This window comes from Pseudoalteromonas sp. S2893 (assembly GCF_005887105.1).
In the GTDB taxonomy this organism is placed as follows: Bacteria; Pseudomonadota; Gammaproteobacteria; order Enterobacterales; family Alteromonadaceae; genus Pseudoalteromonas; species Pseudoalteromonas atlantica.
Window position 1 is genome coordinate 1 of record NZ_PNCY01000002.1, and the last position, 56,936, is coordinate 56,936.

The window sequence follows — 56,936 nt, forward strand, 5'->3', positions numbered from 1 at the left end:
GACATTGCCAGGCTCCAAATTCAGTCGAAGGACTTAAAGCTTAATAAATAAAATAAGAAAATTGAACAGAATTTGCTTGGTAACCATAGCGTTTTGGACCCACCTGACCCCATGCCGAACTCAGTAGTGAAACGAAACAGCGCCGATGATAGTGTAGCATTTGCTATGTGAAAGTAGGACATTGCCAGGATTCAAATTAAAGAAACCCGTTACAGCGATGTAACGGGTTTTTTGCTGTCTGGGGTTTAGTAAATAACCAAGAGCCCATGTCAAACTCAGTCGTGGCCGCTCCTGCAGGCCGCGGCATTTGTATTCCTATACATCAAACGAATAGCTCTAAGACGAGCCCGACCAATGATAGTGTAGTATTTGCTATTTGACTGTCCACCGCTGTGGGCACTACGACATTACCAGGATTCAAATTAAAGAAATCCGTTACAGCGATGTAATGGTTTTTTTGCTGTCTGGCGCTTAATAAAAAGCCAAGATCTTATGCAAACTCAGTCTCTGTAATGCCCGCTCTTGTAAATCCTTTGAGCCACAACATTCATACCCCTATATAACGCTAAGTTCCTGAGGCAAAGTCACGGCTCACATCGTGCTCAGTGTAATCAGTTTTTTATAGCCTCGCAAAATGATTAAGGCTTATTGCGGATTAGTATTGCTTTGATATAGAAAATATCACTTTGAAAATAAACATTAAGTTCATGCTTATCTGCTATTTTATTCATGTAACATAGCTAGGCGTACAGAAGTTGTGCGTGTTAAAATCAAATTTTTATAAATGCCAAAATAGAGGTGTCAATTGCCCACTGCTGACTACCAAACTGTACTAGATGAAATAGCACACGAAGTGCGCCCTTTGTTATCACAAGGTAAAGTTGCGGATTATATACCTGCACTTGCTGAGGTTTCTAGCGAGCAGTTTTCTATTGCTATTTATACCACTGATGGCGAAACCATTTGTGCGGGGGATTGCTCAAAACGTTTTACTATTCAGTCAGTTTCTAAAGTAATGACACTCACAATGGCGCTACAGCGCTATGGCGATGAACTATGGCATCGGGTAGGCAAAGAGCCCTCAGGAACCGCGTTTAATTCTCTTACGCAGTTAGAGTTCGAAAAAGGCGTACCACGTAACCCTTTCATTAATGCTGGCGCGATTGTGACGTGCGATGCTTTGTACAGTCGATTATCAGCACCTCGCCACTCAATGCTTGAAACGTTTAGGCTACTTGCAGGTAATAGTGCAATAGTGATTGATAAAAAAGTGGCCAATTCTGAGTACGAGTTTAGGCATAGAAATGCGGCAATGGCGCATTTAATGAAGTCGTTTGGTAATTTTGAGAATGACGTCGATGATGTACTTTGGTCTTACTTCAATTTTTGTGCGATTGAGCTTAACTGTATTGAGTTAGCTAGAGCGTATAACTTTTTAGCGAATAAAGGGGTTGATTACAGCTCGGGTAAGCGCGTTTTGAGTAGTCGCCAGAATAAACAATTAAATTCGATTTTATTCACCAGCGGCTTATATGATGCGGCAGGAGACTTTGGCTACAGAGTGGGAATGCCGGGTAAATCGGGTGTGTCTGGCACTATATTAGCGGTATTACCGGGTAAGTTTACAGTGGCAGTATATTCACCAGGGCTTAATGAATTTGGTAACTCGGTGGCGGGGATAGCAGCATTAGAGCTGCTATCTAAAAAGCTCGATATTTCGATTTTCTAAAATACCGCAATAGGGAGCACGCACAGCTCCCTATTTATTGATCCCAGTACACTTGCTCTAGGCAGTCTTCACGCTCTGGTAACCCACGTGATAAACGTGGAGAGTGCTGTACTAATACCTCGTAACTTGCGCGGTTAGCGTACTTACTAATTTGTGCAAGAGAGGAGTAGGTTATTGCCTTTTGTTCGTGTTTTGCTGAGTTAGCGACATTTAACTTATGATAAACGTTTGCTGATAAATCGTGTAACACGGCAGCCAACGCACAATCGCCAGCACCATTGGTATTTTTGATTGAATCAGGCCCACCCATGAATGGCGCCGTATGGCTATACGCTTTTATCGGGTTTTCGCAATCGGATTTTTTCATTGCACGAGAAAACTCATAGCGATTAAAATCGGCAATGGCACCTGGTAATAGTGGGTACTCGGTTGCACGTTTAAAGCTCTCATCAACGTAACCGGCCATAAATAAGCCTTTTTCGCCAGCGGTACAAATAACTAAGTCTACCCAGTCAAGTGCTTTGTCTGCGGCTAATAGCGGGTCTTCAAAGCCTGTAATTGCTAGCCCTTCTTCTTCGTTCATGGCAAGTATATCGACATGCTCGTTTACAAAGTTAGCCCACCAGGTTGGATCTTGCTCAATTAAAAACTTAGTGCCGAGTGTTAAAACTACCGGTACACCTGCATCGTTAGCGTATTTAACTGCTTGCATGGTTGCTTCAGTCATTGTTTCATCACCCTGCGTACGCATTAGGTAGGCGCTGATCACAAGTGCTGATGACTGCTCAATTAAGTGTTTATCGATAGACTCAGGCTTTAAGTGATTCATTAAACCGGCGCTAATTGCGAATGTACGCTCGCCTGTTTCATCAATTAAGGTAAAACAACGGCCAATAGGGCCATCGACAGGTTGTAAATAGTCTAAATCAACGCGGCTTGATGTGTTACATAAAAAGCGGTAGGCATAGCTGCCAATTTTTATGTTTTCACTCATAACACCGAGCAATACTGAACGGTCATCTGCTAGTACAGAGTAGTTATGCATTGTGTTACCAATGGTGCCACCGGCAAATTCGTAATCAACCATGTCGTTTAGTTTTAAACGGTCGTAAAGTGCGTTAGTAATATCGCTATCAATAACTTGCGACATTCCTCGGCGAAGTTGAAACTCGTCTAAAAAAGCCTGATCGACTTTGGCTTCAATATCAACAACGATCTGGTCGATACCCGTAATGTAGCTACGTTGTAATCGCTCAGTTGCGTTTAGCTGATTAGTAAGTGGATCTTTAGCTTCCACTGGAAAATAATGTTTATGTCTGCGGCGTCCAGGAAATTTCATTTGCTACCTGTGTTGTGAGCTAAATAAAAAAAGCGTGAGATTATAGCGTAAATCACACTCTATGAGCCACGATAAACCACATTATTTTGTTTTATTTTTGCAATAATTTAATCAATTACGCATTTTAAACAGGCAAGTTGATATAATACCAAAAGAAAATTTATTTAAAGTAAGCACTATGAACGATCTAAAAAGCGATGAGTATTGGATGGAGCAGGCATTAGTTTATGCCAATAAGGCGCAGCAATTGGGCGAAATTCCGGTAGGAGCTGTCCTTGTTAAAGATAATACGCTTATTGCAGCGGGTTATAATCGTTCAATTACTGATAACGACCCCTCTGCGCACGCCGAAATGATTGCAGTGCGTGAAGGAGGGAGAGCTTTAAATAATTACCGTTTAATTGATTGCACTTTGTACGTTACGTTAGAGCCATGCTCTATGTGTGCCGGGCTGTTAGTGCATAGCAGAATAAAGCGCCTTGTGTACGGTGCGCCTGATGCTAAAACAGGCTCGGCTGGGTCGATTATGAACTTATTGCAAGAGCCGAGGCTGAACCATCAGGTAGAGGTGTTAGGTGGGGTGCTTGGTCAAACCTGTGGTAGTACTATTTCGGCGTTTTTTAAACAACGCCGAGAACAAATTAAAGCGGCTAAAAAAGCAGCTCGTCAAATTAGTGACTAGTTAGCCTTATCTGAATCTACTTCTATCATTTGCTGCATAGCAAACATACGACGACGCCAAATAATTTTTTTATGTAAGTTACGTAGCATAATACGACGTCTGGTGGCTGTTGAATGAATAATATTGCGTTTTAGTTTTTGCGTGCGTCTACGTTTTAGCATGTGTTCTCCTAATGCGTGAGAGTGAGAAAGGCACAAGATATATATTAAAAATCAGGTAAATATACTATAAACACACATTAGTGATCATTTCATGACAAGTAAACAGATTTTTAATTTAGTTACTAGAGTGGTTAGGCCTGAAGGGGAAATTAGCGCCTGCTAAAACGAGGAAAGAATCGTTTAATGCCCACATTTTAATGTTTCACAGGCCTGAATAGCCCATTTAAAAACGTAAATATAAACGCTTTACTGAGACTGCTGCGTGTTATTTTCACCTTGCTTACTTTTTTCTTCAGGTGAAAGCGAAGGGGTAGGTTCGGTTTTATCGTTGTTTATACGCTCTTTGCTTGGTTGAGCTGCTTTTTCAACTTTAGGTGCTTCAGGTTCTGATTCTGATTCAGGTTCTGGCTCTGGCGCTAGGGCATTATTTTCATCAAGCCATACAAGTGCATCGTAATACCTGCGAATGTTATCAACATATTTTACCGCAACATCGCCACGCGCATAGCCGTAACGGGTTTTACGGTAATAACGTTTTTTGATTAAAAGTGGTAAGCGCTTTTTAACATCGGCCCATTTATCAGGGCTCGCCCCTTGTTGTTCGGTAATAATGCGCGCGTCGTTAACGTGCCCCCAACCTACATTATAGGCTGCCAGGGCAAGCCAAGTTCTATCGGGCTGCGGGATTCTATCTGGGATGCGTTTAACGAGCTTAGCTAAGTATTTAGCTCCGCCACGGATGTTTTGCTCTGGCTCTAACCTATTTGTTACGCCCACTTGTTTAGCGGTACTGCGTGTCAGCATCATAATGCCTCTCACACCTGTAGGCGATTTAGCGCGAGGGTTCCACATAGATTCTTGGTAGCTAAGCGCAGCAAGTAAGCGCCAGTCAAGGCTACCTGCATATTGCTCAAACCAAGGCCTATAAGTGGGTAGCGTTTCTTTTATAGCTTCTATGTATGCAAGCGTATTAACGTAGTTAAACTGACGTACGTGCCCAAAGTACTTTTCTTCGAGCACATACAGCTGGTTACTTTGTTTTACGTCACCAAAAAAGGGCACTAGCAGTGCATAAAGCGAATCATCTTTTGATTTATTAAGGATCCAAGCTATGGGGTCATTTCGGGTAACTGAAAAGCCGATACTTAAATTTGGGTGGTAGCGTCTAAACAGCGAAAGCGTGTGTGAGTCGGCGAGGGTGTAATCTATTTCGCCATCGATAACGGCTTGTAAAAGCTCCTCTTCATCCAGTTCTTCGGTTTCTTGCCAAGTTAAATCTGGGTTACTCTTTTTTATTTTTTGTAAGGTTAAAGAGTGGCTGCTTTTGGCTATAACTGTAAAGTTTCCATCAAGGTCGTCAAATTCACGTGGGCGAACTCGACCTTGTTTATAAACCAACTTTTGGCTAATTGTTCTGTAAGTGGGGCCATAGCGGTATTGCTGTGCACGCACTTTGTTGTAGGTAAGTCCTGAGGCTATTAAGTCTAAATCGCCGCTTTCAAGGCGCTCAAACATATCGGATAAATTAAAAAACGGTACTATTTCTAGTTCAACACCTAGGTAGTCGGCAAAAGCTTGAGATAGCTCGTATTCAAAACCTTGCTCGCCTTGCACGGCTTGGTAGTAGTTGCTGGCACTGGCAAGGGTACCTACACGTATTTTATTTTGTGCTTTAATTTGGGCAAGTTGAGTTTGTTGCTCCTGCATATTACACGCACACAACAACATAACTAAAGTGATGATAATTATTAGCTTTTCTTTCAACATTAACCGCCCCATAAAGCTCATACCCCGTTATACCAAAACTTCACTATGGCGTCACTTAGCGTTTAGCTTTTATTGGTAATTTTGCTACTGTTTATATAAATAAAAAGTTAATTTTCTGAAAAGCGCAATTTGGAGTTAAAACTCGGTGCTACATAGACTATAATGCCCGCCTAAAATATCGTTCAATCCCTAACCCCGGATGAAATTATCTATGTTGATCCTTCGTGGTGCACCAGCACTTTCAGAGTTCAGAGTTAATAAAATTTTAGCGCGTTGCAAACTATCGCAACTTCCAGTCACCAATGTATATGCCGAGTATGCACATTTTGCCGATTTAACCTCGCCTTTGAGTGTTGATGAGCAAACTAAGCTTGAAAAACTACTTACTTACGGTCCAACTATTGCCGAGCATACCCCAGCTGGCACACTTATTTTAGTTACCCCTCGCCCTGGCACCATTTCACCATGGGCATCTAAAGCAACCGACATAGCGCATAACTGTGGCCTTAAACAGGTTCACCGTGTTGAGCGTGGTATTGCTTATTACGTAGAAGGTGAACTAAGTGCAGAGCAGCTTGCTCAAGTAACGGCGTTATTACACGACCGTATGACTGAGGCAACGCATAGTGAACTTGCTTCTGCAGCGCAGTTATTCCGCAATGACTCGCCTCGCGAAATGTCATCAGTTGACATTTTAGGTGGCGGGCGCGAAGCATTGGCTGCAGCAAACGTTGAACAAGGTTTTGCGCTTGCTGATGACGAGATAGACTACTTAGTAGAAAACTTTAAAAAGTTAGGCCGTAACCCTAACGACATAGAGTTATTTATGTTTGCGCAAGCAAACTCAGAGCATTGTCGTCATAAAATATTTAATGCTGATTGGACAATTGATGGTATTGAGCAGCCTAAATCACTGTTTAAAATGATCAAAAATACATTTGAGCACAATCCTGAAAATGTGCTGTCGGCGTACAAAGATAACGCAGCAGTAATGAAGGGCTCAAAAGCGGGTCGTTTCTTCCCGAATGCGCAAGGTGAATATGCGTATCATCAAGAAGACATAGAAATTTTAATGAAGGTAGAAACCCATAACCACCCAACAGCTATAGCACCATTTTCTGGTGCGGCTACAGGCTCAGGTGGTGAAATTCGCGATGAAGGCGCAACAGGCCGCGGCTCTAAGCCAAAAGCGGGTTTAGTTGGTTTTACTGTTTCTAACTTACGTATTCCGGGTTACGAGCAACCGTGGGAAAGCGACTTTGGTAAACCTAATCGTATCGTAAATGCGCTTGATATTATGATGGACGGCCCTTTAGGTGGCGCGGCATTTAATAATGAGTTTGGACGTCCTAACTTATTAGGTTACTTTCGTACCTACGAAGAAAAAGTAACAAGTCACAATGGTGAAGAGGTGCGTGGTTACCACAAGCCTATTATGCTTGCAGGTGGTTTAGGTAATATTCGTGCTGATCATGTTCAAAAAGGGGATATTCCAGTCGGTGCAAAACTTATTGCACTAGGTGGCCCTGCAATGAACATTGGTTTAGGCGGCGGTGCAGCATCAAGCATGGCATCGGGCCAGTCAAACGAAGATTTAGATTTTGCTTCTGTACAGCGTGAAAACCCAGAAATGGAACGCCGTTGCCAAGAAGTGATCGATAAGTGTTGGCAACTAGGGGATGAAAACCCAATTGCGTTTATACACGATGTAGGCGCCGGTGGTTTATCTAATGCGTTTCCTGAGCTTGTAGATGATGGTGGCCGTGGTGGTAAATTCCAACTACGTGATATTCCTAACGATGAGCCGGGCATGGCCCCACACGAAATTTGGTGTAACGAATCGCAAGAACGTTATGTACTGGCTGTTGCTGTTGAAGACTTTGATCGCTTTGAAGCCATTTGTAAGCGCGAACGTGCGCAGTACGCAGTAATAGGTGAAGCCACAGAAGAGCGCCACTTAACTGTTGCCGACAGCCACTTTGATAACAGCCCTGTTGATTTACCGCTTGATGTATTATTAGGTAAAGCACCTAAAATGCATCGCGATGTAACTTCAAAGCAAGTTACCGGTAAGGCAATTGATGCAGAGTCGATTGATATAGCCGAGGCTGCTCAGCGTTTATTGCGCTTACCTACTATTGCAGAAAAAACATTCTTAATTACCATTGGCGATCGCTCGGTTACCGGTTTAGTAGCACGGGATCAAATGGTGGGTCCTTGGCAAGTACCTGTGGCTAACTGTGCAGTTACCGCAGCAACGTACGACACTTACCACGGTGAAGCTATGTCACTGGGTGAGCGCACGCCGGCAGCATTATTAAATTATGGTGCATCGGCGCGTTTAGCCGTGGCAGAGTCACTAACCAATATTGCCTGTGCCAACATTGGAAGCCTAGAGAACATTAAGCTCTCGGCTAACTGGATGGCTGCAGCCGGTCACCCTGGTGAAGATGCCGGCCTTTACGAAGCTGTAAAAGCGGTGGGCGAAGAGCTTTGTCCTGCGCTTGGTTTAACTATACCTGTAGGTAAAGATTCTATGTCGATGAAAACGACATGGAAAAACGAGGATGATAGTGCTGAGCAATCAGTTACTTCTCCGTTATCACTTATTATTACTGCCTTTGGTCGTGTTGACGACGTGCGTAAAACAGTGACTCCGCAGTTACGTACTGATAAAGGCGATACATCACTTATTTTAGTTGACTTAGGTGCAGGTAAAAACCGACTGGGCGCATCAAGCCTTGCACAGGTTTACAAGCAGCTTGGTGATGTTACTCCAGATGTGGACAGCCCTGAGCTACTTAAAGGCTTTTACAATGCCATGCAAGCACTTGTCGCTGATAGCAAGCTACTTGCTTATCATGACCGCTCAGACGGTGGTTTATTTACTACTGTAACTGAAATGGCATTTGCTGGGCACACCGGTGTGACTGTTGATTTAGCGGGTTTAACCGGGACAGACCTAGAAGCCCTTTATAACGAAGAGCTTGGTGCGGTAATTCAAGTTGCTAACAGCGATTTAGATGCCGTAAATGCTGTATTTGAACAACACGGTGTAGCTGCAATTAGCCACGTGATTGGCTCGCTTAATAGCGACGATAGCATTGTATTTAACCGCGGTGAGAAAACTGTACTTAATCATACTCGTACTGAATTACGTACTATTTGGGCCGAAACAACGTACCAAATGCAAGCACGTCGTGATAACCCTGATTGTGCTAAGCAAGAGTTTGATGCCAAGTTTGATGCAAAAGACCCAGGCTTAAACGTAAAACTTAACTTTGACTTAAACGAAGATATAGCCGCACCGTACATTGCAACGGGCGCTAAGCCGCAAATGGCTATTTTACGTGAGCAAGGCGTTAACTCGCATTTAGAAATGGCTGCTGCGTTTAACCGTGCTGGTTTTGCCGCTGTTGATGTACACATGAGCGATATCCTCGAAGGGCGTTTAACCCTTGAGCAATTTAAAGGCTTAGTGGCATGTGGTGGTTTCTCTTATGGTGACGTATTAGGCGCCGGTGAAGGCTGGGCTAAGTCTATATTGTTTAACGATATGGCACGCGATCAGTTCCAAAACTTCTTCCACCGTGAAGACACCTTTAGCTTAGGTGTGTGTAATGGTTGTCAAATGTTATCAACATTGAAAGAGTTAATTCCGGGTACTGAGCATTGGCCACGTTTTGTAACAAATAAGTCAGAGCGTTTTGAAGCTCGCTTTAGCTTAGTTGAAATACAAGAAAACCCGTCTGTGTTCTTTAATGGAATGGCAGGATCGCGTATGCCAATTGCTGTATCTCATGGTGAAGGCCATGCAGAATTTGCAAACGATGCCGCCACTAAAGCTGCGCTTGAAAGCGGCACTGTTGCGGTTAAATTTGTAGATAACTATGGTAACCCGACAACGCAATATCCGGCTAACCCGAATGGTTCACCAGAGGGTATTACCGGTATTACCTCTACTGATGGCCGTGCCACTGTAATGATGCCGCACCCTGAGCGTGTATTCCGCGCTGTTGCTAACTCGTGGCACCCAGATGAGTGGAAAGAGGATAGCCCATGGATGCGTATGTTCCGCAACGCACGTAAAAATGTAGGTTAAAAACGACATATACAAGTTAGATTCATAATCTAGCTGTAAAATAAAAAAGGCTGCACAGTGCAGCCTTTTTTGATTGCGTAGATTTAAAATTACGATAGTTTGTAAAGTATAAATAAAAGCTTATAAGGACAGTATGTTAAAGCGCGTTGGTTTAATTATGGGTGCTGTATTGCTAAGTATAGTTTTGCTTGGCTATGTATTTCGTTTGCCACTATTACAATGGGCTGTAGCGCCTGAGCTTGAAAAAGCAGGTGTTACCTTAAGCTGCTTAGATTTTTCGCTTACGAGTAAGTTAAATGTGCACGTACAAAAAGCCTGTTTAAGTTACCAAAATCAAGAGCTTGCTCTTACAGGTATTACTGCTAATACTAAGCATGTTAAAGTTAAACACGCAGTACTTAATGTAAATCCATTTCCTCAAAGTAGTAAAACAAGCACTGCTGCCACAATTTTAGATTTAGCGCTTCCTGAAAAAAGGCCAACAATTACAGTTGAGCATTTAACTATACACAGTGCGCTTTTAAAGCGCCCGCTAATGCTAAATATCACCGAGCCCACGCTTAACCAGTTTGTAGTCAATGGTGATTTAAACGCAAGCGCAACGCTTTACAATAATAAGGTACAAGGGCAGCTTAAAGTTAATGATGGATTATTGAAGCAACTACTTAAAACAGATAATGAGTTATTAAGTGGACTTAGCTTTGATACATCGCAAACATTTAGCTTTAACGGGGTAGAGGCAAGCCTTACTGGTGATTTACAAGCCCAGTATGACTATAAAATACAAAGCTGCGATATAACAAACAGCTCCAAAGGTGTGCTAAGTGCTACCTATAATTTAAATAGTCAAAACCTTGAGCTTGACCCAAGAAAGCTTAAAAACAATGTAAAACTTAGTAATAACTGCCAATCTCTTATTCCTGAAAGTGCCTACAAGTCATTTGCTGTAAAGCAGCTACCACTTAATTGGCAATGGGCTTTAGCTAAACCAATTAGTTTTGCGCAAAACAACCTAACCTTACCGTTAATAACGCTCAAAAGTGCAGAGCAAGCCAAGCAAAATATAGATATAACGGTTACAGATACGTTTATAAATACTGCTGCACCGTTACAAAGCGCACGCACACAGCTAAAAGCACAGCTACATACAGATGAAATAGACGCTATAACGCTAAGTACGCAGCTTAAAAACGCTCAATTAAGCGGTAATTACGATATTGCGCTTAACTCTTTGCCTGAATTTTTACCGGCTGAGGCTAATAATATTAAAGCCAAGGGGGACTTTACAGTCACTCAACTTATTGACTTTAAGCCCGAAGGTAGCGCACGTATTGAGTTAAGCGTTGATAGCGCAGCTGCTTATGGCAGCGCTCTTAACGGCTACACAGGTAACCTTGAAGCAAGTATGAATGAAAAGCTCGATGCAAAAGTAACGCTTAAAAGTAAGCTTAAAAGCGTGCAATACAACGAATATAAACTCACTGGTATTAATAACACCCTTAGTGCAAGGGCAAACTTAGGTGTGGGTGAGTTATTTGCTCACTTATATGCAAGCACCCATATAAATACACTCACAAGTCCAAATGTCGAATTAAATACTATAAACGTAACGTCATCTGGGCTGCAAAGTCGCGCGCTTGAAGCGTCTCATCATGTATTTATAAATGGTGTTGAGCTGGTGGCCAATCACCATGTTTCAAAGGTAGCGCATCCGTTTGAAGTGATTATACCGCAGCAAAGTGTGCTTTCGTTAAATTCAATCGTTAGCCAATTTGAACCGTTAGCTCAGCTAACCCAAGGAAAATTGGGTGGGCGTATAAGTGGTGATGTGAATTTACAAAAAGCAAATTTTACTTTAACGATGACTGATACCAGTGCACTGTATAACGACTACTTAGCTAATCAATTTAGTATGCAGCTAGGTGGGCAGTACGATTCAGGGCAGCTTAATGTTGCCCCTACTACCTTTAATCTTAATGAATTACGTGCAGGCGCTGTAGTTAAAAGTATCACTGGTAATATTAAAGTGGTTAATAATAGCGCGCAGGCCTTTGATGTTGAAGGCGATATTTTTGGTGGTAAATTTTCTTTAGATAAATACACGCTTTTAAAGCAGCAGCAAACAGCTAATGTTACGTTTGAAAATGTTGATGCCAGTAAATTAATAACGCTTGACGATAAGTCGGGTATTACCCTAACAGGTAGGCTAAAAGGGTCGTTGCCGTTTTATTTTGATGACACAGGGGTTGAGGTAAAAAATGGCAGCCTAACCAATCAAGGCCAAGGGAAGCTTATTATTAGTAATAACGAAGCGTTTGACGCTGTTATGCGCCAGCAACAAGAGTTACAACCTGTGCTTGGGCTGCTCAAAAACCTTGATATACAAAAACTTAATAGTACAGTAGCGCTTAAAAGTGATGGCTGGTTAAACTTAGGTGTTAACTTACAAGGCTTTAATGAGCCAGAGCAGCAACAAGTTAACTTTAATTATAATCACGAAGAAAACGTGTTTACGTTGCTAAGAGCGCTTAGACTGAGCGACGAAATAACGCAAAAAGTTGAGCAGCAATACTCTAAAAAAGGAAACTAATGATGAAAAATTTGTTGAGCATTAAGGCCGTTATTGCACTTGCTGCTATTAGCGCTTTAAGCGCATGTACCCACAGAGTAGAGGTGGCAGCGAAAGAGCCGATAACGATCAATCTAAATGTAAAAGTAGATCACGAAATTCGAGTAAAAGTAGATAAAGAACTCGATAACTTATTCAGTGACGACAGTGAATTATTTTAGGAGCTAAATGATGACTATAAAAAATAAATTAAGTATTGCTACTTTAGTAAGTGCGGTATGTTTGTCGTTTTCGGCGTGGGCTATTAGTTTAGATGATGCTAAAAACCAAGGCTTAGTGGGTGAAGATAGCTCAGGTTACTTAGGGCTTGTGGTACAAAACAGCGAGGCAAAAGCCGTGGTTGAAGAAATTAACGCTAAACGTAAAGCACAGTATTTAAAGTTGGCTAAAAAGAACGATTTATCGCTGGCACAAGTAGAAGCACTTGCAGCAGCTAAAACAATCGAAAAGACCAAAAGTGGCCACTATATTGAAGTGAATGGTAACTGGGTTAAAAAGTAATACAAGCAGCTAAACATATTACTTAAAAACCGAGCGTTTAGGCGCTCGGTTTTTTTATATTTGCTAAAAGTTGCTGCCAAAAGTCGAATCCTTTGCGCCTTGCAAGCTTTATATTGTGCTCTGGTATAGATTCAGGCTCGTTATAGTGATCAAGCGCTTCGCTCATACTCAGTTCGCGAATTAAATGCAGTGTAGGGTAGGGTGCTCGGTTGGTGTAATTTGCGGCATCATCTTCATCGCTGTCGGCAAACACGTAATCGGGATGAAAATTAGCAATTTGGTATTTACCTTCAAAGCCTTGTGCTACCAGTAAGGCATTGGCTAAATCGACTAAATCTAAAAAGTCTTCAAAATCGCTAAAGCCGTTATCAAACAGTATTAATGTGGTTTCGCGCTTTGGATTTTGATCAAGCTGCACACACTGCTCTAGCATGTCCATTACAGCGTCATCAATTTTTGTTGCAGGGCTAAGCACATAATGAATACAGTTATTTTCTACTTCTTTACGGGCAAATGGGCAAAAGTTATATTTTACAATAACGGATGATATCCACTCGCGGGTTTGGGCAATTGCTTGATGAGTCATGCTTTTGGCTCTAAATACTGATTTATAATGGTTAATGTTTTTTCAATGGCGCCTTGGTTTTTTACTACACATTGCTGCGCTTTTATCCCCAAGCTTTGGCACGCTTTGGTGTTTTGGCTTAAATTAATTAATTGTTTAGCAAGCTCATCGGTATTTTCAACAACGACAGCCCCTTTAAGTTTAATTAGCTCAGGGTAGATATGATCAAAATTATACGTGTGTGGGCCTGTAATAACCCCAACCGAAAAAGCAGCAGCTTCTAGTGGGTTGTGCCCACCTCGGCGAATTAAACTGCCGCCTATGTAACTTACATTCGCTGCGCCATATAAACACTGTAGTTCGCCCAGTGTATCAGCTAATAGTACTTGCTCGTTTTGATAGTTATTGTTGCTGCGACGACTAAAGCTAAGTGGGCTTTGAGTTAGCGTATCGGCTACTTTATCAAATTGCTCAGGGTGACGCGGTGCTATAACTAAAAGTGCATTAGGGTATTTTTTTAATAGCTGCTGATGGGCGTTTAATATCATTTCGTGTTCAAGCGGGTGAGTAGAGCCTGCCACCCATACAAAGCGTTCATTGGTTTTAAACTCGGCTTTAAGATTTGCAACTTTAGTTAGTTGCTCATTGCTTGGCGTAATGTCGAACTTTATTGAGCCTGTAACATGGCTCTTTGAAGGGGGTAAACCAAGTTCAATAAAGCGCTTAGCATCATTTTTATTATGACTTGCAAGCACTGAAATTGAGCGCATAATTATATGCGTTAACCCTGCCACCTTTTGATACCCCTGTTGCGATTTTTCGCTTAGGCGAGCATTAAGCACTAATACCGGAATAGTCTTTTTATGGCTTATTGCCATTAAATTAGGCCACAGCTCAGTTTCTAAAATACACAGTGCTTGTGGATTTACGCGCTTTAAAAATCGAGCGCTCGAACCTGCAAAGTCTATAGGTAAATAACAACACGCCACGGTATTTTTAAATTGTTCACTAATTTGCGCACGCCCGGTAGGAGTATTGCAGGTAATAAGTATATTAAGCTGCGGGTGTTGTTTTTGCAGTGCTTTAATCAGTGGCGCTGCAGCAAGGACCTCACCTACAGAAGCGCAGTGGAACACAACCGGTTTAGCGCTATTATTAAATAAGTGTTTGCTAATAAAACCAAAGCGCTCTTTAAAGTGCGCGCGGTAGCCTTTATTTTTTTTACCTCTTAGTACATACAAGTAAAATACAATCAGTGGGCTAATTAAAATTAAAGCGAGTGAGTAAAAAATGCGTGCCATACTGAACTTTTATTAAGGTAAGTGGCGCTAGTTTAACGCGAAAGTGATAATTTCTGAACATGTGAAGCACTAAATTATAATTCAGTTCAGCTATATTCCCATAAAATACACACAACTAAATAAAACTATGGAATAATGGATTTAATTTTTTCCTGCCATTTCAGTTCCTAGAGGAATTTTTCATGTCAATTATCGATTCTGTGGCAACAAGCTACGTTGAAAGTTTAAACCGTCATCAAGCCTTATTTGAAACGATGGAGGCTTATCATCAAGAGTCTATGCAATTATTAGAAGCGTGCCACAGTGCATTGCAAGCTGGTGGTAAGGTTATTTGGTTTGGTAACGGCGGAAGTGCTGCCGATGCACAGCATTTAGCTGCCGAATTTGTTGTGCGTTATAAGTTAGAGCGTGGCCCACTTGCCTCTATGGCGCTGACCACAGATACCTCAATACTAACCGCACACAGTAACGACTACCACTTTGATACGGTATTTGAACGCCAAGTTCAGGCTTTATGCAAACCAGAAGATTTAGTGATTGGTTTAACAACCTCAGGTACCAGCGCCAATATTAATTTAGCACTTGAAGCGGCTAACAAAATTGGCGCGTTTACAGTTGCCTTAACCGGACGCGAGGGCGGTAAAGTAAAAGACATTGCTAAGTTGCCCATTATTATAAAAAATGATGAAACAGCTCGCATCCAAGAGGCACATATGTTTATTGGCCACTGGTTATGTGAAGCTATCGATATGGTTGTTGCGGAGCAGCAGTAATGGATTTATCGCTATTAAAAAACTTATCTAAAGCGCGTATTTTAGTTGTCGGCGATGTCATGCTAGACCGATACTGGTATGGCGATACAGGGCGTATTTCGCCAGAGGCTCCAGTACCCGTTGTTAAAGTAAGCAAGTTTGAAGATAAAGCGGGTGGCGCTGCAAATGTTGCAAAAAACATTGCGCGACTTGATGCCAAAGTGGGCTTACTTGGTTTAATTGGTGAAGATGAAAGCGGGCAAATCTTAGAAACTATTTTAAAAGGTGAAAAAATACATTCACAGCTTGTTAGTGTATGCGATTTGCCCACTATTTCTAAAATGCGTGTAATTAGCCGCCATCAACAACTTGTGCGCCTAGATTTAGAAGAAACCTTTAGCGAGCAGCATAGCCAGTTGTTATTAAACCGTTTAGAGCTGGTGCTTGATGATTACGACTTTGTGGTATTTTCTGATTACAGCAAAGGCTCGCTGAGCTTAATTAAAGAAATGGTTAGCGTTGCTAAAGCAGCGGGTAAAACCGTGCTTATAGATCCTAAATCGCCCGACTTACACTTATACGAAGGCGCAGACTATATTACCCCTAATTTACATGAATTTAATTTGGCTGGGGGTAAAACAGGCTCTGAAGAAATATTAGCACAAAGCGCGCGTGAGCTAATTAGTAAAAATGGTATTAAAGCCATGCTACTTACACGCTCTGAGCAAGGTATGTCATTAATTAACGCTGATGAAAAACACGACTTTGCAGCGCAGCAGCTAGAAGTAAGTGATGTAACTGGCGCAGGCGATACTGTTATAGCCACGCTTGCGGTGATGCTAGGGGCAGGTATGGAGCCTAAAGATGCGGTAGAAATTGCTAATTTAGCCGCAGGCATTGTAGTAAGTAAATTGGGTGCGGCAACGGTTTCACCAGAAGAGCTTAGCCAAAAGCTTGGCCAATACTTGCACATCAATGGTGAGCACTACCAAACTCCGTTTGACGATGTATTGCAACACATTGAGTTTGCTAAGCAAAATGGCGAAAAGATAGTGTTTACCAATGGCTGTTTTGATATTTTACACGCAGGCCACGTACGCTATTTAGCCCAAGCCAAAGCACGTGGAGATAGGCTCGTTGTTGGTTTAAATAATGATGATTCAATTACGCGTTTAAAAGGCCCTGAGCGCCCTATAAATCCACTTGATGAGCGCGCAATGGTATTAAGTGCACTCGCCTCTGTAGATTGGGTAATTCCCTTTGGCAGCGCGGACGAAAACGACACTCCCGCTAAATTAATCGAGCAAATAAGCCCCGATATTTTAGTTAAAGGTGGTGATTACACTGTAGAGCAAATAGCTGGCGCCGATCATGTGCTACGCCATGGTGGCAAAGTAGAAGTGCTGACATTTTTAGATGGTTGTTCAACCTCTAAGGTGATTAGCAAAATAAAGCAGTAATATTTGCTAATTAAATAAAAAGGGTTGAAAACGCAGTTTTCAACCCTTTTTTTGTTATAAATAGCTGGCTTTAAAATGCTATTTTAAAATATACGGTTTAAAAATTATATTCGTACTTAGCAAACGCTGATGTGTCGTTTTCTGCGCCATCGTTGTTTGATGCAAAAGCGCCGAGCGTTAAGCGCCCACCCATAGCCAGCTGCCTGTAGCGTAGCTCAACTTGTTTTGAGTTATAACCGGTTTTGGTAATTGTATTACCTAAATCGGGGTTACTAGGGTAACGGTCAAGATTATCGCTGTTGTAATCCACACTACGTAGTTTTACTTGCCAGTCATCGCCATTTGAAAGCTGACCTAAAAGTGTTAATACCACTGACTGCGCATCGTTATCAAAAGTTGAGCCAATAGTGCGGCCGTGGTAACGATAGCCCGATTTATAATCGGAGTGTTCGTAGTAGCAGTTTTCACTGGTTGATTCGGCCGAGCACGATACACCTGTGTCTATATATTCAACGTTAACGAGCACATTTTGATTGTAAATGCGCTGCGTAGTTTGTACGCCAAATAAGTACGCTCTGTCGGCAGGTTTGAATTGCGAGCTAGCATCTTCGCCAATTGTACTTGCGTAGATTGCATACGGGTGACTAAATAAAGTGTCAGACCAACGCACATCTATGCCAGCAAGCTGATTACCAATTTTAGACTCTAGTGAGCTATCACAATTTTCATTGCCATCAATACAATTAGTTTGCCCAGTAATAACATCAATAAAATCACCTGCTGAGCTTGGTTGGCCTTCACCGGCCCACTGCGCAGACCAACTTAAAGCAATTTCAAGCTGTTGCATCGGGCGAAAGTTAACACGGCTGCTCCAAAGCAGCGCATCAGGAATAAAACGGGTCGATTCTAACTTTGCCATTTGCGCGGTAAAGCTCCATTGCCCAAGCCAACTTAACCAAGGCGTTTCAAACGCTGTGCTTTGCTCACGGGTTACACTTAGTGCCGGCAGTGGCTTTGCATTACCCGACATAATTAAACTGTTATCAACACCTGGGCCCCAAAACTGCTCTACGGCACCGGCTCTAAAAATCCAATTGCCCAAGCGGTAGGCTAAGTAGCTATCGTCAAATGAGGTATCGTTACAATCTTCAAGTGCTTGTTCGTTAGTGGCTATATCATCGGTTGTTTTGCCATCAACTAAGCATTGCTTACCATCGTTACGGTAATTAATGGCTACCTTCGCCGCAAAGTTATCGCCAAGGTAGGCGTAGGCCGCAGAAAGCTCAGATTCTTGTGTGTTGGTTGCCCCAAAGCTGGTGGCTATAATTGGGTCTGATGCGGCAAACGCTGAGAGTTGCACACTGTGCGAGCTACTGTTTTCTGACTTATAACGATGTTTTACACGAAGCAGTGCATCTTGCAGGCTGGGAGATAAAAGTTCAAGCTTGCTCGATTCTAGCTCGCCAATAAAGCTTTTCCACATTAGCGGATAGGTGGTTACAGGCGCTAAAATAACACCGGCATCAGCCAGTTGTTGAATGTCAGCTCGTAGACCGTAATCGTCTGGCTTTACCCAGGGCTCTGCTGTTACTGATGCGCTCATAGCGCAAAAAAGAGAAGAAAGTAGAAAGATTCTGTTTCGCAAAGTTCAGATCCTTGTGATTAAGATTGCGGCTAAGTTTACCAATCTAACATGGCTATTGCAGTAAATAATCTATTTTAGGGCGTTAAATTTGTGTATAAAAATGTAACCTAGCTATCGTAAAAACAATGGGATTGATATACTGCTGCGCAAATAGGAAATAGAGAATGCAATGAGCAACAAACGACTTTTATTTATACCCGTATCATCGCCACAAGGAATAGGTGAATACATGCGCTCGTTGTTGCTAGCCCAAAGCCTTGAAAGTGAATGTCTAGGTTCACTGACCATCCATTTTGTTTTAAATAAACACACGAACTACGCTAAAAGCTGTCCATATGATACCACCTTGCTTGAGCGCTCTGCGACTAAAGAGCGCGATAAAGTGTGTGAAGTTATAGCCGATTTTAAACCTGACATTGTAATATTCGATTGTGCAGGGCGCGCTGCTCACATGAAAGCTGCAAAAAAAGTGGGTGCCAAAGTGGTGTTTATTTCTCAGCATGCGAAAAAGCGAGCGAAGGGCTTAAAACTTAACCGTATCAACTTAATTGATAGCCATTGGGTGGTACAGCCTGATTACTGCATTGAACCGCTGAGCTGGGCTGAAAAAGCTAAAATAGATATGTTTTCTTTGGCTATGCCTAAAAATGTGGGCCCTTACATAGCATTTTCATCAGCGTGCGATACCAAACAGGTATTAAAAAAGTATCAGCTTGATGAACAAGGCTACTTTATTGTGAGTGCAGGCTCTGGCGGTCATGTGCTAGATAATCAAAACTGTGCAGATGTATTTTTTGCTGCCGCAGAGCAAATTTCATTGCAAACAGGGTTAAAGGCGGTGGTGGTATTTGGCCCTAATTATAATAAAGCGTTGCCAGTATCAAATACGGTTATAAATTTGGATACGTTAGAAAATAGTGAGTTTTTGTCGCTTATGGAGCAAGCTAAATTTGCGTTGTTAAGTGCTGGCGACACCCTATTGCAGGCGATTGCTGTTAAAACGCCTGCTGTGGCATGTGCTATTTCAAAAGATCAAACACAGCGCCTAGCAAGTTGCGCCACAACTGGCGTGGTAATTAAAGCAAACTTTGAGATTGAAGACATAATAAATAAAGCCAGCGCTTTACTAATAGAGCCGCATTTTAACCAGCTACTAGAAAAATACTCTTTGCTTGAAAGCGCGCATAGCTATGAAGAAATAACGCAAGGGGTTAAAAGCATGCTGATGGTTGCCGATAGATGAATATAGTGATTGTAATAGACTCGTTAGCGGGTGGTGGCGCCGAAAAAGTGATGCTAACCCTTGCCCAGCAGCTAGTAAAAACGCATAGCGTTACTATTTTATCGTTGGCTAATAAATATGAATACACGATCCCTGCGAACATAAAGGTTGAAAGTTTATTCAGTGATAAAGCCACTAAAGTGGATCGTTTTTGGAAAATAAACAAAAGTGTAGCAAAACTAGAGGCGTGGTTTAACAACAAACAAAAACAAACTGGCCCCATAGATTTAGTGCTTAGCAATTTAGATAGAAGCAATAACTTATTGGCTAAAAGCCAGATTAAAAATGTTCACTTTGTTATGCATAACTCTGTTAATGCAGAGCTAGCGAGGCAAAAAAAGCTAGGCCCGTTTTCTTATCGCTATCTTAAAAAGTCAAAGCAAAACTTAAATGGAAAATCCTTGGTGTGCGTGTCTAAAGGGGTAGAGCAAGAAATTACCCAAGGGCGTTTAATTAGCCCAAGCGCCATCACAACTATTTATAATCCCTTTAATTTAGTGGATATAAAGCGCCTCTCAAATGAGGTTAATACGCAAATTCCACAATCACCGTATGTTATTCATGTAGGGCGGTTAGCTAAACAAAAGCGCCACGATATTTTATTTGCGGCATTTGCAAAGCTTGATAAAAAATACAAATTAGTCCTTTTATGCAATAAGCCTAGCAAAGCATTTAAGCTTGCAAAAGCGTATGGTATTGAGGGACAACTTATAGTGCCAGGGTTTGAACAAAATCCGTATAACTGGATTAAGCAGGCTGAGGCATTAGTATTAAGCTCTGATTTTGAAGGGCTCCCTACAGTGTTAATTGAAGCATTAGCTGTTGGCACGCCTGTAGTAAGTACTAACTGTACGTTTGGACCGAGCGAAATTTTAACAAACGACTTGGCTAAATATTTAGCGCCTGTAGGGCATAGCGATGAGCTAGCGGCTAAAATTGAGCTGGTTTTAAACACTAAGCCTAATGTAGATAATGCCGATATTTTACAAAAGGTAACGGCCGAACAAGTTGCTAAGCAATACTTAGCTTTGTGTTGTTAATTGCCCTTTATAAATAGCCAATAAAGTTTGCCAGTCATTACTTTGCCAATAAAAAGCGTTGTTACGTCCTTGCTCTTTTAAAAATGAGCGCTCTAAACGTGCCATATTACTTTGTTGCCATTGCTTATTTAATGGTTTTATTTCGCCGCGATCAAAGTCGATAATATAAACCTCGCCCGTTTCATTAAATAAAATATTATTTATATTCAAATCAGCGTGGTACACACCTTTTGAGTGAAATAGCGCAACAGTATTGGCAATTCGCTTGAGCTCATCTTCTGTTAGTGGGCGTTCAATTAAAATATCGAGCAGGCTTTTAGCCCCTTTTACAGCCTCTGTAATTATATCGCCACGATAAATTAAGCCTGCGGTTGTTACCTTAGCGGCAATGGGTTTTGGCACATTTAAGCCAAGCTCAATAAGCCTTATCATTAAGCTGAACTCTTTATACACACGGGTGTTTTTAAGCCCAGGGTAGAGGTACTGATCGCTTAACAACTTGCCAACTATACCGCCGCGCCAATAGTGCCTAAGTACAGCGGTTAAACTATCGTGTTTAAAAAACCAGGCTGTGGCGCGGCCTTTTTTAGCACCGACTATTTTATTTTGCTGCTGCCAATAATCTGCATCAAACCAGTTTAAATCAACCTCGTTAAAATAATCTGGGTGGCTTAAAATAGTGTGCTTACCTTGCGTTAGTGTTTTAAACATAGCTCGTTAAAATAATTCAATAATGCGTGTATATTAACGTGTTTTATAGCGCAGCATAAGTGCTTGCATTAGTGCGAGTATAATTTAAGATCGCAGTCTATTATTTAAAGCCAAAGTGGAACGCGTGACTCAAGTGCCTAATTACTCCTCAATTTGTATTTTAAGACTCTCTGCCATTGGTGATGTGTGTCATGCCGTTAGTGCTGTACAAGCCATTCAAAAAGCACACCCCAATGCAAAAATAACGTGGGTAATGGGTAAAATAGAAGCCATGTTACTTGCCGGTTTACCTGGGGTTGAGCTGGTGGTTTTTGATAAAAAACAAAGTAAGGATGCACTTAAAAAGTTAGCACATTCTTTTAAAGGGCAGCAGTTTGATGTGCTACTTAATATGCAAGTCGCATTAAGAGCTGGCTTTGTTGCACGTTGTATTCCGGCTAAAGTAAAAATAGGCTTTGATTGGGCACGTTCAAAAGAATTACATAGCTTGTTTATAAATAAACGAATAGCTCCACAAAAAGAAGCGCATGTGCTAGAGGGATTTAAAGGCTTTGCGGGCGCCATTGGAGTTAAAGACTATTCACCTACCTGGGATATGCCTTATACCTTAGCGGATGAGAACAAAGCAGATGCGTTATTAGGGCCTGCGTATTTGGCAAATAAGTTATTGGTAATATCGCCTGCGGCCAGTAAAGCACAGCGAAATTGGTTGCCAGAGCGCTATGCTGCCCTTGCTGATTACGCGCATGAGCAGGGCTTCAACGTGGTACTAACGGGCGGCCCAACTGAGCTTGAGATTAATTTAGCTAATCAAATTATAAAACACAGTCACTGCACTATTTTAAACTTAGTAGGTAAAACAAAACTTAAAGAGCTGTTATGTGTGCTTAAGCGCGCTGATTTAGTTTTAGCCCCAGATACCGGCCCTGCACATATGGCGGTAACGGTAGGTACGCCGGTTATTGGTTTATATGCGCATTCTAATCCTGCACGTACAGGCCCTTATTTATATCAAGACTACGTAGTTGAGGTGTATCATCAAAATCTGCTAAAGCAAACGGGTAAAACAGCTCAACAATTGCCTTGGGGTACGCGCGTTAAGGGCGATGACCTTATGAGCCAAATAACCGTAGACAGTGTTAAAGCTATGTTTGATCATGTGGTACAAAAAGAGTCTATAAAATGAGTGTAATAGAAAAAAACAAAGCACTTTTTTTAGACCGAGATGGCGTGGTAAATATTGATCATGGCTATGTTTATCAAAGTGAAAAATTTGAATTTATAGACGGTGTGTTTAGTACCTGTAAAGCATTTTATGATGCAGGTTATAAAATTATTATAGTGACTAATCAATCAGGAATAGGGCGAGGTTACTACACTGAAGATGACTTTTTAACTGTAACTCAGTGGATGAAAACACAATTTAGTAAGCACAATATTAAAATTACAGATGTGTATTTTTGCCCGCACCATCCCAAAAAAGCGATGGCGCAATATTTAAAACAGTGCCAGTGCAGAAAGCCAGCTCCAGGTATGCTGTTACAAGCTATGCAAGAGCATAATATTGACCCTTCGAGCAGTGTTATGGTGGGTGATAAGCTTAGCGATATGCAAGCGGCACAAAAAGCGGCTATTAGCACGCGAGTGTTAGTTCGCTCTGGTCAACAATTTGACGAAACCGCTAAACAATACGCCGATTTAGTTATTGACTCTATTAACGATTTACCAGCACACTACTTGGTATAAAGTGCGTTTATATTTTCGCAACTAAAGTGTTAAGTATTGCTGCCATTACCTGTATTAGCGACGAGCTGCAAACAGTGCATTTTACTTGTTAAACTTTTACAATACACCCCAACATAAACAGTGGCTTTAATGTTGTTGTTTACCCGTTCATTTAATTGGAGACTACAGATGAGAGCATCTGCTTTTTTTAGCCAACTACAAGAGCAAATTGAAGACGTTAAAGCGCAAGGTTTGTATAAAAGTGAGCGTATTATTACCTCGCAGCAACAAGCTCAAATAGAAGTTGCATCTGGCGATAAAGTTATTAATTTTTGTGCTAACAATTACTTAGGCTTAGCAAATAGCCCTGAGCTAATTAAAGCAGCGCAAGGTGGTTTAGATGACCATGGCTTTGGTGTTGCTTCAGTACGTTTTATTTGTGGCACGCAGGATATTCATAAAACACTTGAGCAAAAAATTAGTGCGTTTTTAGAAACCGAAGATACAATTTTATACTCCTCTTGTTTTGATGCTAACACGGGCCTATTTGAAACTATTTTAGGCGCTGAAGATGCTATTATTTCTGACTCTCTAAATCACGCATCAATTATTGATGGCGTACGCTTATGTAAAGCTAAGCGTTTTCGTTATGCTAATAACGATATGGAGGATCTTGAAAAGCAACTTATTGCAGCTGATGAAGCGGGCGCTAAAACAAAGTTAATTGCCACCGATGGCGTGTTTTCGATGGATGGCGTAATTTGTAACCTTGAAGCTGTGTGTGACCTTGCTGATAAGTATGATGCATTAGTGATGGTTGATGACTCACATGCGGTAGGCTTTGTTGGCGAAAACGGTAAAGGCACGCCTGAGTACTGTAATGTGCTTGACCGTGTAGATATTATTACCGGCACGCTAGGTAAAGCGCTGGGCGGTGCATCAGGCGGTTATACCTCAGGTAAAAAAGAAATTGTTGAATGGCTGCGTCAGCGTTCACGCCCTTATTTATTCTCAAATTCATTAGCCCCTTCAATTGTAACTGCGTCAATTAAAGTACTCGAAATGCTTGAAAATGGTGGTGAGTTACGCGCTAAACTTTGGTCAAATGCTAAATATTTCCGTGAGCAAATGGAAGCCGCTGGCTTTACGTGTGCGGGTAAAGATCATGCCATTATCCCTGTAATGCTTGGCGATGCTAAAGTTGCTTCATTAATGGCAGACAAACTACTCGCTGAAGGCATTTATGTAACCGGCTTTTCGTTCCCTGTTGTGCCAAAAGGCCAAGCGCGTATTCGTACACAAATTTCTGCTGCGCACAGTATTGAACAACTAGACACCGCAATTGCTGCCTTTACCCGTATTGGTAAAGAAATGGGCGTTATTTAATTTTTTATAAACCGAAGTATTGCTTCGGTTTTTTAGTTGAGTGTTAACTATGAAAGCTTTATCAAAATTAAAAGCCGAAACCGGCATCTGGATGACCGACGTACCCAAGCCTGAAGTAGGGCATAACGATCTACTTATTAAAATTCGTAAAACTGCGATTTGTGGCACCGACGTTCATATTTATAAATGGGATGAGTGGTCACAAAAAACCATTCCGACCCCTATGGTTGTAGGCCATGAGTACGTGGGTGAAGTGGTTGATATGGGGCAAGAAGTACGTGGCTTTGCAGTAGGTGATCGCGTATCTGGCGAGGGGCATATTACGTGTGGGCATTGTCGTAACTGTCGTGCTGGTCGTGTGCATTTGTGCCGAAATACAACGGGTGTAGGCGTTAACCGCGAAGGCGCATTTGCTGAATATTTAGTTATTCCGGCCTTTAATGCGTTTAAAATTCCTGACAATATTTCTGACGAGCTTGCGTCTATTTTTGACCCGTTTGGTAATGCTGTGCACACCGCTTTATCGTTTGATTTAGTGGGCGAAGATGTGCTTATTACAGGGGCTGGGCCAATTGGTATTATGGCGGCGGCCGTTGCTAAGCATGTGGGTGCTCGCCATGTTGTGATTACCGATGTTAACGAATACCGTTTAGAGCTTGCGCGTAAAATGGGCGCTACACGTGCCGTAAACGTTGCGAATGATAAACTTGAAGATGTAATGAATGAGCTAGGTATGACTGAAGGCTTTGATATTGGCCTCGAAATGTCAGGTGTGCCAAGCGCCTTTAATTCTATGTTAAATAACATGAACCATGGTGGCAAAATTGCCATGCTGGGTATTCCGCCATCAGATATGGCCGTAGATTGGAATAAAGTTATATTTAAAGGCTTAGTGATCAAAGGTATATATGGTCGCGAGATGTTCGAAACGTGGTACAAAATGGCAAGCTTGATTCAATCAGGCCTTAATTTAGACCCTATCATTACGCATCAATATTCGGTAGATGACTTCCAAGCTGGCTTTGATATGATGATTTCAGGTCAATCTGGTAAAGTAATTTTAAACTGGGAATAGTTTAAAGTTTGCATACAGAGGCGGCTTAAGCCGCCTTTTTATTATATTTTTAAAAGAGATTTCAATGGCATTTAAACATATATCTATAGCACAAACGCACGAATTGCTTGATAAAGAAGATGTAGTGATCGCAGATATACGCGATCCTAACTCGTACCAAGCAGGGCATATTCCTGGCTCTGAAGCGCTTTCAAATGCCAATATAGCTCAGTTTATGATGGAAAAAGAGTTCGATCAGCCCATTATTATTGTTTGCTACCACGGCATGAGCTCACAAGGTGCGGCTAGTTATTTAGTAGAGCAGGGCTTTGAAGATGTATATAGCATGGATGGTGGCTTTACGGCCTGGGAAGCGGCTTACAGCGAGAAAGTGGAACGATGATTGAGCTAGGTAGTTTAAATAATCCTCGTGCCGCACAGGGCTTTATAGATTATTTAAAAAGCCAAGGCTTAGAAGGGCAACTGCGCAGTGCTGATGGCAGTAATGTTATTATTTGTGTTGCGGGCGAGCACTTTCATCAAGTGCAACCTTTGTGGGCTGAATTTGTACAAAACCCCAATCATAAGCGTTATCAACAAGCCTCTTGGGATGTGGGCAGTACACAATCTGGCTTAACGTATCAAGGACAGTCGCTTAATTTAGTGGCGCGCTTTAAAGCACTAAGCTGGCTAAATAAAACCGTAAGTATTGTAAGCGTTGCTATTTACTTTGCATTTTTATTGGGTGGCTTTGAGCAAATATACACTGCTTTGCAGTTTAACCCGAGCCAACCACTGAACTGGTTAACGCCGGCACTTGTTCATTTTAGCGCAATGCACATTGTATTTAACCTAATTTGGTGGATGTCGTTAGGTGATAATATTGAAAAGCAATGCGGCAAGCTGAGTTTAGTTGGGCTATTTGTGGTTACTGCACTTATTAGTAACTGGGCTCAGTTTTTAATTGTGGGGCCTAACTTTGGTGGCTTAAGTGGCGTTGTGTATGGTTTATTGGGTTTTTGTTGGATTCACAGCTATTTAAATCCTAAGCAACCGGCGCTAGTCAGCACTGCCATTATTGGCTTTATGTTAATTTGGCTGGTACTCGGTTTTGCTGATGTGTTGTTTGTTGGTATGGCTAATTGGGCGCATTTAGGTGGGCTTTTAAGCGGCATGGCTTATGCCGTAACCGCTAATTTATTTAATGCTAAAAAAGCGTAAGCTTAGTGGTATAAATACTTAGTAAATAATACTTCACGAATAATCTCTTGGCCTGTTTCTTCTTTTAACAGGCTTTTTAATTTTTCGGCACACTTTGCTCTAATTTCTTCACGCCCAGTAAGCGACTTTATTTTTTCTTCAGGTTCTTTAGATAGTATTTCTACTAACGCATCGCGTAAAAGCGGGGTATGGTGTTCTACAATAGCAATATCTGCATTATTGCTAAGCATTAAATCTATAGTCACGCGTACATAGCCCATTTTTTTACTTGAAGCGCCTATGTAATTGGTAATTATGTCTGGCTCAAAACCAAAATAGCCCACTGTCGATTCCGCTTTTGCCGAAAAGCTAAAACAGTTTAAGATCAGTGCTAAAAAACCTGCGTATACTATTTTTTTCATCTTTAGTGTGTTTCCATTTTCTTAATACAAATAGTTTATACTTAATAGCGCCTAATAAACAGCTCCTGCAATTATTTATCGGCAGTAAAACATCACTTTTTCAAATGCTTTGGCAATGTTATCATCGTCTCGGTTTTTATTTTATTGAGCTATTGTGATTACATTTCCGCTTTCTATATCTGCCAATTGGCAATGTGCTTCTTTGGTAAATAACTTATCTGCGTTAGAGCAAGAGTGGCTATTTGAGCCACATTCATTAACCGCTAAATTAAAAAGTAATGCACAAAGTTTTAGTGTAAAAGTGCTTAATGAGCAAACTTTTACCCTAAGCGATGCACAGCAACAACTACTTGGCTCAAATACAAATAAAGCACTTAATCGCGAGGTGCTTTTATTGTGTGACAATACACCCATGGTGTATGCCCAAAGTTGGCTGCCCAGTACACAAACGCAAACAACACTGCATAATATGGGCGCGCGCCCTTTAGGTGATGTTATTTTTCAGCACCCTGAACTTACCCGAAGTAATATTGAGGTAGGGCGCTTTGACTCAGAGCATGCGCTGCAATCACTTGTTAAAGAGTTGAATTTAACTACGCACCCTTTATTAGGTCGTCGTAGTGTGTTTTCTATTAATGATTATCACTTTTTAGTGTGCGAAGTATTTTTACCCGGAGCCTATTTGTACTCATGAAATTAGCCCCTTTGCAATTACAGCATAGCCCTTTTTATATTCAGCTCATGCGCATTGACAAACCTATCGGTACATTACTATTACTGTGGCCTACTTATTGGGCTCTATGGCTTGCAAACGCTGGTATGCCAAGCCTAGTTAACTTTATTGTATTTACCTTAGGCGTAATTGTTATGCGCAGTGCTGGCTGCGTTATTAATGATTTTGCAGATAGAAAAATAGACGGCTCAGTTAAGCGTACAGCAGGGCGGCCTTTGGCCACCGGACAAGTAAGTGCAGGTGAAGCACTGAGTTTATTTATATTACTGATAGCCATTGCTTTTGTATTGGTATTGCTACTTAGCATCAACACTATTTTATTGTCATTTGGGGCGTTGGCACTGGCATTTTGCTACCCCTTTATGAAACGCTATACACATCTTCCGCAGGTAGTCTTAGGCGCTGCATTTGGTTGGGCGATACCTATGGCATATATGGCATCAATTGACTCATTACCGCTGCAGGCGTGGCTGTTATTTGTTGCAAATATTTGTTGGACGGTAGCGTACGACACAATGTATGCCATGGTCGACAGAGATGACGATTTAAAAATAGGGGTTAAATCTACTGCTATTTTATTTGGTAAATACGACCGCCATATTATATTTTTATTAAACGCTAATTTTATAGCGTTGTTGGCGCTTATTGGCTTAATTAACCAGCTAGGCTTAGCGTTTGTTGCAGGTTTATGTACTGCCGCTGGGTTACTTATTTATCAACAAGTGCTTATACATAAACGTGCGCGTGATGCATGTTTTAAAGCGTTTTTAAATAATCACTATGTTGGATTAGCTATTTTTTTTGGCTTGTTCTTGTCATTTGTATTTGCGCGTTAATTTCATCTCAACGCTATTAATTTAACTTCACTATAGCCACTAGTTGTTGTGGCTATGTTGGTTTTATCGTGGCGGGTCAATTACTCCACTTATTGAGGCGTTCTTTCTAAACCAGCCAGCAATAGAGTAGCGCTCATTAATGGCAGGTAATACCTCGTGTGCAAAACGCTCGCTTTCAAACATAACGAGTGTCCCCGCGGTGGGTTTAATTATTATCTCTACTTGCTTACTTTTTGGCTTGTATATAACAAGCTCGCCGCCTTTCTCGGGCGTATTTAAATAAAGTATTGTTGTAAATACGCGGTTAGATCGCCCTTTAAATGCATCAAAATGCTTTTTATAAAAGTCGCCTTGGGTGTATTTAGCGTAGTGGCACTCATAATCAAATAAGCCCATAAAAAACTGTCGATTAAGTGTGGTTTTTATACTTTCCATTATTGCTTGATAAGTTAGCTGTGCTTGTGAGCTGCCATCAAACCAATAGGTTTTATCTTTACGAATGGTTTTATCTATTTGTAAGTCATTTAAACGGCCAATACCTGCAGCGCTAAAATGCGGGTTAATACGGTGGCAATCGGTGATTAAACTCTCTACTAGCTCGCTAATAAGTGCGTTAGGAATAACAACATAACCATGGGTTTCTATTGCATCTAAATAAACATCAGAACTAAAAAGTGCGTTCATTTATGTCTGTTGATTAAAAAAGGTGCGACAGTATAGCCTAAAAAAATTTAATAGCTAGTGGTTTGTGCTCCGCTACTTAAGCAAATAAAAACCTAACGCGTAAGCATAAAAACTAAAAGGGCTTTTTAGGTTAAGCAGCTGTGCTGCAGGTTTTGGTAACAAGAAGAGTAAATCAGTAAGGGCTATCTAAATTGGTTGCCCTTAAAAGGTTTAAGGGCATTGCGGTATGCTATTTTATCTTGGCTTAATTAATAGTCGTAGATGCTTTTTTGATAAGAGATAATAAATGGTCAATGTGTTCGCTAACTGCTGCTTGTTGGCTTGTTTGTATAACAAGTTGTTCGTGACTTAAGTCTTTATTTGTTTTTAGCTGTACAAGTTCTGTGTGCTCTGCAAGAGTGCTCGCGTGTTCAATACTCGCAATAGCAAAGTGATCTGATTTAACCAGCCCTGAGATTACTTGCTCAATGCTGCCTACCTTAATGCTAGCCGATTTATTGAGCATATCGATGGCTTCGTTAAGCATGCTTTGTACTTGTTTAGACTGAGAAAAACAGCCGTACATAGGGTAGCTATCTAAATCGTGTTTGCTGATATCGCTTTTATTTGCTAACGGATGGTGTTTAGAAACAAATAATACCAGTTGGTCTGGCAGGTGTATGTCGCTGCCGATGCTGTTAATTGCCTGCGAATAAACACTGATATCAATTTCGCCCTCCTGCAGTTTGCGTGCAAGTTCGTGCTGCTCTTGCAATTGCATTTCTATTTTAACATGGGGGTATTGTGCTAAAAATTGCCCGCATGAGATAGGCACTACACTGCTGGCTTTGTTGGTGTAGCCAATGACTAACTTTTCGTCAGTATTGCCGTTAACCGATTGAGAAATTCGTTTTTTTGTATGCTCAAGTTCGGCAAGGGTGTTTTTGGCGTAATCAAGAAATAGCTCGCCTTCGGGTGTTAACTTTACTGAACGTGTTGAGCGTTTCACCAGTTCGTACCCCATTTCGTCTTCTAGGGTTTGAATGCTGCGCGTTAGCGCTGATGTACTAATTTGAGTTTGTTCGGCTGCTTGTCTGAAGTGGCGTAACACACCAAGCGCTACAAATTGTTCTAACTGTTCAAATCTCACTTTATAGTCCCTTTTTATAAGTAAGTCGCGTGTGCCGCGAACATCAATAATATTAGATTCGAGCTTTCAAAAAGCGAAGCCTAATATGTAACTGTGTTTGCAAATTTATGACATATTTGCCTCAGCATATCCCTCTTTTAGTATTATTTAAAGAGAAGACGCGTTTAAAAGTATTACCAATTAGGCTTATTTATAGTGATTTATTACTCTATTTAAAACTAAGCTATGTTAGCAAGTAAGAATAAATACAATGACTTAGGCGCTTTGATGCTTTTAAAAGTAATACTTTAGACATAATTTAGCATTAATTAATAAAAAAGTATGCCAGAAAAAAGGCTATAGGAAAATCCTACGTAGTGATTTGTAATGAAGTGAGGCATAAACGCTTATAGTTTTAGGTTATGCCATCGCTTTATTCTTGTTTAAGAATTTAGAAAAATAAGCCGCTAAGGCTTACTACTTTTGTTAGTAAAGTTTTTAGTAATGCGGTTACTTAGGGGTTTGTCTTCAATACTTTGTAGCTCTATTTCTATGGCATCGCACGAAATATGAATTTCAAATAACGATGTTAATAACGAAAGGCTTAAGCACGCTAAACTCACCCCAAACAAAATAATGCCTGTGGTGTTAAATTCTATAAATAAGGCAAACATTGATAGCGTACACAATAAAAAAGACGCCACACCATACACTTGCATGGTGCGTATTAGTTTAATGCGCTTTCTTAAGTTTGTTATTTGAGCCACAACAACGGGGCGAATAGACTCACCTTCTCGTGAATTTAATTCTCGGATTAATTGCGCTAGTACTAAAAAGCGGTTTGTGTAAGCAAGCAGCAACAGTGAGATTGCTGGAAAAAGTAAACCTGGGGTAGTAAGTGTCATTGTTTTATCCTAAAAAGTTACCTGCTATACACTTTAGTAGAGTATCGTAGGATATTGTAAACACAAAATAATTGAGGTGATAATTGCAAAATATTAATACTCATAGTACTCAGCAAGCTTTTCAGTGGGTAACGCTCTACAAAGCAGATAACACATTAGAGGCAAATATAATCAAAGGGCTGTTATTAAGCGCTGGAATTGAGTGCCAAATTCAAGGTGAAATGCTTCAAGGCGCCTTAGGCGAAATCCCCTTTGAACAAACCCAAGTAAGTGTGCAGGTTTATTCGATAAAAGAGCGCCACGCGCGCGAAATATTGGTAAACTACCAACAAGTAAAACAATCCGCTCCAGATTGGGTATGCCCTAACTGTAATGAGCATAATGGATCAACATTTGATTTTTGTTGGTCATGTGAGACGTTAAGAAATGACAAAAGCGAATAACTTTCAACGTATTAGAGAGCTAAACTACTTACAAAAAGCGGTGTTAGCAAGTGCTTTAATTGAGCGTATGTTACCTAATTATGGTTTATTTAGTGAAGCCACCGGTTTTGGTGATGAAGCCTTATTACGCAGTGCGTTAAATGTTTGCTGGGAAAAAATATTACTACCAAAAAGTAAAATAGATCTCGAAAAACAAGTAGAAAAAATTGAGCCAAATGTACCTGAACTTGCCGACTTTGATATGTTTGGCACTTACCCCGCAATAGACGCTGCAACCTCGCTTTTGAGCCTAATGCACGGCTTGATGGGGCAAGACGAGCAAGAATTTATAAGTGTTAGTAAAATATCGCAAGCAACAGTGGCGCGTTTTATTGAATACCAAATGACGGTTGAAGGTGAAGTAGCCGACAATAAAGCTGTACGAGAACACCCATTAATGCAATACGAAATTGAAGTGTTGAGTGAGCTAATCGACTTTGTAGAAAATATGGGCCGCGTGACTTCAGAAAACGTTAAGGCACTTAAAAAGCAGGCCGTTGTAGATGGGCAAACCAATATTGGTTTAGCGTTATAGTTGTAATTATTAACTGTGATTAATTAATCGCTCTCTAGCAATTTTAGCGTTTATTACGTTGAACTTAGTAAAAACCTTAGCTAGAGAATGATAAAATAGTTTTAAATATGTGTGTAAATCTCTTAACCACAGTGCAGGTTAAACAGTAAATAAAGGCAGGAGAAGTAAAGTGCGAATTTTAGGCATTGAGTCATCGTGTGATGAAACCGGTATTGCAATTTACGATGATGAAAAAGGCTTATTGGCTCACCAGTTATACAGCCAAGTAAAAGTACATGCAGATTATGGCGGTGTTGTACCTGAGCTTGCATCGCGCGATCACGTACGTAAAACCCTGCCACTTATTGACGCTGCGTTTGCTCAAGCCGGTTGTGGTCCTGAAGATTTAGATGGCATTGCATACACCGCAGGCCCTGGTTTAGTAGGGGCGTTATTGGTAGGTACCTCTATTGGCCGTTCTTTAGCCTATGGTTGGGATATTCCAGCTGTTGCCGTGCATCATATGGAAGGGCATTTACTTGCTCCTATGCTTGAAGAAAACGTGCCTGAGTTTCCCTTTATTGCTTTGCTCGTGTCGGGCGGCCATACCATGATGGTAAAAGTAGCCGGTATAGGCCAGTACGAAGTATTGGGTGAATCTGTTGATGATGCCGCAGGTGAAGCATTTGATAAAACAGCTAAACTGCTAGGGCTTGATTACCCAGGCGGCCCTCGACTAGCTAAAATGGCTGAGCAAGGCGTTGCAAAACGGTTTGTTTTTCCACGCCCTATGACGGATAAGCCAGGCCTTGATTTTAGCTTTAGTGGCTTAAAAACAGCGGCTTCTATAGCGATTCGCGAAAATGATGATGACGCACAAACCAAAGCAGATATCGCCCATGCGTTTCAAACAGCAGTGATTGATACATTGGTTATTAAGTGTAAGCGTGCTCTAAAACAAACTGGGATAAAACGTTTAGTGATTGCCGGCGGAGTAAGTGCAAATACACAGCTGCGCTTACAGCTTGAGCGTGTTATGCAAGGTATGAAAGGACAGGTTTACTATCCACGTACTGAGTTTTGTACTGATAATGGCGCAATGATTGCCTACGCTGGTATGCAGCGCTTAAAAGCAGGCCAATTTGCCACACTCGACATGAAAACTAAACCGCGTTGGCCAATAGACAGCTTAGAAGCCATTTAGCATCAATAATTATTGATTTTTTTCATTAGTGGGTGCTTTTTTAGCGCCCACTTTTGGTTCTTCACCTTTAAAAAGGCGAATAATATTGGTGCGATGACGAAATATAATTAGCACGGTAATAAAGGTTACCGGTAGGGTGTAAAGCGGTTTAATCAACCACGTATACAGTGGAGCAAGCGACACCGTGACCAAAGCGCCTAATGAAGAAAAGCGCGTAATAGCAACCACAATAATCCAAGTGCTTATTAATAGCCCCGCCAACGATAAACCAATCGGCAATAAAGAGCCAAACGCAGTGGCTACCGCCTTTCCGCCTTTAAAGCTAAAAAATAGTGGGTACATATGCCCTAAGCACGCGGCAACGGCGACCAAACCAAGTGCTAAAGGCGTTAGGTCTAAAAAATAAGCCCCCCATACGGGGATGGTGCCTTTTAAAATATCAAACACTAATACTAAGCACGCAGGAAAGGCTCCACCTAAACGATACACATTGGTGGCACCTGGGTTATTTGAACCGCTGCTGCGAGGGTCTGGCAGTTTGAATAGCCGAGACACTAATATAGCCGATGAAATCGACCCTAATAAGTAGGCTAAAACAAACAGTAAAATGGCTAACACAAAGTCCCTTATTTTTTAATTGCTATACCCATCGATAGCACTTTTACGCTATTATTGGCGGCACATTTTATCGTGAAAATTATTAACTGCTGTATTTTGCAGTTAATCTAGCTATTTAGCTATTGTAGAAGTAATTTTTACATATTTAAACACTGCTTAAAGCATATACAGTATTAATTTAATCAATGCATTGTATGCTTAGAGAGTGTTTATAGTTATTTGGAGTATCAATGGATAAGGTTTTTATATCTCAACTACACGTCGACACAATTATTGGAGTGTACGACTTTGAAAAAGAAAGTAAACAAAGCCTTTATTTTGATATTGAAATGCTCAGCGATATAAAGCCTGCAGCAGCAAATGATGACATAAATTTAGCACTGGATTATGCAAAAGTAAGCGAGCGAGTGATTGAGCACACTACGGCTAAGCCGGTTGAGTTACTTGAAACCTTAGTAGAGCAACTAGCAACTATTATATTAACCGAATTTAATACACCACAAGTAACAATTAGAGTGAGCAAACCGGCCGCTGTAGCGCAAGCAAACACCGTAGGTGTAGAAATAACACGCACAAAGGCTATGAGCTAAATGGCGCAAATTTATATCAGCTTAGGCTCAAATATAAATAAAGCGCATTATATTCGCTGTGCGCTTGATGCACTTGAGCAACACTTTACAGATATTGTGCATTCATCTGTTTTTGAAAGTGAAGCAGTAGGGTTTAAAGGTAATAACTTTTATAACTCGGTGGTGGCTGCTACCACATCAATGCCGCTTGAGCGTGTATGTAAGTTATTAAAACAAATAGAGCGAGATAACGGGCGTAAAGCGGATGATAAAAAATTTAGCCCCCGTACATTAGATTTAGATCTGCTCTTTTACGATGACGTTATTTGCGACTCGCCAGCACAATTACCTCGCGATGAAATTACCAAAAACGCTTTTGTACTTCAGCCTCTTTGTGAAGTCGCCCCCAATTTTTATCACCCCGTTGCTAAGCAAACCATTGCTGCGCTATGGAGTGCGTATAACAACCCTCAACAAAAACTATGGAAGGTGGAGTTTTCTAACCCATGAGTATTTTAGAAATAATTATTTTAGCCCTGATACAAGGATTTACTGAGTTTTTACCTATTTCGAGCTCAGCTCACTTAATTTTACCTTCGCAAATTTTGGGATGGGAAGACCAAGGCCTTGCTTTTGATGTGGCCGTGCACGTTGGTACGTTAATAGCGGTTGTTATTTATTTTCGTAAAGAAGTGGCTGATATTCTTAGCGCCTGGTTTAAATCGTTTGGCGCCCAAGGCACCACCGACGACAGTAAACTTGGCTGGTGGATTATATTGGGCACTGTACCTGCTGCGTTATTAGGCTTATTGCTAAAAGACGTTGTTGAGCTGTACCTGCGCAGTGCGTGGGTTATAGCAGCTACGACTATTATTTTTGGTTTATTACTTTGGTACGCCGATGCCAAAGGTAAGCAAATGAAAACAATTTATCAGCTTAACTGGAAAACAGCGCTGCTTATTGGCTTTGCTCAAGCGGTGGCTATGATCCCTGGTACCTCTCGCTCAGGCATTACTATGACAGCGGGTTTATTGCTGGGCATGAATAAACAAAGCGCAGCGCGTTTTTCGTTTTTACTCGCTATACCTATTATTTCTATGATGGGCCTTTACTACACGATAGAGCTGGCTTTAGGCGATCATGTGGTTGATTGGAGCACATTAATTTTAGGTGTAGTCCTTTCGTTTTTATCGGCGTACGCCTGTATTTTCATGTTTTTAAAAGTGATAGAACGAATGGGCATGCTGCCGTTTGTAATTTACAGACTTTTACTTGGCGTTGGCTTAATTGTATTTTTAACGCTGTAATTTAGCTTATTACCAGCAAGCCCTCTTACTTAGGTAAGAGGGCTTTTTTATTTTATTAACGCTGTTTTAGCATCAGTGAATTAACGAGACGTGCATAGTCACGAAGCCTAAAATTTGGCATTATAGCGCCATTAAACTTCACAGACGTGCGAAGTACGAAAGGATTTAAAAAGTTATGCATATTCATATATTAGGCATTTGCGGCACCTTTATGGGCGGTATAGCGGCTATTGCTAAATCGCTTGGCCATAAAGTGACTGGCTCTGATCAAAATGTTTACCCGCCAATGAGCACTCAACTTGAGCAGCTGGGCATTGAGCTAACCCAAGGTTACGACGTAAAACAGTTAGAGCCAAAGCCAGATATGGTGGTTATTGGTAATGCCATGAGCCGAGGTAACCCCTGTGTAGAATATGTGTTAGATAAGGGCTTGCCGTATACATCGGGGCCAGAGTGGCTTAAACATAACCTATTGCAAAATGCTTGGGTGCTTGCGGTGGCAGGCACACATGGCAAAACCACCACAGCAAGTATGCTGGCGTGGATTTTAGAGTATGCAGGTTTAAAACCCGGGTTTTTAATTGGTGGCATAGTTCAAAACTTTGGTGTGTCAGCCAAAGTGGGCGAAACCCCGTTTTTTGTAATAGAAGCGGATGAATACGATACCGCTTTTTTTGATAAGCGCAGTAAATTTGTGCATTACTTACCACGTACGCTCATTTTAAATAACCTTGAGTTTGACCACGCTGATATTTTTGACGATTTAAATGCAATAAAAAAACAATTTCATCACTTAATGCGTACATTACCTCATACTGGCAAGGTAATTTGGCCAAAAGACGATTTAGCACTTGATGATGTTATTAAGCAAGGGCTCTGGAGCGAAAGCGAAACCCTAAATGGTGATTGGCACTATGACTTATTAAGCGCTGATGGTAGCCAATTTAATGTGCTTTTAAACAATGAGCTTCAAGGTACGGTTAATTGGCAGGCAATAGGCGAGCATAATGTTAAAAATGCGATTATGGCTATCGCGGCAGCGCGCCACGTGGGTATAGCCGTTGAACATAGCATTGCAGCGCTTGAAGAGTTTATTAGCCCTAAACGGCGTATGGAGCTTAAAGCCGATATAAATAACATTAAAGTGTACGACGATTTTGCGCACCACCCAACAGCAATAAAAACCACCCTTGCGGGGTTGCGTGCAAAAGTGGGTGATGAAAAAATTATTGCTATTTTAGAGCCTCGCTCAAACACCATGAAGATGGGTGTGCACCAACATACGCTACTTGCTTCGTTAAGTGATGCCGATGACGTGCTGTTATTTGAGCCCGATAACCTAAATTGGTCTCTTAAAGCGCAAGCCGATAATGCCGGTATGCAGTGTTTTAATAGTACGCAAATGATTATTGACACTGTGCTTGAAAATATAATGCCAAATCAGCACATATTAATTATGAGCAATGGCGGTTTTAATGGCTTACATCAACACTTAGTTGATGGTTTAGCTAAAAAATACAGCGGAGAATAATGTGCAGTTTAAAGATAAAATTACACTGGCGTTTAGTGGTGCTTCAGGCGCGCCTTACGGTTTAAGATTGCTTGAAGTATTACTCGCGCAGCAATTTCAAGTGTATGTACTTATATCAAGTGCTGCGCGCGTGGTGCTTGATACAGAGTCAAACATTAAACTCTCAGCTAATGAAGATAAAGCAACCCAGCAGTTAAGTGCTTTATTTAATGCCAAGCCAGAGCAGTTAAAAGTATTTGGTAAAGATAACTGGTTTAGCCCTGTAGCTTCAGGCTCTGCGGCCCCTAAAAAAATGGTAGTATGCCCGTGCAGTGCAGGGTCTGTATCTGCTATTGCGCTCGGAGCATCAGATAACCTACTCGAGCGTGCAGCCGATGTAGTTATTAAAGAGCGAGGGCAATTAATTTTAGTGCCACGCGAAACTCCCTTTAGCGAAATTCACCTTGAGAATATGTTAAAGCTTGCGCGTTTAGGGGTCACTATTATGCCCGCTGCGCCTGGTTTTTATCACAAGCCACAACGTATTGAAGACTTAGTTGATTTTATGGTGGCGCGAATTTTAGATCATTTAAACATTGAACATAACCTAACTAAACGTTGGGGTTATGGTGAGGGTAAATAATGAATAAGCAAAATGTTGCTTTAAATATAGAAGGCCTGACCAAGGTTTATAAAAACGGTGTAGAGGCCGTGAAAGGTGTTGATTTACAAGTTTTTGAAGGCGACTTTTTTGCCTTACTTGGCCCAAATGGCGCCGGTAAGTCGACCACTATTGGTGTTATATCGTCCTTGGTAAATAAAACACAAGGTAAGGTGGAAGTGTTTGGTCACAACATCGATACCGACCTTGAAGCTGCTAAAGCGCATTTAGGCCTTGTGCCACAAGAGTTTAACTTTAGTCAGTTTGAAACGCTTGGCCAAATATTGGTAAATCAAGCAGGCTACTACGGTGTTACCCGCGCAGAAGCGCATAAGCGTGCCGATAAATATTTAACTCAGCTTGGCTTATTAGAAAAAAAAGACAAGCAAGCACGTACGCTTTCCGGGGGTATGAAACGCCGTTTAATGATTGCCCGCGCATTAATGCATGAGCCAAAGCTACTAATATTAGATGAACCCACAGCAGGGGTTGATATAGAGCTGCGCCGCTCAATGTGGGACTTTTTACGCCAAATTAATGAGCAAGGCGTAACGATTATTTTAACCACGCATTACCTTGAAGAAGCCGAGCTGTTATGTAAAAACATCGCCATTATTGATACTGGCCGTATTGTTGAAAACACCACTATAAAAGCATTACTAGCTAAGCTTGATAAAGAAACCTTTGTGCTTGATTTAAAACAGCCAGCACAGCCAGTCACCCTTGAGGGATACTCGTTTAGCATGCCTGATGAGCACACCATAGAAGTTGAAGTGGCTAAATCTCAAGGGTTAAATGCAGTTTTCAGTGCGCTAACCGAGCAAGGTAACACTGTTTTGAGTATGCGTAATAAAGCAAACAGATTAGAAGAGTTATTTGTAGGATTACTAGAGCAAGGGCGGGGCGAATAAATGTTTAAATATGGCGTAGCCTTAAAGAGTTTATGGATTAAAGAGTGTATTCGTTTTTTACGTATTTGGGTGCAAACCTTAGTACCGCCGGCGATTACGATGAGTTTATACTTTGTTATTTTTGGTAATTTAATTGGCTCACGTATTGGTGAAATGGGTGGTTTTAGCTACATGGAATTTATTGTTCCGGGGCTAATAATGATGTCGGTTATTACCAACTCATATTCTAATGTTGCTTCTAGTTTTTATTCAACCAAGTTTCAAAAAAGTATTGAAGAGCTATTGGTTGCGCCTGTGCCTAATTACATAATTGTACTTGGTTATATGGGCGGCGGTATGACCCGCGGCATGATGGTGGGCTTTATTGTTACCTGTGTATCGCTGTTGTTTGTTGATATTCAAATACACAATATATTTGTAATTATGGCAACGGTAATTTTAACCTCAGCGGTGTTTGCACTAGGTGGTTTAATTAACGCTATTTACGCCAATAGTTTTGACGATATTAGTATTATCCCAACCTTTATTTTAACGCCACTAACATACTTAGGCGGCGTATTTTATTCAATTACGCTACTGCCAGAGTTTTGGCAAAATGTATCGCAAATAAACCCAATTATTTATATGGTTAATGCGTTTCGTTATGGCTTTTTAGGCGTGTCGGATGTTGATTTAAGTGTCGCGCTTGGCGTTATATTAGTATTTATTACGGTGCTATTTACTTTAGCGCTAACGTTAATTAAAAAAGGTGTGGGGCTTAGACATTAATGAGCGATGCAAATTCACGCAGTATTGTATCTAATCAGGCGGGTATACACGAAAAGCTTGATGAAATCGTTAACAAGCATTTAAACGCAGAGTTTAAAAAGCCTATTGCTGAGCACACTCAACAAGCGTTTGATGAAGTCAATGAGCAGGTTCAAGCTTTTAATGGACCGCTTATTATAGACTCATGTTGTGGAGTAGGAGAGAGCTCGGCTAATTTAGCTAAGCGCCACCCAGATGCATTAATTATTGGTATTGATAAATCGTCACACCGCTTAGATAAGCACGATGTTGAATATAAACAAACAGACAGCGGCCAGTACATTTTGGTACAAGCTGACTTAAATGACTTTTGGCGTTTAGCTGTGGCTGCTAATTGGCAGCCTACTCATCATTATTTGCTTTATCCTAACCCATGGCCTAAATCTAAGCATATCCAACGTAGGTGGCACGGCGCGGCTATTTTTCCGTTTATTGTTAAGCTAGGCGGTCGCTTAGAGGTGCGCAGTAATTGGGATATTTATGTAAAAGAGTTTGCCAGAGCGCTTGAGCTATCGGGACACCCTTGTGAGGTGACGCTGTATGAGTCAAACGAAGCGATTACTCCGTTTGAGCGTAAATACTGGGCCAGCGGCCAACAAAGCCATCGTTTAGTGATAGACCTTTAAACGGCCACTTCCTCTTGGCTTGATGAGTTAACATGTGGCGCTGGGTAAGCAAAGTAATTGCCTTGCATCAGTGCCACATTTACATTTTTAAGCGCATTTTCAATACTTACATTTTCTACCGATTCTGCCATGAGCGTTAAACCAAGTTGCTTTGCAGCATGAACTGTATGCTCAATAAATAAGGCTATATTTTCATCACTTACTGCTTGTTTTACTAATGCGCCGTCGAGTTTTATACCGTTTACTTCAAGCTTTAGCGCATTCGAAATATTTGAATAACCACTACCAAAACCAGTAATAATGACATTCACCCCTTTGGTTTTTACCATAGAAATAAACGTTTTAACCTCTAAAAAATTAGTAATAGCGTGTGACTCTAAAAGGCCAAGCGTTATGTTTTCTGGGTGCGGGTAGCGCTTAAGCTCGTTAGCAATGTATTCACTCAAACTAGGGTCGAGTATATCTTTATCGCTGATATTTAAGCTCCAGCATATATCTGTTTTTCTAAACCGCTCTATACATTGGCTAAATAGCGTGCGCGTTAATAGTCCGCCCATTCTTGAGCGGCTCACTACATTTAAAAATGAGTCGGGTTTTAAAATTTCGCCATTTTTAGTTACCATTCTGGCTAAGCATTCGTAATGTACTACTTCATTATTGGTGGTGTTAAACATAGCTTGAAAATAAGGCACTATGCGGTTGTTATCAAATGCTTCTTGAACCTCTTTGGCAAGGCTTACATTGTATTGATATTGGTTTTTTACATCGCTCATTACTTTTGAGTAGCTAACAACCTTACCGCGGCCATGTTTAGCCTGAAGCGTTGCAATGTGCGCGTTTTCAATCAGTAGTGATTTATTACCACTGGCGATACCTGCACAGTAAGTTATATAAATAAATGGGTTTGTTAATACCGGGCTGTTTGCGTTATACGACTCAACTAAATCGCTCAGTTCGCTGCTTTTAAAGCTTTTAGGGGTAAGCACGGCAATTTTATTGGTAGCAAGGCGATACACCTTACAGCTTTGCGGGCTGCGACTTTGATAATGACTGAGCAAGTTTTTCATTACGTTGTCGCCAACTTGAGTGCCATAAAAGCTATTAATATCTTCAATTTCGTTCACCCAAATAATGGCAAGCTGCATGTGGTGTGAATTACTCTTTTTGATAAAGTACTCAAGCGCAATATGATTGGCAAAGCCCGTACTGGCATCTGTTGCTAGGGTACGCTTTAACAAATATATATAAATAGCTGCAACCAGTACCGCAATAAAAAAGAAAAAACACGCCGTTATTATGGCTTTAGTGACGCTGTATTGAAGCTTTTTATTTAAATCATCTAAGGTTATGTCGGCACCCGTAATGTAGGTAGTACCATATTTATCTACAAAGGGAATAAAAACAGTTTTAAAATCACCCCATTGGTCGCTAGATTGCTCAAAAACAGGCTCGGTAGAATAAAACGCGCCCCTGTTAATGTCGGTGGCCTCTGGGTATAAATCAAGAAATTGCGTAACACGTGCGTTTTCTTGATCGTCTTTAGTGTAGCTGGATGAGGTAAAGTAAACTTTATTATCGCGCATGATCATCGAATAGACGTATGCTATATCAAGCGCTTGTGCAAGCTCTGAGAGTTGTTTGCTTTTAGTTTGGTAAACCGAAAAACCAATATCGTAACCTTGGCTAATTCTATCGTGGTAACTTTGCCCTAAAATATGTTTTACGCTGGTGGCGGCATTTAGAAGGCGCTCATCGACAGCGTGCATTATTTCGCTACGCGCTGAGCTATAGGTGTAATAAACATAGACTAATAAACTGACCAAAAACAATGTAAAGCCAGCTATAAACCACTTCCCTTTTAATTTCCCTGTGAGCATACTTGTCCCTTATTGTTACACATATTAAGTATACGCATAAATGCAATTTGCCCAAAACTAAAATGTGACTTTTTAATAAAATCCTATTATTGAAATTTTTTTACAATATTTGTCATCCGTTTAGTCGCTTTTATGGCTTAAAGGGAGACATTTTACTTATATTGCAGTAAAGTTAGCGCAATTTTTAAAAGAAGCACGCTGCTTATAATAGCGCCATAGTTTGGCATTTTTAACTGTTAAACGCGTGTTTTAGCTACACACACACTAGGTATAAAGATGGATCAAAAGCGTTGTGCCGTCGCCTCTAAAGAAAGCCTTAAGCGTATATTTACTGTACCTGAAGCGCCAGACTCAACTTTAAGCAAAATTGAGCTTGAAATTTCGAGTAATTTAGCAGGGTTTTTAAACGAAAATATAGCGGCAATTGAAAAACCATTACACGAAATTGAAAAAGATTTTCAGGCTGCGGTGATCCCAGAAAACCCAACGTTTGTATCTGCTTACGCCCAAGATATTATGGAGCAGCTAGTTGCCCATTCGGTACACACGGCTGCGCCTAGCTTTATTGGGCATATGACATCGGCTCTTCCGCATTTTTTACTACCGCTTTCAAAATTGATGGTGGGGCTTAATCAAAACCTAGTAAAAATAGAAACCTCAAAAGCATTTACGCCCCTAGAGCGCCAAGTGCTAGGCATGATGCATCATTTAGCTTACTCACAAGATGAGTCGTTTTATTCTAAATGGATGCACAGTGCTAAAACATCACTCGGTGCTTTTTGTTCCGGTGGTACAGTTGCAAACATAACGGCATTGTGGATTGCGCGTAACCGTTTATTAAAACCCGACGGCAGCTTTAAAGGCATAGCCGCTCAAGGGCTCGTTGCCGGTATGCTGCATTATGGCTACAAAGGGCTGGCCGTTTTAGTGTCAGAGCGAGGGCATTACTCTTTAGGTAAATCAATTGACTTACTAGGCATCGGCCGTGAAAATTTAATTGGTGTAAAAACCTGCGAAAATAACAAGGTTGATGTGAATGCCATGCGCGAAAAAGCTTTAGAGCTTGAATCGCAAGGCATAAAAGTTATGGCTATTGTAGGGGTTGCTGGCACAACCGAGACCGGTAATATCGACCCTCTTGATGATATGGCCGATTTAGCGCAGCAAATAAATTGTCATTTTCACGTTGATGCAGCGTGGGGTGGGGCAACGCTTTTATCGCAAACGCATCGCCCATTATTAAAAGGAATTGAGCGCGCAGATTCGATTACCATTGATGCACACAAACAAATGTATGTGCCAATGGGGGCAGGCTTGGTGTTATTTAAAGATCCAACTGCTACGGATGCAATAGAGCACCATGCAGAGTACATATTACGTAAAGGTTCAAAAGATTTAGGAAGCCATACACTCGAAGGCAGCCGCCCAGGTATGGCTATGTTAGTACATGCTTGCTTACGCGTTATTGGCCGCAAAGGCTACGAAATGCTTATTGATCGTAGTATCAAAAAAGCACATTACTTTGCTGATTTAATTAAAGCCGATGAAGACTTTGAGCTGATTTCAGAGCCTGAGCTGTGTTTGCTTACATACCGCTATGTGCCTAAACAAATTAAACAAGCCATAGCCCAAGCGGATGCCGCAACACGGTTAGAAATTTTCGCGTCGCTCAATCGCTTTACTGCCAGTATGCAAAAACGCCAACGTGAATCAGGGCGCTCGTTTGTATCGCGTACTCGCTTAACCCCTTCAAAATACGATAATCAGCCGACAGTGGTATTTAGAGTTGTATTGGCTAATCCGCTCACATCGGGTGTTATATTAAAAGAGATTTTAGCTGAGCAAAAAGAGCTTGCTAAAACAGACCCTGTATTTAAAAAGTACTTAAGTAAGTATATGCAGTAACGCCTAGGTATAAACTAAAACAAAGGCGCCAATGGGCGCCTTTGTTATTTTTGCTGTGAGTTTTAACACAGTCTTCTTTTTAAGCGTTAAAGCAGTTTGCCCTAATAATGTCAGTTATAATTTTTTGCGATGGGTTTATTTTCTCCATTGCTAAAAATTCATCAGGTTGGTGGGCTTGATTAATTGAGCCTGGCCCCATGACTATTGTTTCACAGCCAAGTTGCTGAATAAACGGAGCTTCTGTGCAATAATTTACTGCAACGGCTTTTTCTCCTGCAATTTTTTCTGCCATTTTAACGAGTGCGCTATCAGTGCTGCCACTAAAAGCTGGAATGGGCTCGTGTAAATCAATTACGCTCACTGCGCTTGGGTATTGCGCGTTTATATCGCTGGTGGCATCAATAAGTAAAGCTTGTAAGTCTTTAATGCTTAACCCTGGGAGCGGACGCATGTCTATATGCATTTCGCAGCAGCCACAAATTCGATTTGCGTTGTCGCCACCATGAATATTACCTAAATTTAAGGTAGGGTAAGGTATTTCAAAATGTTCAACTGAATATTTATTCTTTAACTGCTCTTTTAAGATCAGCAATTTTGTAATCACTTTATGCATGACTTCGATGGCGTTAAGACCACGTTCGGGATCGGAACTATGACCTGAACGGCCAATCACTCTTATAGCCGTGCTCATATGTCCTTTGTGAGTAAATACAGGAGTCATATCAGTAGGTTCACCAATAATACAACGCGCAGGTTTTAAATTAGGATGCTTACAAATTTGCTGCGCTCCCGCCATGGTGGTTTCTTCATCGGCAGTGGCGAGTATTAAAATAGGTTGTGTTTGCTGCCTTATATCAAGCTCACTAATAGCTTGTAATACAAAAGCAAAAAAGCCTTTCATATCAATACTACCTAACCCATATAAGTTATTGTTATGTTCAGTGAGTTTAAATGGGTCGTGGTTCCAGCGGCTATCGTCAAACGGTACGGTGTCTGTATGGCCTGCAAGCATTAAGCCGCCATCGCCTTCCCCCCGCTTAGCAAGTAGGTTGTATCGGCCTTTTCCACCTTCTAACTCTATAATTTCGCAAGTAAAACCTAAACTTTCGCACCAACGTGCTAGCAACTCTATTACCCCTTTATTACTCATACAAAGCTCATCTTCTATTGCACTAATAGAGGGGGCTGCAATGAGTTGTTGGTACATAGAGATAAATGACGGCAAAGACATAAAAAAATCCAAAATAATTATTCAATTTAATTGCATAACAATATAAAAGTATTTATGATGAATATCAATTCACTTTTTAAGCATAAATATATTAAGTATAGCCATGAAGATAATGCGACGATAATCAACAATTCATTGAGAAAAGTATTAGCTAGCATCTAAGCTAGTGTAAGCGAACACCACACCTATTTAGTAGTAAATTTATAAACGAGTAAAAAATGAATGTAGCGATTATTGGCGCAAGCGGCTATAGCGGCGCAGAATTAGCAAGCTTAGTTACTAAGCACCCTAATTTAACGTTATCGGGCTGTTATGTCTCTGAGGGAAGTTTAGATAAACATAAATTATTAAGTGATTTATACCCAGAGCATAGAAACCTTCTTGATATTCCTCTACTACCACTGAGCGAATCAGCATTTGATGACATAAATTCGAGTGCCCATTACATCTGCTTATGTACTGATCACAAAGTAAGTGTTGATTTAGCCCCGCAGTTTTTAGCTATGGGTAAAAAAGTATTTGACCTATCAGGTGGTTACCGCCTTGCTAACAACGACGACTATGTTACTTACTATGGTTTTGAGCACCAACACCCTGAGTTATTAAACGAAGCAGCCTATGGGTTAGCCGAGTGGAATAGCAGTGCAATTGCCAATGCAAACCTTGTGGCAGTAGCCGGCTGTTACCCAACCGCCGCGCTTAATGCGTTAAAGCCGTTGCAACAGGCAGGCTTATTGAGTGATGAAAAAGTGATTATTAATGCTGTTTCAGGTGTTACTGGCGCAGGGCGTAAAGCCAGCGTAGGTACTCACTTTTGTGAAGTATCGCTTGCCCCGTATGGTTTATTTAACCATCGTCATGGGCCTGAAATTGAACAACACCTTGGCCACAAGGTGTTATTTACACCGCACTTAGGTAATTTTCCGCGTGGAATTTTAGAAACTATTTATGTACAGCTTAAGCCAGGCGTTACCAAGGAAAACGTATCTGATGCTTATCAAGTACTTAAAAACGAGCCGTTGATTCGTTTGTTAGCTGATAAAGTGCCATCTATTAAAAGCGTGGTAAAACAACCGTATGTAGATATTGGTTGGCAGCAGCAAGGCACTCAACTGATTGTTATGGCAGCGATAGATAATCTATTAAAAGGCGCTGCGGGCCAAGCTTTGCAATGTATTAACTTATCAATGAATTTAGAGCACACCACTGGCTTAAAAGGAGCCTTTTAATGAGCACTAAAACGTGGGTAATTAAATTAGGTGGTGCTGTACTTAATACTGAAAACGCGGCAAAAGCTTTGTTTGATGTATTAAGCGCTGATCAAAATAATCAGTTTGTTATTGTTCATGGTGGTGGCTCGTTAGTTGACACTTGGCTAAAACAAGCAGGCTTTGCTAGTGCTAAGCACCAAGGACTGCGTATTAGCCCAAGTGAGCAAATGCCTTACATAGTGGGGGCGCTGGCTGGCTGTGCAAATAAGCAGCTGGTAAGCCAAGCTATTAATGCAGGCCAAAAACCTGTTGGCCTTTGTTTGTATGAAGCCGGAGTTATGGCGTCTCAAAAGCTAAAAGCGCTTGGGCAAGTAGGTAAGTGCGAAAGTAATGATGATTCAATTGTTAACGATTTACTTAAGCTTGGTCGGTTACCTATCGTCAGCTCTATTGGCTTTGATGAGCAAGGTAACTGGTACAACGTTAATGCTGATGAAGCTGCCGCAGCGATTGCTAGCAACTTAAATGCAGAACTTATTTTTATGACAGATGTAGAAGCAGTACTTGATGCAAACAAGCAGCCGTTACATCAACTTGACACAAAACACATTGATACTTTAATTGATGAAGGGGTAATTTTGGGCGGAATGGAGGTCAAAGTTAAGACCAGCCTGCACGCTGCCCAACATTTACGACGCGGTGTGTATATTTCCAGCTGGCAAAAGCCAGACAATTTAACTGCTTTGCTACAGGGCGAGCATGTCGGAACAAAAGTTACACCATAGGGTTATCATGTTAGAGAATTTTTTAACGGGTCTAGAATTAGACCAACAAGGCGCACTAAATTTACTAAAACTAGCGCGTGATTTAAAAGCTAAGCCAGAAAAGTACAGCCAAGTATTAGCGGGTAAGTCAATTGTTACCTTATTTGAAAAGCAAAGTTTACGTACGCGTTTATCGTTTGATATTGGTATTAACCGTTTAGGCGGCCACGCTGTGTATTTAGATCAGCAAAACGGCGCTATGGGTGCACGTGAATCTGTAAAAGACTTTGCACTTAATATTTCTACGTGGGCTGATGGTATTGTAGCGCGTGTAAACCAGCACAGCACGTTAACCACCTTAGGTGAATACTCTAGTGTACCTGTCGTTAATAGCTTGTGTGATTTATATCACCCGTGCCAGGCATTGGCTGATTTTTTAACGCTACAAGAAGTACATGGCGATGTAAGCGAGCTAAAAGTGGCTTACTTAGGTGAAGGTAACAACGTTACTCATTCACTTATGTTATTAGCGGCAACGCTAGGTACAGATTTTGTTGCTGTTACACCAAAAGGCAGCTCGCCTGATTCGCAAATTCTTAAAAAGGCAGAGCAAATTGCTGCAATGAACGGCGCATCAGTAATGGTAAGCGACCGTGTAGAAGCCGCTGTAGGCGCTAATGTTGTATATGCAGATACGTGGGTGTCTATGGGCGATGATACGCCTCTTGAGCAAGTTAAAGAAAAATACATGCCTTATCAGCTAAACCAAGCATTGCTAGAACAAACAGGTGCGACTACGGTATTACATTGCCAACCGGCTCACCGTGAGTTTGAAATTACCTCTGAGGTAATGGATGGCCCAGCATCAAAAATTATTCAACAAGCAGAAAATCGCATGCATGCGCAAAATGCTCTGCTAGTTACATTACTAAATCCAAATTTTGTTAAGGAACACCTATGAGTTCAATTAAAAAAGTCGTTTTAGCCTATTCAGGTGGTCTTGATACTTCAGCTATCGTGCCATGGTTAAAAGAAAACTACGGTTGTGAAGTAATTGCCTTTGTTGCCGATGTAGGCCAAGGCGCTGAAGAGCTTGAAGGCGTTGAAGAAAAAGCCATCGCATCAGGCGCATCAGAGTGTTACGTAGTTGACTTAAAAGATGAAATGGTAAGTGAGTACATTTACCCAACGCTTAAAACGGGTTCTATTTACGAAGGTACTTATTTATTAGGTACGTCTATGGCGCGTCCTATTATTGCTAAAGCGCAAGTTGAAATTGCACGTAAAGTAGGTGCCGATGCACTTTCGCATGGTTGTACTGGTAAAGGTAATGACCAAGTGCGTTTTGAATCATGTTTTGCAGCGCTTGCACCCGATTTAAAAGTAATTGCGCCATGGCGTGAGTGGGATTTATCAAGCCGTGAATCATTATTAGATTACTTGGCTGAGCGTGATATTCCGTGCTCTGCCTCAGCAACAAAAATTTACAGCCGTGATGCTAACGCGTGGCATATTTCGCACGAAGGTGGCGAGCTTGAAGATCCATGGTGTGAGCCTAGTGACCAAGTTTGGACCTGGACTAATTCACCAGAACAAGCACCCGATAAAGCTGAGCATGTAACGCTTACGGTTATTGAGGGTGAAGTGGTTGCCGTAAATGGCGAGCAGCTTAAACCTTATGACTGTTTAGTTAAATTAAACGACATTGCTGCGCCACATGGTGTTGGCCGTGTAGATATTGTAGAAAACCGTTTAGTAGGCATGAAATCGCGCGGCTGTTACGAAACACCAGGCGGTACCGTTATTATGGCGGCACTGCAAGCCATTGACGAGCTAGTGCTTGATAAATCAAGCCGTAAGTGGAAAGAAGTACTGGGCGGTGAATTTTCGCATTTAGTCTATGACGGTCGTTGGTTTACACCACTAAAAGACTCTATTTTAGCCGGTGCAGAAGCGCTTTCTACACTAGCTACAGGTGAAGTTGTACTTAAGCTTTACAAAGGCCAAGTGACAGCCGTTCAGAAAAAATCACCTAATAGCTTATACAGTGAAGACTTTGCTACATTTGGTGAAGACGATGTGTATGACCAATCGCACGCTGAAGGCTTTATTCGTTTATTCTCGCTTTCGAGCAGAATTTCAGCAATGGCTAAAAAGTAAATTATTTATAGCCCCTTGTATAAGGGGCATTACAGGGTTTGGAGAGATTTCATGGCATTATGGGGCGGACGCTTTTCTACGGGTCCAGATGAGGCGTTTAAACAGTTTAACGACTCACTTCCGTTCGATTATCAGTTAGCAGAGCAAGATATTATTGGCTCTGTGGCATGGGCAGGTGCGCTTGAGCAAGTAAATGTACTTACAAGCGATGAGCACACCAAGTTGGTTGCAGCACTAAATGAACTGCTTGAAGAAGTAAAAGCAGATCCACAAGCAGTGGCAACCTCAGGTGCAGAAGACATTCACTCGCACGTAGAAGCTGCACTAATCGAAAAAGTAGGTGATTTAGCTAAAAAGCTACACACAGGCCGAAGCCGTAATGACCAAGTAGCCACTGACTTTAGATTATGGTGCCGCGATACTGCTGATCATTTACTCGGTGCAATTGCTGCACTAAAAGCTGAGTTTGTGGCGTTAGCTGAGCGCGAACTGGGCACTATATTGCCAGGCTACACTCACTTACAACGTGCTCAACCTGTACTGTTTAGCCATTGGTGTATGGCTTATGTAGAAATGCTAGAGCGTGATGAAAGCCGCTTGCAAGATGCCAAAGCGCGTTTTAATTTTTGCCCTCTAGGCAGTGGCGCACTAGCAGGTACTGCCTACCCAATTGATCGCCAAGCTTTGGCGCAAGGCCTAGGCTTTACTGGCGCAACTAAAAACAGCCTTGATGGCGTATCTGACCGTGATTTTGTAGTAGAGCTTTTAAGCTGTGCCTCTATTTCTATGATTCATTTATCACGTATGGCTGAAGATTTAATATTTTATAATTCTGGTGAAGCCGGATTTATAGAGCTTGCTGATAATGTTACCTCTGGCTCATCGTTAATGCCGCAGAAAAAGAACCCTGATGCACTAGAGCTTATTCGTGGTAAAACGGGCCGTGTATTTGGCGCGTTTAGTGCCATGATGATGACCTTAAAAGCACTCCCTCTTGCGTACAATAAAGATATGCAAGAAGACAAAGAAGGCCTTTTTGACGCCATGCCAACTTGGCTTGCCTGTATTCACATGGCGCAAGCGTGTATTAAAGGCGTAAAAGTAAACGGCGATAAAACACTCGCAGCGGCAAAAGGCGGCCATGCTAATGCAACTGAGCTTGCAGACTACTTAGTAGCTAAAGGTGTGCCATTTAGAGAAGGCCATCACATTGTGGGTGTACTTGTGCAGCTTGCTATAAGCGAAGGTAAAACCCTAGAGGAGCTTTCGCTTGAGCAGTACAAGTCAGTTAATGACGTATTTGAAGATGACGTTTACCCAGTACTTGAAATAGATGCCTGTATTAAAGCACGTCAAGCGCTTGGCGGTACATCTATTGAACAAGTTACTAAAGCGGTTAAAGAAGCCAAAAAAAAACAGCAAATAACGGTTCGTGATGCAAATTTAGATGATGTTGAAGATATTGCTAGGCTGATACAGCACTGGGCTACGGTAGGTGAAAACTTGCCGCGTGCTAAAAGCGACATGGTGCATTCAATTAACGAATTTGCAGTAACAGAAATAGACGGCAAAGTGTCGGGATGTGCATCGTTATACATTTACGACACGGGGCTTGCTGAAATACGCTCTTTAGGCATAGATCCACAAAGCGCGGTAACTGGGCAGGGTAGGCAGCTTGTAGAGCACTTATTAGCAAAAGCCAAAAAATTGGCGCTTAATCGCGTTATTGTATTAACCCGTGTGCCAGACTTTTTTGAACAGCAGCGTTTTACTTTTTGTAGTAAAGAATCGTTACCAGAGAAGGTAATGAAAGATTGCGAACTTTGCCTTCGTAAAGAAAATTGTGACGAAGTAGCAATGGAATATATTTTAAAGCCAAGTACACGTGCGGAGATCCCGTGTAAATACGTGGCTTAAATTCCCTGGATATAAAAAACGTACGGTTACCCCTGTGCGTTTTTTTATGTGTATAATAATCTGGTCAGATGAGTTTGGGGTGGTGTGCGAGTTTTTACTTTAGTTATGAGGGTTAACTTAAGGCTTAGTGTGAATAAAATACCTTGTTAGCATATATTATGGGTATGTCAAAAAATCTTGGCACGCTGGTTGCTTTGTATAAGTCAGATAGCAAAATAGCTATCACTGCTTAAAACAGGTAATGCAATTACCTACATGATGGTGTGATTAAAAGTTGCGCCAAATAATATTAAAACTTTTACAAGGATCAATCACATGCAAGTTTCAGCTAATAGCCAATTACAAATGCAAGCATACAATAAAACACAACAATTACAGCCTGCAACGGAACAAACTGCTAGCCCTAAAACACTACAATCTGATACAGTAAGCTTCTCTCAAGAGGCGATGAATGCTGCGAGTGCAGATGTTCAGCGTGGTGGTGGTACGGTAGTACCTAGTGGTGCGGTGCCTACCAGACCAAGGTAATAATTTAAGGTTTTAAATGATTTTAACTGAGCTTTTCGGGTTGTTCTCACTGTCTGCTTTTACGATGTGGGCTTTTTTGATGACATTCTTCTTTAATGTGTTCGTATACTCATTAGGTATAAAAAGAGGTACAACTCTTTTGCTCAGTTCATTTATCATGATGATATCTTACACCTTGTCTGATTATTTTTACACATGGCTCTCTATGAGAGATTCAATATATCTTGACTGGGCTTTGTATGATGTTATCACCATTACTGCGCTCGCATGTATTTATAGAATTTTTGGTAAAACAACTCCGTCTTTCTTATATTTAATTATTGGATTGACTGTAAATTCGACTTTTTTCTTTAGTATGTATCTGGATATATACATCTTTGAGAATAAAAAAGCTTGGTTTTTATGGGATGCCTACACATATACAGTTAATTTAATAGACTTTATTATGATAGTTGTGTTAATTATAGATCGAGACTTTTTAGGTCTCCACAAGCTCAAAAGTAAGCTATGTGATTTGTTTAAATCGACAAAGCCTCAGCCCACAACCTAGCTTAAATGTACTTATCTGAAGCCCTAATGGATTATGTAGCGGCTTTCTCCCAATGGGGCTTTTTGATGGCCTTCCTCTTTTGTTTGGCCTCCAGCATAAACAAAGAAAATAAATCTGCTGTGTATTTATCTGCACTTATGCTTTGCTCATATATTTTTAGCAGCTATATAAAACTACTAGAAATATTATACCTTAATTGGGCTTTCTACGATTTTATTACAATTGTGGCACTGTTAATTTTACAGTACTTTAATGCCTTTAAACGAAATAAAGCTTTTCTGTTCCTTGTACTAGCATTAACAACCAATGCTTTGCTAACGTTGGCTCTGTATTATGATATATACGTTTTGTATAATTATGAGCCATGGTGGTACTGGAGTGTCTACTCCATTGGTGTGAATCTTATCGATGTATTAATGATGCTTTCATTAGTGGTTAACCACCGAATGGTAAACCCCTCTCAACCTGTTATTTTAAATAGAGGGGAAAATGACAGTAAGTTATAATTACGCAATTTATCTTGGAGCAATTGTACAATGGGGTTTTTTGTTTGCATTTTTGCATGCATTAGCAAACTCGATTAACAAGCCAGATAAAGAGCTTGTATATATCTCACTTGTTATGTGCATTTGCTATTCGGGAAGTTTGTTCACTGATTATGGGCAAACTACTTATTTAGATTTTATTTTATTAGATGCATGTACATTACTTGCTCTACTCTTTTTAAAGCGCTTCAAATTTAAATCATACCCAGTAGCGTATTATTATGTCACTACAGGATTATGCACTAATATTATTTTTAGTTTTTTAATGCACCTAGATATGACTTTTTCAAAATATTATGAATATTGGTGGTTTTGGTCAGTATTTACGGTTGTGGTAGGAAGTGTAAATATTTGCATGATCATAGTGTGCTTTATTAACCGAGATTTTTTAGGTCTTGTTAGGTTTAAAAGTTGGTTTTTTAATAGAACTTTGTAATTAATAATAATTGTTAAAAAGTTTAGTGTTAAGTCAGGTTGTTTAGTAAATGGTTGTTTTAATGAATTTCGAGATCTTTATTCTCCGAGCTTGCTTTTAAGATGGGGTTTATTTCTTTTATCTCAGATATAAGCTTTGCACATACTTTAAGTATTATTATGCAATGGGGATTTCTCATGGCATTTCTATACTCTTTAGTTTCATCTATTAACTCACGCTTTAAAGCATTAGTTATTCTTTCGCTTATAATGGCTGTTTCATATTTTCCAGGAATGTTCTTTAATTTTCAAACAGTTACTTATTTTGATATTGCTTTATTAGATGCTATAACCCTAGTTATATTGGCACTTGTGCAGAACTTATATATTAAAGAAAAAACAATTGCCTTTAACTACCTTATGTTTGGGCTGAGTATAAATATGTGTTTAGCTCTGGGTATGTACTTAGACCGTCATATTTTACAGAATTACACCCACTGGTGGTTTTATGATTTTTATGTAACGGTAGTACTGGTATTAGATTTAAGCATGATTTTAGTGTTGTTTATCAATAGAGATTTTTTAAAAATTATTTATTTAAAAAATCTTATTTACTCGTTCTTTGCTAAGAAACCGCAATAGTGAATAATGTTCTAATCCCTCCTGAAGTGTCAGTTTATATCGGTGTGTTGGTGCAGTGGGGGTTTTTAATGGCCTTTTTATATTCACTAACAACTAGCATTAACAATCCAATAAAACAGGCTGTATGGCTATCTTTAGTTATGGCCATATCTTATTGCTTTAGTTTCTTTATTGATATTTATGATATTACCTACATAGAGTTATTTTGCTATGACGTAGTCACTTTGTTTTTTATTTTTTTTCTGCGGTATTACTTACCTGAAAAGCGCATATCTACTTACTTATTATTTGGCTTGAGCATTAATTCGTTATTATTTTTAGCTATGCACATAGATGTGTTTGTACGTGGTAATTACGAACCGTGGTGGTTTTGGTCTTTTTATACGGTTGTGATTAATATTATGGATATCATCATGGTTAGTATTTTGTTCATTAAAAAGGATTTTTTAATGTTAGTGCATGCTACTGATAAGTTGGTGAGCGGTGTTATGAGATTGAAGCAAAGTGGCTGATGTTCTTTGGGATTTAGTGTCAATTAGAGACTATGTGGGTATTTTCATTACTTGGCTGTTCGTTTTTGCATTTTTATATAACTTATCTGCAAGTATAAATACTTCTCAAAGAGCGAATGTGTACTTATCTTTGATTATGATGATCTCTTATAGCTCTAGCACTCTCTTAGATACAGTTACTGTATCGCACTTATATTATTTTTATTTTGACATTGTTACTTTAGGAGTCATTTTTTCCTATAAACGCATTAGTAATGAAGCTATGCCTGTATCTTTATATTATGTCATTGCAGGCTTAAGTATTAATGCGTGTTTGTTTTTAGCGATGCATTACGATATCGAAGTGCGTGGCACATTGTATTATTGGTGGTTTTGGAATGTTTATGTGTTTGGCATGTATTTTACTGATTTATTAATGCCGTTGGTTTTAGTTGTTAATAAAGATATTTTAGGTTTAGTAAAGCTAAGTAATTATTTAACTACAAAGTTGAAGCGTTTCCGATATGCATAACCTGTTATGGGCGATGGCTGACCTTTATGATTACATAACCATTTTAATTACATGGCTGTTTGTTTTTGCATTTTTATATTGCTTATCTACAAGCATAAATAAGTCAGATAAAAGTTTAGCCCAAATATCATTTATTATGATGGCTTCATATACATCAAGTATGGTTATGGACCCGCAAACAGCCACACCTCACTTAAACTTGTTCTTATTTGATGCAGTTACGATAATCGCTTTGATGATATGGATGATTTCTTTATCAAAAGCTAAACCGATCGCCTTTTATTATTTAATCGTGGGGCTAAGTTTTAATGCGTTTGTATTTTACGGTATGCATTACGATAGTATCGTTGTTGGGAATATAGAGTATTGGTGGTTTTGGGGGCTTTATGGTATTGGGCAGCTTACAAGTGACTTAGTAATGGCATTGGTTTTATTTGTAAATAAAGATATTTTAGGGTTAATAAAAGTCAAAAAATATCTCGTTAAAAAAATGGGTGCTTATTAATGCTCCAACATGTATTTATGGCATTGAGCACAGTAAATGACTACCTAAGTATTTTTATTACATGGGCTTTTGTAGTTCCATTTCTTTATAATTTTGCTTGTACAATAAACTGCCGCAATAAGCATATTATGTACATTTCTTTGGTGATGATGCTCTCTTATACGCTCAGCCTATTTATGTTTAAAGCATCATTTATCCTTACAGGCTCAATATATTTAGATTTAGTAATTGCAGATTTACTTACCATTTTCACGCTTGCTTGCCTCTCCTATAATTATAAACATGCTAACGCCACAGCCTATTATTATCTTCTTTGTGGTTTAACGTTTAATGCAACATTACACATGGCTATGCATTACGATTATGTGGTGTTGGTTAGTTATGACTATTGGTGGTTATGGGGGGTCTATGGGGTTGGCCAGTTTTCGAGTGACTTAATAATGGCAATAGTATTGATTATAAACAAAGATATTTTAGGCTTGGTAAAGCTTAAACGCGCTTTATTTAACCGCAATGAATTACAAGTTATGGCTAAAAAGTAGTTAGGTATATTAGCGCACCAAAGTGCGCTAATTGTGTTTAATTAGCTTGCGTCGCAGCCTAACCTTTGTTTTAAAGCATCCACAACAAGTGGGCTTACAAATTCGCTCACATCGCCATTATGGCGGGCAACTTCTTTTACCAAGGTTGAAGATATAAACGAGTTGCGCTCAGAAGGTGTTAAAAATACGCTTTC

58 protein-coding genes and 1 rRNA gene (1 of these 59 running past the window's edge) are annotated in these 56,936 nt (G+C 40.6%); 44 read left to right on the top strand and 15 right to left on the bottom strand.

From position 1 onward, the window contains the following. Positions 1 to 75: 75 nt before the first annotated feature. Positions 76 to 190, top strand: a 5S ribosomal RNA gene (rrf, locus tag CWC04_RS00760). 615 nt (positions 191 to 805) lie between these two features. Then, positions 806 to 1,729 (top strand): glutaminase B, encoded by a 924-nt coding sequence (gene glsB / locus CWC04_RS00765; protein WP_004588579.1) that lies wholly within the window; start codon positions 806 to 808, stop codon positions 1,727 to 1,729. 34 nt (positions 1,730 to 1,763) lie between these two features. On the opposite strand, the gene CWC04_RS00770 is transcribed toward glsB, so the two are convergent. Next, on the bottom strand, positions 1,764 to 3,068 hold the full coding sequence (locus CWC04_RS00770; RefSeq protein WP_004588578.1) for an inosine/guanosine kinase: 1,305 nt from the start codon (positions 3,066 to 3,068) through the stop codon (positions 1,764 to 1,766). Positions 3,069 to 3,246: 178 nt separating this feature from the next. Between CWC04_RS00770 and tadA the strand changes: the two genes are divergently transcribed. Then, positions 3,247 to 3,750: a tRNA adenosine(34) deaminase TadA gene (tadA, locus tag CWC04_RS00775; RefSeq protein ID WP_004588577.1), complete on the top strand. Its 504-nt coding sequence runs from the start codon at positions 3,247 to 3,249 to the stop codon at positions 3,748 to 3,750. On the opposite strand, the gene CWC04_RS19635 is transcribed toward tadA, so the two are convergent. Beyond that, positions 3,747 to 3,911 carry a hypothetical protein gene (locus tag CWC04_RS19635; RefSeq protein WP_004588576.1) on the bottom strand — a complete coding sequence of 55 codons (165 nt, stop codon included), beginning with the start codon at positions 3,909 to 3,911 and terminating at the stop codon, positions 3,747 to 3,749. The two genes, tadA and CWC04_RS19635, sit on opposite strands and share 4 nt — an antisense overlap. Before the next feature lie 246 nt (positions 3,912 to 4,157). Next, positions 4,158 to 5,678, bottom strand: coding sequence for a membrane-bound lytic murein transglycosylase MltF (gene mltF, locus CWC04_RS00780; protein WP_138684379.1), 1,521 nt, complete (start codon positions 5,676 to 5,678; stop codon positions 4,158 to 4,160). A gap of 211 nt (positions 5,679 to 5,889) precedes the next feature. On the opposite strand from mltF, the gene purL reads away from it, so the two are divergent. From purL to CWC04_RS00800, 4 genes are all read left to right on the top strand, one after another. After that, positions 5,890 to 9,780, top strand: coding sequence for a phosphoribosylformylglycinamidine synthase (gene purL, locus CWC04_RS00785; protein ID WP_138684380.1), 3,891 nt, complete (start codon positions 5,890 to 5,892; stop codon positions 9,778 to 9,780). A 133-nt stretch (positions 9,781 to 9,913) separates the two neighbouring features. Further along, complete coding sequence (locus CWC04_RS00790; RefSeq protein ID WP_138684381.1) at positions 9,914 to 12,370, top strand: intermembrane phospholipid transport YdbH family protein; 2,457 nt, start codon at positions 9,914 to 9,916, stop codon at positions 12,368 to 12,370. A 2-nt stretch (positions 12,371 to 12,372) separates the two neighbouring features. Further along, complete coding sequence (locus tag CWC04_RS00795) at positions 12,373 to 12,570, top strand: YnbE family lipoprotein (RefSeq protein ID WP_004588572.1); 198 nt, start codon at positions 12,373 to 12,375, stop codon at positions 12,568 to 12,570. 10 nt (positions 12,571 to 12,580) lie between these two features. Next, a complete protein-coding gene (locus CWC04_RS00800) occupies positions 12,581 to 12,910 on the top strand; it encodes a YdbL family probable chaperone protein (protein ID WP_004588571.1) in 330 nt (109 codons plus the stop codon). Between the two features lie 37 nt (positions 12,911 to 12,947). Here CWC04_RS00800 and CWC04_RS00805 read toward each other — a convergent pair whose 3' ends face one another. Then, entirely contained in the window at positions 12,948 to 13,496 is a 549-nt protein-coding gene (locus CWC04_RS00805; protein WP_138684382.1) for a DUF1415 domain-containing protein, read from the bottom strand. Beyond that, on the bottom strand, positions 13,493 to 14,776 hold the full coding sequence (gene waaA / locus CWC04_RS00810; protein WP_138684383.1) for a lipid IV(A) 3-deoxy-D-manno-octulosonic acid transferase: 1,284 nt from the start codon (positions 14,774 to 14,776) through the stop codon (positions 13,493 to 13,495). The genes CWC04_RS00805 and waaA overlap by 4 nt, the downstream gene beginning before the upstream one ends. A 182-nt stretch (positions 14,777 to 14,958) precedes the next feature. On the opposite strand from waaA, the gene CWC04_RS00815 reads away from it, so the two are divergent. After that, entirely contained in the window at positions 14,959 to 15,549 is a 591-nt protein-coding gene (locus CWC04_RS00815; protein WP_004588568.1) for a D-sedoheptulose-7-phosphate isomerase, read from the top strand. Then, complete coding sequence (hldE, locus tag CWC04_RS00820) at positions 15,549 to 16,988, top strand: bifunctional D-glycero-beta-D-manno-heptose-7-phosphate kinase/D-glycero-beta-D-manno-heptose 1-phosphate adenylyltransferase HldE (protein WP_138684384.1); 1,440 nt, start codon at positions 15,549 to 15,551, stop codon at positions 16,986 to 16,988. Before CWC04_RS00815 ends, hldE begins: the two co-directional genes overlap by 1 nt. 97 nt (positions 16,989 to 17,085) lie before the next feature. Here hldE and CWC04_RS00825 read toward each other — a convergent pair whose 3' ends face one another. Then, entirely contained in the window at positions 17,086 to 18,591 is a 1,506-nt protein-coding gene (locus CWC04_RS00825) for a capsule assembly Wzi family protein (RefSeq protein ID WP_138684420.1), read from the bottom strand. 211 nt (positions 18,592 to 18,802) lie between these two features. On the opposite strand from CWC04_RS00825, the gene CWC04_RS00830 reads away from it, so the two are divergent. After that, positions 18,803 to 19,876, top strand: coding sequence for a glycosyltransferase family 1 protein (locus CWC04_RS00830; protein WP_138684385.1), 1,074 nt, complete (start codon positions 18,803 to 18,805; stop codon positions 19,874 to 19,876). Next, positions 19,873 to 20,955 (top strand): glycosyltransferase, encoded by a 1,083-nt coding sequence (locus tag CWC04_RS00835; RefSeq protein ID WP_138684386.1) that lies wholly within the window; start codon positions 19,873 to 19,875, stop codon positions 20,953 to 20,955. The genes CWC04_RS00830 and CWC04_RS00835 overlap by 4 nt, the downstream gene beginning before the upstream one ends. Here the strand turns inward: CWC04_RS00835 and CWC04_RS00840 are convergent. Continuing rightward, the gene (locus CWC04_RS00840; RefSeq protein WP_126006148.1) at positions 20,938 to 21,666 is read right to left on the bottom strand and encodes a 3-deoxy-D-manno-octulosonic acid kinase; all 729 of its coding nucleotides are present in this window, start codon (positions 21,664 to 21,666) and stop codon (positions 20,938 to 20,940) included. The two genes, CWC04_RS00835 and CWC04_RS00840, sit on opposite strands and share 18 nt — an antisense overlap. Positions 21,667 to 21,790: 124 nt before the next feature. On the opposite strand from CWC04_RS00840, the gene CWC04_RS00845 reads away from it, so the two are divergent. The 6 genes from CWC04_RS00845 to glpG all read left to right on the top strand — a co-directional run bounded on the left by CWC04_RS00845 (position 21,791) and on the right by glpG (position 27,052). Next, entirely contained in the window at positions 21,791 to 22,852 is a 1,062-nt protein-coding gene (locus tag CWC04_RS00845) for a glycosyltransferase family 9 protein (protein ID WP_138684387.1), read from the top strand. Next, positions 22,849 to 23,412: a D-glycero-beta-D-manno-heptose 1,7-bisphosphate 7-phosphatase gene (gmhB, locus tag CWC04_RS00850; protein ID WP_138684388.1), complete on the top strand. Its 564-nt coding sequence runs from the start codon at positions 22,849 to 22,851 to the stop codon at positions 23,410 to 23,412. The genes CWC04_RS00845 and gmhB overlap by 4 nt, the downstream gene beginning before the upstream one ends. A gap of 168 nt (positions 23,413 to 23,580) precedes the next feature. After that, entirely contained in the window at positions 23,581 to 24,777 is a 1,197-nt protein-coding gene (locus CWC04_RS00855) for a glycine C-acetyltransferase (protein WP_024034359.1), read from the top strand. A gap of 49 nt (positions 24,778 to 24,826) precedes the next feature. Beyond that, a complete protein-coding gene (gene tdh / locus CWC04_RS00860; RefSeq protein WP_004588559.1) occupies positions 24,827 to 25,852 on the top strand; it encodes an L-threonine 3-dehydrogenase in 1,026 nt (341 codons plus the stop codon). 64 nt (positions 25,853 to 25,916) lie between these two features. Next, a complete protein-coding gene (glpE, locus tag CWC04_RS00865; RefSeq protein WP_004588558.1) occupies positions 25,917 to 26,234 on the top strand; it encodes a thiosulfate sulfurtransferase GlpE in 318 nt (105 codons plus the stop codon). Next, on the top strand, positions 26,231 to 27,052 hold the full coding sequence (glpG, locus tag CWC04_RS00870; protein ID WP_138684389.1) for a rhomboid family intramembrane serine protease GlpG: 822 nt from the start codon (positions 26,231 to 26,233) through the stop codon (positions 27,050 to 27,052). Before glpE ends, glpG begins: the two co-directional genes overlap by 4 nt. Before the next feature lie 2 nt (positions 27,053 to 27,054). Here glpG and CWC04_RS00875 read toward each other — a convergent pair whose 3' ends face one another. Next, on the bottom strand, positions 27,055 to 27,453 hold the full coding sequence (locus tag CWC04_RS00875; RefSeq protein WP_024034357.1) for a flagellar basal body-associated protein FliL: 399 nt from the start codon (positions 27,451 to 27,453) through the stop codon (positions 27,055 to 27,057). Between the two features lie 154 nt (positions 27,454 to 27,607). Here CWC04_RS00875 and CWC04_RS00880 point away from each other — a divergent pair, with 154 nt between their 5' ends. Continuing rightward, entirely contained in the window at positions 27,608 to 28,147 is a 540-nt protein-coding gene (locus CWC04_RS00880) for a chorismate--pyruvate lyase family protein (RefSeq protein ID WP_029773569.1), read from the top strand. Beyond that, positions 28,144 to 29,022 carry a 4-hydroxybenzoate octaprenyltransferase gene (gene ubiA, locus CWC04_RS00885; RefSeq protein ID WP_126006159.1) on the top strand — a complete coding sequence of 293 codons (879 nt, stop codon included), beginning with the start codon at positions 28,144 to 28,146 and terminating at the stop codon, positions 29,020 to 29,022. The genes CWC04_RS00880 and ubiA overlap by 4 nt, the downstream gene beginning before the upstream one ends. A gap of 63 nt (positions 29,023 to 29,085) precedes the next feature. On the opposite strand, the gene CWC04_RS00890 is transcribed toward ubiA, so the two are convergent. The 3 genes from CWC04_RS00890 to CWC04_RS00900 form a co-directional block, all read right to left on the bottom strand. Continuing rightward, the gene (locus CWC04_RS00890; RefSeq protein ID WP_138684390.1) at positions 29,086 to 29,706 is read right to left on the bottom strand and encodes a 2OG-Fe(II) oxygenase; all 621 of its coding nucleotides are present in this window, start codon (positions 29,704 to 29,706) and stop codon (positions 29,086 to 29,088) included. Between the two features lie 244 nt (positions 29,707 to 29,950). After that, complete coding sequence (locus tag CWC04_RS00895) at positions 29,951 to 30,835, bottom strand: LysR family transcriptional regulator (protein WP_138684391.1); 885 nt, start codon at positions 30,833 to 30,835, stop codon at positions 29,951 to 29,953. 446 nt (positions 30,836 to 31,281) lie between these two features. Further along, positions 31,282 to 31,719 carry a DUF2721 domain-containing protein gene (locus tag CWC04_RS00900; RefSeq protein ID WP_029773572.1) on the bottom strand — a complete coding sequence of 146 codons (438 nt, stop codon included), beginning with the start codon at positions 31,717 to 31,719 and terminating at the stop codon, positions 31,282 to 31,284. A gap of 83 nt (positions 31,720 to 31,802) precedes the next feature. On the opposite strand from CWC04_RS00900, the gene CWC04_RS00905 reads away from it, so the two are divergent. From CWC04_RS00905 to tsaD, 3 genes are all read left to right on the top strand, one after another. Continuing rightward, positions 31,803 to 32,162 carry a putative signal transducing protein gene (locus tag CWC04_RS00905; RefSeq protein WP_024034351.1) on the top strand — a complete coding sequence of 120 codons (360 nt, stop codon included), beginning with the start codon at positions 31,803 to 31,805 and terminating at the stop codon, positions 32,160 to 32,162. Next, complete coding sequence (locus tag CWC04_RS00910) at positions 32,146 to 32,736, top strand: YjaG family protein (RefSeq protein ID WP_138684392.1); 591 nt, start codon at positions 32,146 to 32,148, stop codon at positions 32,734 to 32,736. Before CWC04_RS00905 ends, CWC04_RS00910 begins: the two co-directional genes overlap by 17 nt. A gap of 169 nt (positions 32,737 to 32,905) precedes the next feature. Then, the gene (tsaD, locus tag CWC04_RS00915; protein WP_054983164.1) at positions 32,906 to 33,919 is read left to right on the top strand and encodes a tRNA (adenosine(37)-N6)-threonylcarbamoyltransferase complex transferase subunit TsaD; all 1,014 of its coding nucleotides are present in this window, start codon (positions 32,906 to 32,908) and stop codon (positions 33,917 to 33,919) included. Between the two features lie 9 nt (positions 33,920 to 33,928). Here tsaD and plsY read toward each other — a convergent pair whose 3' ends face one another. After that, on the bottom strand, positions 33,929 to 34,537 hold the full coding sequence (gene plsY / locus CWC04_RS00920) for a glycerol-3-phosphate 1-O-acyltransferase PlsY (RefSeq protein WP_024034349.1): 609 nt from the start codon (positions 34,535 to 34,537) through the stop codon (positions 33,929 to 33,931). Between the two features lie 230 nt (positions 34,538 to 34,767). Here plsY and folB point away from each other — a divergent pair, with 230 nt between their 5' ends. The 8 genes from folB to trmB all read left to right on the top strand — a co-directional run bounded on the left by folB (position 34,768) and on the right by trmB (position 40,928). Then, positions 34,768 to 35,127, top strand: a complete 360-nt coding sequence (gene folB / locus CWC04_RS00925; protein ID WP_004588546.1) for a dihydroneopterin aldolase — start codon at positions 34,768 to 34,770, stop codon at positions 35,125 to 35,127. Beyond that, entirely contained in the window at positions 35,128 to 35,616 is a 489-nt protein-coding gene (gene folK, locus CWC04_RS00930; RefSeq protein ID WP_055252923.1) for a 2-amino-4-hydroxy-6-hydroxymethyldihydropteridine diphosphokinase, read from the top strand. It begins immediately after the preceding gene. After that, positions 35,613 to 36,413: an undecaprenyl-diphosphate phosphatase gene (locus tag CWC04_RS00935; RefSeq protein WP_004588544.1), complete on the top strand. Its 801-nt coding sequence runs from the start codon at positions 35,613 to 35,615 to the stop codon at positions 36,411 to 36,413. The genes folK and CWC04_RS00935 overlap by 4 nt, the downstream gene beginning before the upstream one ends. A gap of 175 nt (positions 36,414 to 36,588) precedes the next feature. Then, positions 36,589 to 37,944, top strand: coding sequence for a UDP-N-acetylmuramate:L-alanyl-gamma-D-glutamyl-meso-diaminopimelate ligase (gene mpl, locus CWC04_RS00940; protein WP_126006163.1), 1,356 nt, complete (start codon positions 36,589 to 36,591; stop codon positions 37,942 to 37,944). Between the two features lies 1 nt (position 37,945). After that, positions 37,946 to 38,566, top strand: coding sequence for a flavin prenyltransferase UbiX (locus tag CWC04_RS00945; RefSeq protein ID WP_138684393.1), 621 nt, complete (start codon positions 37,946 to 37,948; stop codon positions 38,564 to 38,566). Then, positions 38,566 to 39,495 (top strand): ABC transporter ATP-binding protein, encoded by a 930-nt coding sequence (locus tag CWC04_RS00950; RefSeq protein WP_004588541.1) that lies wholly within the window; start codon positions 38,566 to 38,568, stop codon positions 39,493 to 39,495. The genes CWC04_RS00945 and CWC04_RS00950 overlap by 1 nt, the downstream gene beginning before the upstream one ends. Further along, positions 39,496 to 40,263, top strand: a complete 768-nt coding sequence (locus tag CWC04_RS00955; RefSeq protein WP_004588540.1) for an ABC transporter permease — start codon at positions 39,496 to 39,498, stop codon at positions 40,261 to 40,263. Then, positions 40,263 to 40,928, top strand: coding sequence for a tRNA (guanine(46)-N(7))-methyltransferase TrmB (gene trmB, locus CWC04_RS00960; protein WP_055252926.1), 666 nt, complete (start codon positions 40,263 to 40,265; stop codon positions 40,926 to 40,928). The genes CWC04_RS00955 and trmB overlap by 1 nt, the downstream gene beginning before the upstream one ends. On the opposite strand, the gene CWC04_RS00965 is transcribed toward trmB, so the two are convergent. Next, entirely contained in the window at positions 40,925 to 42,805 is a 1,881-nt protein-coding gene (locus tag CWC04_RS00965; RefSeq protein WP_121637085.1) for a bifunctional diguanylate cyclase/phosphodiesterase, read from the bottom strand. The genes trmB and CWC04_RS00965 overlap by 4 nt on opposite strands. A 276-nt stretch (positions 42,806 to 43,081) precedes the next feature. On the opposite strand from CWC04_RS00965, the gene panP reads away from it, so the two are divergent. Continuing rightward, complete coding sequence (gene panP / locus CWC04_RS00970; protein WP_004588537.1) at positions 43,082 to 44,710, top strand: pyridoxal-dependent aspartate 1-decarboxylase PanP; 1,629 nt, start codon at positions 43,082 to 43,084, stop codon at positions 44,708 to 44,710. A gap of 79 nt (positions 44,711 to 44,789) precedes the next feature. Here the strand turns inward: panP and argE are convergent, their stop codons facing one another. Beyond that, positions 44,790 to 45,941: an acetylornithine deacetylase gene (gene argE / locus CWC04_RS00975; protein ID WP_138684394.1), complete on the bottom strand. Its 1,152-nt coding sequence runs from the start codon at positions 45,939 to 45,941 to the stop codon at positions 44,790 to 44,792. 218 nt (positions 45,942 to 46,159) lie between these two features. Between argE and argC the strand changes: the two genes are divergently transcribed. The 13 genes from argC to CWC04_RS01045 all read left to right on the top strand — a co-directional run bounded on the left by argC (position 46,160) and on the right by CWC04_RS01045 (position 56,742). Beyond that, positions 46,160 to 47,170 carry an N-acetyl-gamma-glutamyl-phosphate reductase gene (gene argC / locus CWC04_RS00980; RefSeq protein ID WP_138684395.1) on the top strand — a complete coding sequence of 337 codons (1,011 nt, stop codon included), beginning with the start codon at positions 46,160 to 46,162 and terminating at the stop codon, positions 47,168 to 47,170. Further along, on the top strand, positions 47,170 to 47,937 hold the full coding sequence (argB, locus tag CWC04_RS00985; RefSeq protein ID WP_138684396.1) for an acetylglutamate kinase: 768 nt from the start codon (positions 47,170 to 47,172) through the stop codon (positions 47,935 to 47,937). The genes argC and argB overlap by 1 nt, the downstream gene beginning before the upstream one ends. Positions 47,938 to 47,944: 7 nt before the next feature. After that, positions 47,945 to 48,877 carry an ornithine carbamoyltransferase gene (locus tag CWC04_RS00990; protein ID WP_024034341.1) on the top strand — a complete coding sequence of 311 codons (933 nt, stop codon included), beginning with the start codon at positions 47,945 to 47,947 and terminating at the stop codon, positions 48,875 to 48,877. Beyond that, positions 48,874 to 50,076 (top strand): argininosuccinate synthase, encoded by a 1,203-nt coding sequence (locus tag CWC04_RS00995; RefSeq protein ID WP_004588532.1) that lies wholly within the window; start codon positions 48,874 to 48,876, stop codon positions 50,074 to 50,076. Before CWC04_RS00990 ends, CWC04_RS00995 begins: the two co-directional genes overlap by 4 nt. Before the next feature lie 51 nt (positions 50,077 to 50,127). Further along, complete coding sequence (argH, locus tag CWC04_RS01000; RefSeq protein ID WP_004588531.1) at positions 50,128 to 51,993, top strand: argininosuccinate lyase; 1,866 nt, start codon at positions 50,128 to 50,130, stop codon at positions 51,991 to 51,993. Positions 51,994 to 52,308: 315 nt separating this feature from the next. Continuing rightward, on the top strand, positions 52,309 to 52,521 hold the full coding sequence (locus tag CWC04_RS01005) for a hypothetical protein (protein WP_138684397.1): 213 nt from the start codon (positions 52,309 to 52,311) through the stop codon (positions 52,519 to 52,521). 576 nt (positions 52,522 to 53,097) lie between these two features. Further along, positions 53,098 to 53,577, top strand: coding sequence for a hypothetical protein (locus CWC04_RS01015; protein WP_249326006.1), 480 nt, complete (start codon positions 53,098 to 53,100; stop codon positions 53,575 to 53,577). Beyond that, the gene (locus tag CWC04_RS01020) at positions 53,561 to 54,052 is read left to right on the top strand and encodes a hypothetical protein (RefSeq protein WP_138684400.1); all 492 of its coding nucleotides are present in this window, start codon (positions 53,561 to 53,563) and stop codon (positions 54,050 to 54,052) included. The genes CWC04_RS01015 and CWC04_RS01020 overlap by 17 nt, the downstream gene beginning before the upstream one ends. A 176-nt stretch (positions 54,053 to 54,228) precedes the next feature. After that, a complete protein-coding gene (locus CWC04_RS01025; RefSeq protein ID WP_084554546.1) occupies positions 54,229 to 54,672 on the top strand; it encodes a hypothetical protein in 444 nt (147 codons plus the stop codon). Then, positions 54,672 to 55,184, top strand: coding sequence for a hypothetical protein (locus CWC04_RS01030; RefSeq protein ID WP_171038549.1), 513 nt, complete (start codon positions 54,672 to 54,674; stop codon positions 55,182 to 55,184). The genes CWC04_RS01025 and CWC04_RS01030 overlap by 1 nt, the downstream gene beginning before the upstream one ends. Further along, a complete protein-coding gene (locus CWC04_RS01035; protein ID WP_249326008.1) occupies positions 55,177 to 55,695 on the top strand; it encodes a hypothetical protein in 519 nt (172 codons plus the stop codon). The genes CWC04_RS01030 and CWC04_RS01035 overlap by 8 nt, the downstream gene beginning before the upstream one ends. Next, the gene (locus CWC04_RS01040) at positions 55,688 to 56,200 is read left to right on the top strand and encodes a hypothetical protein (RefSeq protein WP_138684401.1); all 513 of its coding nucleotides are present in this window, start codon (positions 55,688 to 55,690) and stop codon (positions 56,198 to 56,200) included. Before CWC04_RS01035 ends, CWC04_RS01040 begins: the two co-directional genes overlap by 8 nt. Continuing rightward, positions 56,200 to 56,742, top strand: a complete 543-nt coding sequence (locus CWC04_RS01045) for a hypothetical protein (protein ID WP_126006185.1) — start codon at positions 56,200 to 56,202, stop codon at positions 56,740 to 56,742. The genes CWC04_RS01040 and CWC04_RS01045 overlap by 1 nt, the downstream gene beginning before the upstream one ends. A 41-nt stretch (positions 56,743 to 56,783) precedes the next feature. Here the strand turns inward: CWC04_RS01045 and coaD are convergent, their stop codons facing one another. Continuing rightward, a protein-coding gene (gene coaD / locus CWC04_RS01050) for a pantetheine-phosphate adenylyltransferase (protein WP_054983183.1) crosses the window boundary here: on the bottom strand, positions 56,784 to 56,936 show its 3' portion. Its footprint extends 339 nt past the window's final position; only the last 153 of its 492 coding nucleotides appear in the window; its start codon lies off the right edge, out of view; its stop codon occupies positions 56,784 to 56,786.

Excerpts from the sequence above, each read along its gene's own strand:
- waaA (WP_138684383.1), bottom strand. The coding sequence starts at position 14,776 with ATGGCACGCATTTTTTACTCACTCGCTTTAATTTTAATTAGCCCACTG.
- CWC04_RS00950 (WP_004588541.1), top strand. The coding sequence starts at position 38,566 with ATGAATAAGCAAAATGTTGCTTTAAATATAGAAGGCCTGACCAAGGTT.
- CWC04_RS19635 (WP_004588576.1), bottom strand. The coding sequence starts at position 3,911 with ATGCTAAAACGTAGACGCACGCAAAAACTAAAACGCAATATTATTCAT.
- mpl (WP_126006163.1), top strand. The coding sequence starts at position 36,589 with ATGCATATTCATATATTAGGCATTTGCGGCACCTTTATGGGCGGTATA.
- CWC04_RS00910 (WP_138684392.1), top strand. The coding sequence starts at position 32,146 with ATGACAAAAGCGAATAACTTTCAACGTATTAGAGAGCTAAACTACTTA.
- CWC04_RS00825 (WP_138684420.1), bottom strand. The coding sequence starts at position 18,591 with ATGAGCGCATCAGTAACAGCAGAGCCCTGGGTAAAGCCAGACGATTAC.
- purL (WP_138684380.1), top strand. The coding sequence starts at position 5,890 with ATGTTGATCCTTCGTGGTGCACCAGCACTTTCAGAGTTCAGAGTTAAT.
- CWC04_RS01025 (WP_084554546.1), top strand. The coding sequence starts at position 54,229 with ATGGCATTTCTATACTCTTTAGTTTCATCTATTAACTCACGCTTTAAA.
- ubiA (WP_126006159.1), top strand. The coding sequence starts at position 28,144 with ATGAAATTAGCCCCTTTGCAATTACAGCATAGCCCTTTTTATATTCAG.
- argB (WP_138684396.1), top strand. The coding sequence starts at position 47,170 with ATGAGCACTAAAACGTGGGTAATTAAATTAGGTGGTGCTGTACTTAAT.
- CWC04_RS00995 (WP_004588532.1), top strand. The coding sequence starts at position 48,874 with ATGAGTTCAATTAAAAAAGTCGTTTTAGCCTATTCAGGTGGTCTTGAT.
- hldE (WP_138684384.1), top strand. The coding sequence starts at position 15,549 with ATGGATTTATCGCTATTAAAAAACTTATCTAAAGCGCGTATTTTAGTT.
- CWC04_RS00805 (WP_138684382.1), bottom strand. The coding sequence starts at position 13,496 with ATGACTCATCAAGCAATTGCCCAAACCCGCGAGTGGATATCATCCGTT.
- CWC04_RS01045 (WP_126006185.1), top strand. The coding sequence starts at position 56,200 with ATGCTCCAACATGTATTTATGGCATTGAGCACAGTAAATGACTACCTA.
- glpG (WP_138684389.1), top strand. The coding sequence starts at position 26,231 with ATGATTGAGCTAGGTAGTTTAAATAATCCTCGTGCCGCACAGGGCTTT.
- tdh (WP_004588559.1), top strand. The coding sequence starts at position 24,827 with ATGAAAGCTTTATCAAAATTAAAAGCCGAAACCGGCATCTGGATGACC.
- argE (WP_138684394.1), bottom strand. The coding sequence starts at position 45,941 with ATGTCTTTGCCGTCATTTATCTCTATGTACCAACAACTCATTGCAGCC.
- argH (WP_004588531.1), top strand. The coding sequence starts at position 50,128 with ATGGCATTATGGGGCGGACGCTTTTCTACGGGTCCAGATGAGGCGTTT.
- CWC04_RS00770 (WP_004588578.1), bottom strand. The coding sequence starts at position 3,068 with ATGAAATTTCCTGGACGCCGCAGACATAAACATTATTTTCCAGTGGAA.
- CWC04_RS00795 (WP_004588572.1), top strand. The coding sequence starts at position 12,373 with ATGAAAAATTTGTTGAGCATTAAGGCCGTTATTGCACTTGCTGCTATT.
- gmhB (WP_138684388.1), top strand. The coding sequence starts at position 22,849 with ATGAGTGTAATAGAAAAAAACAAAGCACTTTTTTTAGACCGAGATGGC.
- argC (WP_138684395.1), top strand. The coding sequence starts at position 46,160 with ATGAATGTAGCGATTATTGGCGCAAGCGGCTATAGCGGCGCAGAATTA.
- CWC04_RS01005 (WP_138684397.1), top strand. The coding sequence starts at position 52,309 with ATGCAAGTTTCAGCTAATAGCCAATTACAAATGCAAGCATACAATAAA.
- CWC04_RS00965 (WP_121637085.1), bottom strand. The coding sequence starts at position 42,805 with ATGCTCACAGGGAAATTAAAAGGGAAGTGGTTTATAGCTGGCTTTACA.
- CWC04_RS01015 (WP_249326006.1), top strand. The coding sequence starts at position 53,098 with ATGGATTATGTAGCGGCTTTCTCCCAATGGGGCTTTTTGATGGCCTTC.
- CWC04_RS00840 (WP_126006148.1), bottom strand. The coding sequence starts at position 21,666 with ATGTTTAAAACACTAACGCAAGGTAAGCACACTATTTTAAGCCACCCA.
- folK (WP_055252923.1), top strand. The coding sequence starts at position 35,128 with ATGGCGCAAATTTATATCAGCTTAGGCTCAAATATAAATAAAGCGCAT.
- trmB (WP_055252926.1), top strand. The coding sequence starts at position 40,263 with ATGAGCGATGCAAATTCACGCAGTATTGTATCTAATCAGGCGGGTATA.
- CWC04_RS00830 (WP_138684385.1), top strand. The coding sequence starts at position 18,803 with ATGAGCAACAAACGACTTTTATTTATACCCGTATCATCGCCACAAGGA.
- CWC04_RS00855 (WP_024034359.1), top strand. The coding sequence starts at position 23,581 with ATGAGAGCATCTGCTTTTTTTAGCCAACTACAAGAGCAAATTGAAGAC.
- CWC04_RS00815 (WP_004588568.1), top strand. The coding sequence starts at position 14,959 with ATGTCAATTATCGATTCTGTGGCAACAAGCTACGTTGAAAGTTTAAAC.
- CWC04_RS00990 (WP_024034341.1), top strand. The coding sequence starts at position 47,945 with ATGTTAGAGAATTTTTTAACGGGTCTAGAATTAGACCAACAAGGCGCA.
- CWC04_RS00835 (WP_138684386.1), top strand. The coding sequence starts at position 19,873 with ATGAATATAGTGATTGTAATAGACTCGTTAGCGGGTGGTGGCGCCGAA.
- glpE (WP_004588558.1), top strand. The coding sequence starts at position 25,917 with ATGGCATTTAAACATATATCTATAGCACAAACGCACGAATTGCTTGAT.
- panP (WP_004588537.1), top strand. The coding sequence starts at position 43,082 with ATGGATCAAAAGCGTTGTGCCGTCGCCTCTAAAGAAAGCCTTAAGCGT.
- folB (WP_004588546.1), top strand. The coding sequence starts at position 34,768 with ATGGATAAGGTTTTTATATCTCAACTACACGTCGACACAATTATTGGA.
- CWC04_RS00935 (WP_004588544.1), top strand. The coding sequence starts at position 35,613 with ATGAGTATTTTAGAAATAATTATTTTAGCCCTGATACAAGGATTTACT.
- tadA (WP_004588577.1), top strand. The coding sequence starts at position 3,247 with ATGAACGATCTAAAAAGCGATGAGTATTGGATGGAGCAGGCATTAGTT.
- CWC04_RS00790 (WP_138684381.1), top strand. The coding sequence starts at position 9,914 with ATGTTAAAGCGCGTTGGTTTAATTATGGGTGCTGTATTGCTAAGTATA.
- CWC04_RS00955 (WP_004588540.1), top strand. The coding sequence starts at position 39,496 with ATGTTTAAATATGGCGTAGCCTTAAAGAGTTTATGGATTAAAGAGTGT.
- CWC04_RS00800 (WP_004588571.1), top strand. The coding sequence starts at position 12,581 with ATGACTATAAAAAATAAATTAAGTATTGCTACTTTAGTAAGTGCGGTA.
- CWC04_RS00890 (WP_138684390.1), bottom strand. The coding sequence starts at position 29,706 with ATGAACGCACTTTTTAGTTCTGATGTTTATTTAGATGCAATAGAAACC.
- CWC04_RS01040 (WP_138684401.1), top strand. The coding sequence starts at position 55,688 with ATGCATAACCTGTTATGGGCGATGGCTGACCTTTATGATTACATAACC.
- mltF (WP_138684379.1), bottom strand. The coding sequence starts at position 5,678 with ATGTTGAAAGAAAAGCTAATAATTATCATCACTTTAGTTATGTTGTTG.
- CWC04_RS00900 (WP_029773572.1), bottom strand. The coding sequence starts at position 31,719 with ATGACACTTACTACCCCAGGTTTACTTTTTCCAGCAATCTCACTGTTG.
- CWC04_RS00875 (WP_024034357.1), bottom strand. The coding sequence starts at position 27,453 with ATGAAAAAAATAGTATACGCAGGTTTTTTAGCACTGATCTTAAACTGT.
- CWC04_RS01020 (WP_138684400.1), top strand. The coding sequence starts at position 53,561 with ATGACAGTAAGTTATAATTACGCAATTTATCTTGGAGCAATTGTACAA.